The organism is Clostridium luticellarii, from assembly GCF_002995845.1.
Classification (GTDB): Bacteria; Bacillota; Clostridia; order Clostridiales; family Clostridiaceae; genus Clostridium_B; species Clostridium_B luticellarii.
Genome location: NZ_PVXP01000002.1, coordinates 57,125 through 114,795 on the forward strand (window position 1 = coordinate 57,125; position 57,671 = coordinate 114,795).

General features: G+C 36.0%; 53 protein-coding genes and 1 riboswitch (2 of these 54 running past the window's edge). Of the genes, 49 read left to right on the top strand and 4 right to left on the bottom strand.

Annotated features, from left to right (window positions below; genetic code table 11):
* From CLLU_RS01175 to CLLU_RS01205, 7 genes are all read left to right on the top strand, one after another.
* Positions 1 to 294, top strand: the 3' portion of a protein-coding gene (locus CLLU_RS01175) for a Fe-S-containing hydro-lyase (RefSeq protein WP_106007744.1). The gene continues 264 nt to the left of window position 1, outside the view; 294 of the gene's 558 nt are visible here — the last part of the coding sequence; the start codon falls outside the window, past its left edge; its stop codon occupies positions 292 to 294.
* Positions 295 to 374: 80 nt separating this feature from the next.
* Positions 375 to 1,094: a tetratricopeptide repeat protein gene (locus tag CLLU_RS01180; RefSeq protein WP_106007745.1), complete on the top strand. Its 720-nt coding sequence runs from the start codon at positions 375 to 377 to the stop codon at positions 1,092 to 1,094.
* A gap of 35 nt (positions 1,095 to 1,129) precedes the next feature.
* A complete protein-coding gene (ptsP, locus tag CLLU_RS01185; RefSeq protein WP_106007746.1) occupies positions 1,130 to 2,746 on the top strand; it encodes a phosphoenolpyruvate--protein phosphotransferase in 1,617 nt (538 codons plus the stop codon).
* Positions 2,747 to 2,831: 85 nt separating this feature from the next.
* Positions 2,832 to 3,602, top strand: a complete 771-nt coding sequence (locus tag CLLU_RS01190) for a DUF4652 domain-containing protein (protein WP_106007747.1) — start codon at positions 2,832 to 2,834, stop codon at positions 3,600 to 3,602.
* Entirely contained in the window at positions 3,595 to 4,815 is a 1,221-nt protein-coding gene (locus CLLU_RS01195; RefSeq protein ID WP_106007748.1) for a tetratricopeptide repeat protein, read from the top strand. Before CLLU_RS01190 ends, CLLU_RS01195 begins: the two co-directional genes overlap by 8 nt.
* 142 nt (positions 4,816 to 4,957) lie before the next feature.
* The gene (gene trxA / locus CLLU_RS01200) at positions 4,958 to 5,275 is read left to right on the top strand and encodes a thioredoxin (RefSeq protein ID WP_106007749.1); all 318 of its coding nucleotides are present in this window, start codon (positions 4,958 to 4,960) and stop codon (positions 5,273 to 5,275) included.
* A gap of 105 nt (positions 5,276 to 5,380) precedes the next feature.
* On the top strand, positions 5,381 to 6,238 hold the full coding sequence (locus CLLU_RS01205; RefSeq protein ID WP_106007750.1) for an NAD(P)/FAD-dependent oxidoreductase: 858 nt from the start codon (positions 5,381 to 5,383) through the stop codon (positions 6,236 to 6,238).
* A gap of 45 nt (positions 6,239 to 6,283) precedes the next feature.
* On the opposite strand, the gene CLLU_RS01210 is transcribed toward CLLU_RS01205, so the two are convergent.
* Complete coding sequence (locus tag CLLU_RS01210) at positions 6,284 to 6,808, bottom strand: cell wall hydrolase (protein ID WP_106007751.1); 525 nt, start codon at positions 6,806 to 6,808, stop codon at positions 6,284 to 6,286.
* Between the two features lie 3 nt (positions 6,809 to 6,811).
* Positions 6,812 to 6,941: riboswitch (cyclic di-AMP (ydaO/yuaA leader) on the bottom strand.
* 113 nt (positions 6,942 to 7,054) lie between these two features.
* Here CLLU_RS01210 and cdaA point away from each other — a divergent pair.
* The 40 genes from cdaA (at position 7,055) to CLLU_RS01410 (ending at position 52,366) form a co-directional block, all read left to right on the top strand.
* Positions 7,055 to 7,915: a diadenylate cyclase CdaA gene (gene cdaA / locus CLLU_RS01215; protein WP_420536058.1), complete on the top strand. Its 861-nt coding sequence runs from the start codon at positions 7,055 to 7,057 to the stop codon at positions 7,913 to 7,915.
* Positions 7,882 to 8,895, top strand: a complete 1,014-nt coding sequence (locus tag CLLU_RS01220; RefSeq protein WP_106007753.1) for a CdaR family protein — start codon at positions 7,882 to 7,884, stop codon at positions 8,893 to 8,895. The genes cdaA and CLLU_RS01220 overlap by 34 nt, the downstream gene beginning before the upstream one ends.
* Before the next feature lie 43 nt (positions 8,896 to 8,938).
* Positions 8,939 to 10,531 carry an NAD(P)/FAD-dependent oxidoreductase gene (locus tag CLLU_RS01225; RefSeq protein WP_106007754.1) on the top strand — a complete coding sequence of 531 codons (1,593 nt, stop codon included), beginning with the start codon at positions 8,939 to 8,941 and terminating at the stop codon, positions 10,529 to 10,531.
* Between the two features lie 142 nt (positions 10,532 to 10,673).
* Positions 10,674 to 11,918, top strand: coding sequence for a PucR family transcriptional regulator (locus tag CLLU_RS01230; protein ID WP_106007755.1), 1,245 nt, complete (start codon positions 10,674 to 10,676; stop codon positions 11,916 to 11,918).
* A gap of 170 nt (positions 11,919 to 12,088) precedes the next feature.
* Positions 12,089 to 13,237 (top strand): iron-containing alcohol dehydrogenase, encoded by a 1,149-nt coding sequence (locus CLLU_RS01235; protein WP_106007756.1) that lies wholly within the window; start codon positions 12,089 to 12,091, stop codon positions 13,235 to 13,237.
* A gap of 37 nt (positions 13,238 to 13,274) precedes the next feature.
* Positions 13,275 to 14,645: an aminotransferase class III-fold pyridoxal phosphate-dependent enzyme gene (locus tag CLLU_RS01240; RefSeq protein WP_106007757.1), complete on the top strand. Its 1,371-nt coding sequence runs from the start codon at positions 13,275 to 13,277 to the stop codon at positions 14,643 to 14,645.
* Positions 14,646 to 14,760: 115 nt separating this feature from the next.
* The gene (locus tag CLLU_RS01245; RefSeq protein WP_207655925.1) at positions 14,761 to 15,999 is read left to right on the top strand and encodes a Zn-dependent hydrolase; all 1,239 of its coding nucleotides are present in this window, start codon (positions 14,761 to 14,763) and stop codon (positions 15,997 to 15,999) included.
* A gap of 86 nt (positions 16,000 to 16,085) precedes the next feature.
* Positions 16,086 to 17,588 carry an NCS1 family nucleobase:cation symporter-1 gene (locus CLLU_RS01250; protein WP_106007758.1) on the top strand — a complete coding sequence of 501 codons (1,503 nt, stop codon included), beginning with the start codon at positions 16,086 to 16,088 and terminating at the stop codon, positions 17,586 to 17,588.
* Between the two features lie 22 nt (positions 17,589 to 17,610).
* Positions 17,611 to 18,984: a dihydropyrimidinase gene (hydA, locus tag CLLU_RS01255; protein ID WP_106007824.1), complete on the top strand. Its 1,374-nt coding sequence runs from the start codon at positions 17,611 to 17,613 to the stop codon at positions 18,982 to 18,984.
* A gap of 20 nt (positions 18,985 to 19,004) precedes the next feature.
* Entirely contained in the window at positions 19,005 to 19,322 is a 318-nt protein-coding gene (locus tag CLLU_RS01260; protein ID WP_106007825.1) for a hypothetical protein, read from the top strand.
* Between the two features lie 3 nt (positions 19,323 to 19,325).
* Positions 19,326 to 20,570, top strand: coding sequence for an NAD-dependent dihydropyrimidine dehydrogenase subunit PreA (preA, locus tag CLLU_RS01265; RefSeq protein ID WP_106007759.1), 1,245 nt, complete (start codon positions 19,326 to 19,328; stop codon positions 20,568 to 20,570).
* 251 nt (positions 20,571 to 20,821) lie between these two features.
* Positions 20,822 to 21,484 (top strand): ATP-binding protein, encoded by a 663-nt coding sequence (locus CLLU_RS01270; protein WP_106007760.1) that lies wholly within the window; start codon positions 20,822 to 20,824, stop codon positions 21,482 to 21,484.
* A 99-nt stretch (positions 21,485 to 21,583) separates the two neighbouring features.
* Positions 21,584 to 21,793 (top strand): 4Fe-4S dicluster domain-containing protein, encoded by a 210-nt coding sequence (locus tag CLLU_RS01275; RefSeq protein WP_106007761.1) that lies wholly within the window; start codon positions 21,584 to 21,586, stop codon positions 21,791 to 21,793.
* Positions 21,794 to 21,811: 18 nt separating this feature from the next.
* The gene (locus tag CLLU_RS01280; protein WP_106007762.1) at positions 21,812 to 22,882 is read left to right on the top strand and encodes a 3-methyl-2-oxobutanoate dehydrogenase subunit VorB; all 1,071 of its coding nucleotides are present in this window, start codon (positions 21,812 to 21,814) and stop codon (positions 22,880 to 22,882) included.
* Positions 22,882 to 23,631 (top strand): thiamine pyrophosphate-dependent enzyme, encoded by a 750-nt coding sequence (locus tag CLLU_RS01285; protein WP_106007763.1) that lies wholly within the window; start codon positions 22,882 to 22,884, stop codon positions 23,629 to 23,631. Before CLLU_RS01280 ends, CLLU_RS01285 begins: the two co-directional genes overlap by 1 nt.
* Position 23,632: 1 nt before the next feature.
* Positions 23,633 to 24,163 (top strand): 2-oxoacid:acceptor oxidoreductase family protein, encoded by a 531-nt coding sequence (locus CLLU_RS01290; RefSeq protein ID WP_106007764.1) that lies wholly within the window; start codon positions 23,633 to 23,635, stop codon positions 24,161 to 24,163.
* A 203-nt stretch (positions 24,164 to 24,366) separates the two neighbouring features.
* Positions 24,367 to 25,719 carry a phosphoglucosamine mutase gene (gene glmM, locus CLLU_RS01295; RefSeq protein ID WP_106007765.1) on the top strand — a complete coding sequence of 451 codons (1,353 nt, stop codon included), beginning with the start codon at positions 24,367 to 24,369 and terminating at the stop codon, positions 25,717 to 25,719.
* Positions 25,720 to 25,894: 175 nt separating this feature from the next.
* A complete protein-coding gene (locus CLLU_RS01300) occupies positions 25,895 to 26,095 on the top strand; it encodes a DUF4177 domain-containing protein (RefSeq protein WP_106007766.1) in 201 nt (66 codons plus the stop codon).
* A gap of 656 nt (positions 26,096 to 26,751) precedes the next feature.
* The gene (glmS, locus tag CLLU_RS01305) at positions 26,752 to 28,578 is read left to right on the top strand and encodes a glutamine--fructose-6-phosphate transaminase (isomerizing) (protein WP_106007767.1); all 1,827 of its coding nucleotides are present in this window, start codon (positions 26,752 to 26,754) and stop codon (positions 28,576 to 28,578) included.
* 271 nt (positions 28,579 to 28,849) lie between these two features.
* Positions 28,850 to 29,089, top strand: coding sequence for a YdbC family protein (locus tag CLLU_RS01310; RefSeq protein ID WP_106007768.1), 240 nt, complete (start codon positions 28,850 to 28,852; stop codon positions 29,087 to 29,089).
* A 30-nt stretch (positions 29,090 to 29,119) separates the two neighbouring features.
* Positions 29,120 to 30,229 (top strand): ADP-ribosylglycohydrolase family protein, encoded by a 1,110-nt coding sequence (locus CLLU_RS01315; protein ID WP_106007769.1) that lies wholly within the window; start codon positions 29,120 to 29,122, stop codon positions 30,227 to 30,229.
* 410 nt (positions 30,230 to 30,639) lie between these two features.
* Positions 30,640 to 31,482: a L,D-transpeptidase family protein gene (locus CLLU_RS01320; protein WP_106007770.1), complete on the top strand. Its 843-nt coding sequence runs from the start codon at positions 30,640 to 30,642 to the stop codon at positions 31,480 to 31,482.
* A gap of 391 nt (positions 31,483 to 31,873) precedes the next feature.
* Entirely contained in the window at positions 31,874 to 33,088 is a 1,215-nt protein-coding gene (locus CLLU_RS01325) for a PucR family transcriptional regulator (RefSeq protein ID WP_106007771.1), read from the top strand.
* A 173-nt stretch (positions 33,089 to 33,261) separates the two neighbouring features.
* Complete coding sequence (locus CLLU_RS01330) at positions 33,262 to 34,665, top strand: APC family permease (protein ID WP_106007772.1); 1,404 nt, start codon at positions 33,262 to 33,264, stop codon at positions 34,663 to 34,665.
* Positions 34,666 to 34,725: 60 nt separating this feature from the next.
* Positions 34,726 to 36,105: a 4-aminobutyrate--2-oxoglutarate transaminase gene (gene gabT / locus CLLU_RS01335; protein WP_170065716.1), complete on the top strand. Its 1,380-nt coding sequence runs from the start codon at positions 34,726 to 34,728 to the stop codon at positions 36,103 to 36,105.
* A 146-nt stretch (positions 36,106 to 36,251) separates the two neighbouring features.
* Positions 36,252 to 36,947: an HAD family hydrolase gene (locus tag CLLU_RS01340; protein WP_106007773.1), complete on the top strand. Its 696-nt coding sequence runs from the start codon at positions 36,252 to 36,254 to the stop codon at positions 36,945 to 36,947.
* Positions 36,948 to 37,424: 477 nt separating this feature from the next.
* Positions 37,425 to 38,132 (top strand): CoA transferase subunit A, encoded by a 708-nt coding sequence (locus tag CLLU_RS01345; protein WP_106007774.1) that lies wholly within the window; start codon positions 37,425 to 37,427, stop codon positions 38,130 to 38,132.
* 21 nt (positions 38,133 to 38,153) lie between these two features.
* On the top strand, positions 38,154 to 38,819 hold the full coding sequence (locus CLLU_RS01350; RefSeq protein WP_106007775.1) for a 3-oxoacid CoA-transferase subunit B: 666 nt from the start codon (positions 38,154 to 38,156) through the stop codon (positions 38,817 to 38,819).
* Between the two features lie 756 nt (positions 38,820 to 39,575).
* On the top strand, positions 39,576 to 40,130 hold the full coding sequence (cobO, locus tag CLLU_RS01355; protein WP_106007776.1) for a cob(I)yrinic acid a,c-diamide adenosyltransferase: 555 nt from the start codon (positions 39,576 to 39,578) through the stop codon (positions 40,128 to 40,130).
* A gap of 33 nt (positions 40,131 to 40,163) precedes the next feature.
* The gene (locus CLLU_RS01360; RefSeq protein WP_420536121.1) at positions 40,164 to 41,861 is read left to right on the top strand and encodes a methylmalonyl-CoA mutase family protein; all 1,698 of its coding nucleotides are present in this window, start codon (positions 40,164 to 40,166) and stop codon (positions 41,859 to 41,861) included.
* Positions 41,862 to 41,887: 26 nt separating this feature from the next.
* Positions 41,888 to 42,292, top strand: a complete 405-nt coding sequence (locus tag CLLU_RS01365; RefSeq protein ID WP_106007778.1) for a cobalamin B12-binding domain-containing protein — start codon at positions 41,888 to 41,890, stop codon at positions 42,290 to 42,292.
* A gap of 5 nt (positions 42,293 to 42,297) precedes the next feature.
* Positions 42,298 to 43,254, top strand: a complete 957-nt coding sequence (gene meaB / locus CLLU_RS01370) for a methylmalonyl Co-A mutase-associated GTPase MeaB (protein ID WP_106007827.1) — start codon at positions 42,298 to 42,300, stop codon at positions 43,252 to 43,254.
* Positions 43,255 to 43,287: 33 nt separating this feature from the next.
* Positions 43,288 to 44,478, top strand: a complete 1,191-nt coding sequence (locus CLLU_RS01375) for a M24 family metallopeptidase (protein WP_106007779.1) — start codon at positions 43,288 to 43,290, stop codon at positions 44,476 to 44,478.
* A 42-nt stretch (positions 44,479 to 44,520) separates the two neighbouring features.
* Positions 44,521 to 45,498, top strand: coding sequence for a CoA transferase subunit A (locus tag CLLU_RS01380; RefSeq protein ID WP_106007780.1), 978 nt, complete (start codon positions 44,521 to 44,523; stop codon positions 45,496 to 45,498).
* Entirely contained in the window at positions 45,499 to 46,311 is an 813-nt protein-coding gene (locus CLLU_RS01385) for a CoA-transferase subunit beta (RefSeq protein ID WP_106007781.1), read from the top strand.
* Positions 46,312 to 46,448: 137 nt separating this feature from the next.
* Positions 46,449 to 47,441, top strand: coding sequence for an NADH:flavin oxidoreductase (locus tag CLLU_RS01390; protein ID WP_106007782.1), 993 nt, complete (start codon positions 46,449 to 46,451; stop codon positions 47,439 to 47,441).
* Positions 47,442 to 47,518: 77 nt separating this feature from the next.
* A complete protein-coding gene (locus tag CLLU_RS01395; protein ID WP_106007783.1) occupies positions 47,519 to 48,637 on the top strand; it encodes a DUF362 domain-containing protein in 1,119 nt (372 codons plus the stop codon).
* A 249-nt stretch (positions 48,638 to 48,886) separates the two neighbouring features.
* A complete protein-coding gene (locus CLLU_RS01400; protein WP_106007784.1) occupies positions 48,887 to 49,987 on the top strand; it encodes a 2-hydroxyacid dehydrogenase in 1,101 nt (366 codons plus the stop codon).
* Positions 49,981 to 50,817: a class II fructose-bisphosphate aldolase gene (locus CLLU_RS01405; RefSeq protein WP_106007785.1), complete on the top strand. Its 837-nt coding sequence runs from the start codon at positions 49,981 to 49,983 to the stop codon at positions 50,815 to 50,817. The genes CLLU_RS01400 and CLLU_RS01405 overlap by 7 nt, the downstream gene beginning before the upstream one ends.
* A 43-nt stretch (positions 50,818 to 50,860) precedes the next feature.
* On the top strand, positions 50,861 to 52,366 hold the full coding sequence (locus CLLU_RS01410; protein WP_106007786.1) for an FGGY-family carbohydrate kinase: 1,506 nt from the start codon (positions 50,861 to 50,863) through the stop codon (positions 52,364 to 52,366).
* 116 nt (positions 52,367 to 52,482) lie between these two features.
* On the opposite strand, the gene CLLU_RS01415 is transcribed toward CLLU_RS01410, so the two are convergent.
* On the bottom strand, positions 52,483 to 53,925 hold the full coding sequence (locus tag CLLU_RS01415; RefSeq protein ID WP_106007787.1) for an aminotransferase-like domain-containing protein: 1,443 nt from the start codon (positions 53,923 to 53,925) through the stop codon (positions 52,483 to 52,485).
* A 6-nt stretch (positions 53,926 to 53,931) separates the two neighbouring features.
* Complete coding sequence (locus CLLU_RS01420; protein WP_106007788.1) at positions 53,932 to 54,540, bottom strand: LysE/ArgO family amino acid transporter; 609 nt, start codon at positions 54,538 to 54,540, stop codon at positions 53,932 to 53,934.
* Positions 54,541 to 54,815: 275 nt separating this feature from the next.
* Between CLLU_RS01420 and CLLU_RS01425 the strand changes: the two genes are divergently transcribed.
* Positions 54,816 to 55,664, top strand: coding sequence for a MurR/RpiR family transcriptional regulator (locus CLLU_RS01425; RefSeq protein WP_242977448.1), 849 nt, complete (start codon positions 54,816 to 54,818; stop codon positions 55,662 to 55,664).
* Between the two features lie 92 nt (positions 55,665 to 55,756).
* On the opposite strand, the gene CLLU_RS01430 is transcribed toward CLLU_RS01425, so the two are convergent.
* Complete coding sequence (locus tag CLLU_RS01430) at positions 55,757 to 56,167, bottom strand: hypothetical protein (RefSeq protein WP_106007789.1); 411 nt, start codon at positions 56,165 to 56,167, stop codon at positions 55,757 to 55,759.
* A gap of 220 nt (positions 56,168 to 56,387) precedes the next feature.
* Between CLLU_RS01430 and hcp the strand changes: the two genes are divergently transcribed.
* Positions 56,388 to 57,671, top strand: partial view of a hydroxylamine reductase gene (gene hcp / locus CLLU_RS01435; RefSeq protein ID WP_106007790.1) — the 5' portion only. Its footprint extends 357 nt past the window's final position; 1,284 of the gene's 1,641 nt are visible here — the first part of the coding sequence; it begins with the start codon at positions 56,388 to 56,390; its stop codon lies beyond the right edge, outside the window.

The following is a 57,671-nucleotide window of genomic DNA, read 5'->3' on the forward strand; positions in this document are numbered from 1 at the left end:
CCCAGATTACTGGATAGAGGATTGAAGGGAATGATCGGAAAGGGCTTAAGGTCTTCAGAAGTTGTAGAATCTATAAAGAAAAATAAAGCTGTTTACTTTGGAGCTATAGGAGGAGCTGCAGCACTTATAAAAAAGTCTATAAAAAAAGCGAGAGTGGTAGCCTATGGGGATCTGGACTCAGAAGCTATAAGAGAATTGGAAGTGGAGGATCTTCCGGTAATAGTAGTAATAGACTCTAAAGGCAATGATTTATATAAATTGGGACAAAAAAATTATCTTAATTCCATTACTTGAAAAATAGTATATATAAATAATAAGTGTTTTGGATGCAGACTCACCTGAAATGCTTATTGTGCTTTATAGGAGGAAAGTGGATGGCTTTTAAAAATAGAAAGGGAATAGGCTCAAAATTATTTGGAAAATTTTCTTTAAGAGCTAAAACAGTGATATTTTGTATTTTGTGTTTGTTTGCTGTAATTTTAGTTTTAAAGAATTCATACTGGGATGAAAAAAATAAAGTTACAGTACAAAATTCAAATAAAAATGTAACCCAGAATACTGTAATAAAAAATAGCAGTACCGGTGAAAATGGAGATAAGAGTGATGAAGAAAGACTTGAAAAAGAGTATAAGGCAGCACAAAAATTTTTTAGTGATAAGGAATATGATAAGACTATAGATAAGGCCAATGATATCATAAATCAAAATGATAAATTCTATAAGGCTTACAATATAAAAGGAATAGCACTGTGTTACAGCAATAATTACGATGAGGGAATGAAAAATATAGATAAAGCCCTTGAATTGAATCCTAATTTTGGATATGCTCGATTTAATAAGGCACTTGCCTATGAGCTTTATGGAAAATATGATGATGCACTTGATTGGTATGATAAGGATCTAGAGATAGAGAAATATGTCTGGAGCTATTATGGAAAAGCCAGCATATATGGAAGGCGGGGAGATATTTCAAATACAGTCAAGTTTCTTAAAATGGCCATAGATATTTCTCCGGATATTAAGGATATAGCCAGAGATGAAAAAGACTTTGAACCAGTAAAAAATTCAAGTGAATTTCAGAATTTGATCAAATAGTATAGCAAAATAAAAGATCTTGGGAGAGAAAACTTATGAAAAAAGGTATAGCAGCTTCTAAAGGTTATGCAATAGGCAATGCACTCATAAAAGAGGAAAATAGTATAAATGTAGAAAAAAGATATGTAAAAAATATTTATAAAGAAGAAAAAAGATTTGAGAAAGCTCTGGAGTTATCCAAAAAACAGCTTAAGGAAATAAAAATAAAATCTGAAAGGGAAATTGGAAGTGATAAAGCGGAGGTATTTGAAAGTCATATCATGCTTTTGGAAGATGAGGAATTTGCAGGTGCTGTGAAGGTAAAAATAAAAATAGAGCATATAAATGCAGAAGCAGCTCTTTATGATGTAGTGAGTTCCTATATCAAGATTTTCAATTCCATGAAGGATGAATATATGAAGGAGAGGAGTACTGATGTAAAGGATGTTGGAAATAGGATATTGAATAATCTTGCAGGACAAGTATTTCCCTTGAATGAGATTGAAAATGACAAAGTGGTAATAGTGGCTCATGATCTGACGCCTTCAGATACTGCACTTCTGGATAAGAGCAAGGTGGTAGCATTTGTTACGGATATTGGTGGTGGAACTTCACACAGTTCTATTATGGCTAGAACGCTTGAAATACCAGCGGTGGTGGGTACCATGGATATAACGGATTCGGTTAGAAATGGAGATCTGCTGATTGTAGATGGAGTTGAAGGTACAGTAATAGTAAATCCTGACGAAAATATAATAAAAGAGTATAGAGCCAAAATGAAAGCTTATAATATGGACATAGATAAACTCAAATCTCTTGCAGATGTGGAAACTGTTACAAAGTCGGGTAAAAAAGTAGACATTCTTGCCAATATAGGTATGCCTCAGGATGTAGAACAGGTTTTAGAAAATGGAGGAGAAGGAATAGGACTTTTTAGAACGGAATTTTTATATATAAACAGAACAGGTATGCCGTCAGAAGAGGAACAATTTGAGGCCTATAAATATGTAGTGGAAAAAATGGAGGATAAACCTGTGGTTATAAGAACTCTTGATATAGGGGGGGATAAAAAACTTCCTTATTTGTCACTGCCTGAAGAAATGAATCCTTTTTTAGGATACAGGGCTATAAGACTTTGCCTTGACAGAGAGGATATATTTAAACCTCAATTGAGGGCCATGCTCAGGGCTTCAGCTTTCGGAAACTTAAGAATAATGTTTCCAATGATAAGCTCCGTGGAAGAATTCCTGCGGGCTAAGGATGTATTAAAGCAATGCATGAAGGAACTCGAAAAAGAGGGAAGGACATTTAACAGAAATTTGAAAATCGGTATAATGGTGGAAACACCAGCTGCAGCTATAGAAGCAGAAGAGTTGTCCAGATATGTGGACTTTTTTAGTATTGGAACCAATGATCTAATACAGTATACTCTGGCAGCAGACAGAATGAATGAAAAAATTTCTTATTTATACAATCCAATGCACCCTGCCGTATTAAAACTTATAAAAAAAACCATAGATGCTGCCCACAAAAATGGAAAGTTATGTGCAATGTGTGGCGAAATGGCAGGAGATGAAAGTTCCATACCTGTTTTAATGGAGTATGGACTGGATGAATTTTCTATGAGTGCATCTTCTATATTGAGGGCAAGACAGATTATAATGGAGAATTAAAATCGGAAACCACTGATATATAAATTATGGTATAATTTAATTGAGGACCCAAATAATAAATTATTTTATGTAGGGGGAATTTTGTATGAAAATTAGAAGACTCAGTTATTTAATATTTATAATATTAGTTCTCTTGGCTGTAGGCATTACAGCATGTTCTAATAATAAAAATAATTCTTCTGACTCCGGAAAAAGTGTGTCTGGAAATGCTTCTACAGACTCCAAAAAGGTGAGTTCTGATGATACAGACACTAAAAATAAAGAAATTGAAAAATCAGAGGACAGCAAAGAGTCCAATACTACAGCCTGGAATTCAGGTGGTATAAAATTTTCAAAAAAAGAATTGGATAATACATCTCAGATGAAGTTTAATACCCCATGGAAGAATTCTGCAGGCGGCAGTTACAGCGCCTGTATAGAAGGAAAAGGCAATAGTGCACAGGAAGAGGGTCAGGGAAGTATAATAGTAAAAAGTGGAGAAAAAATTTACAGCTTTGAGATTGAAAGCAGTACTGAAATATCCCCTAGATATTTAGAATGGGCTGATAATAAAAATATTTTTGTTATCATAGGATCTTCTCATGGTACAGTGTCAAAAGGAGGAGATTTGTATATGTTAAATGTAGACAGTAATGAGGTGGCACTTTTAATAAAGACACCAAGTAAAAAACAGCAGATAATGTCTGCACAGAAAAGTGGAAACAACATAAATTTAAAGGTAAATGTGTATGATGATGATGCTTACAATAAATCTCATGTGGAAAATTGGGTGATTGATTCGTTTAATACGTCTTTAGAGGGTAAAATGGAAGTGAAAAATTCTGACGGGAAAGTGGTATATGAAATAAATGGATAAATCTCAGAAAATATATAATAAAGCTCTGGATAAATATAACAAGGGGTATATAGGAAAGTCAATGGAGTTATGCGATGAAAGTATATCTATAAGCATAAAAAATGGAGCAGCTATTAATTTAAAAGGACTTTTACTATATCTTAAGGGTGATTTGAAAGGTGCACGAAAAATTTGGGAAATGAATTATGAAGTAAACGGGGATAAAGTGGCTCAAAGGTATATTCAAGGCTCAGAGGAGGATGAAATAAGATTTAATCTTTATAAAAGAGCTTTGGTATTGATTAAGGAATTGAAGATAAATGAAGCACTCAAATTGCTGGAGAGATGTGCTGAAAGTGACTATAATTACATTGAAATAAATAATTATAGTGCCTTGTGTTATATAAAGAAGGGCAGCTACAACAGGGCATTGGAAAAGATAAACAATGTTTTAAAAGTGGATGTTGATAACCTGCAGGCAAAAAAAAATGTGAAATTACTTAGAGATATGAATGTGATAAAGAAGGAGTTCAATGTAAAAAAGACAGTATGTATTTCTGCAGCTGTATTATGTGCGGTATCCCTGTTGTTCATAGGTATTTACACCGGCAGATTGAATTTTAAAAACCATTTTGCCAATAAAGACAATGTGGCCAAAGTGGAAAAAGTAAAAAAAACGAAGGAGAATTTTAAGGACAATCCTAATACAAATAATATAGAGATTTTTTCTGAGGGAGATATGGAGAATTATATACAGAACAAAGATTATGATTCCATGTATCTTCAGCTTGGTAAATGGAAAGATAAAAAATTGAATTCAGATGAGGGGGAGGTTCTGTCAAGAGCTTCCCAGATTCTAAGTGGGGAAGGGTGTTTATATTTTTATAATTTAGGTAGTAAATATTTGGGTAATGGAGATTATGCCAGTGCTATTTCTTATTTTAGAAAAGCTTATGAATACGGAGCTAAAAGTGATATTTATCCGCATATAACCTATTTTCTTGCAAATTCCATTGATTTATCGGGGGATTTGAAGAGTGCATCAAAATATTATTCCGAATATGATAAAAACTTTCCTCAGGGAAGTTATGAAGAAACGGTCCTGTACAGACTTGCAGTCATATACAAGGATATGGATATAAGTATATCCAAAAATTATGCCCGGAAATTAATAGATACATATCCTTTGTCCATTTATAATAATTCTGTGATAAATGATATAATAAGCAGTTAAATTTCAAAGAATTTGGTTCTAATAGAGACTAAAAAACAATTGCTAAACAAATAATAAAATTGTGATCTATAGAAAGTGAAAAATATCAGGTAAAATATAATTAAGGGAAATACCCTTATAATTTATTAAGGAGGAAAAAATTATGGTAGAGGAAATAAAAGATGCAAATTTTTCTAATTCAATTAAAGATTCAGATACTCCCGTAGTTGTTGATTTCTGGGCTTCCTGGTGTGGACCTTGTAAGATGCTGTCTCCTGTAATAGAAGAGGTTTCAGATGAATTACAGGGAAAAGCTAAATTTTTCAAATTGAACGTAGATGAAAATCCAGTTACTGCAGCTCAATTTAAAATTGCCAGTATTCCAACTGTCATGGTATTTAAAGATGGTAGTATGGTAGATAAATTTGTTGGATTCAGGCCTAAAGATACCATAAAGGATGTCTTGGGAAAACATATTTAAGTGATAGTAGTTTCTAAAAATTCAGAAGTGCTTAAAATGACAAATTGACTTTGTTGATTTGTCATTTTAAGCATAATGATGTGAATAATCATGAGGAGGATGCAAATGGATTCTAGGTATGACATTGCCATAGTGGGCAGTGGACCGGCAGGTCTTTCTGCAGCAGTAAATGCCAGGGTAAGGAATAAAAATATTATTCTCTTTGGGAATGCAGAATTTAGTGAAAAGCTGATAAAAGCTCCTAAAATTAAAAATTATCTTGGACTTCCAGATATAACGGGATTGCAGCTAAAGGATAAGTTTGAAAATCATATAAAATCTATGAATATAAATATAACTTTAGAGAGAATAAATGAAATATACGCCATGGGTGAATATTTTGGACTTATGGTAAATCAAAAGATGTATGAGGCAAAAGCCATTGTGCTGGCTACAGGAATTGAATATACCAAACCCTTGAGAGGAGAGGAAGAGCTTCTGGGAAAGGGAGTGGGATATTGTGCAACTTGTGATGCACCTCTTTATAAGGGGAAGGTTGTAACTATTATAGGATATAACAAGGAAGCTGAAAGAGAAGCCAACTATGTAAATGAATTGGTTAAAAAGGTATATTATATTCCAATGTACAGGGATAAGCCCAATCTGGATGACAACATAGAAATTGTTGAGGACAAAGTCCTTGAAATATACGGGAAAGAAAGAGTGGAAAAGGTGATTTTGGAGAACAAACAGATAGATACAGATGGGGTATTTGTGTTAAAAGACAGTATTTCACCGGCACAGCTTGTTCCAGGGATCGCCATGGAAAGTAATCATGTAAAGGTAGATGCAAATATGAATACGAATATACCGGGATGTTTTGCAGCAGGAGACTGTGTGGGGAGACCATACCAGTATATGAAAGCTGTAGGTCAGGGGCAGACAGCTGCATTGAATGCTGTCTCATATCTGGATAAACAATAGGTTAATTAAAAAATCTCTTCATCTTTAAAAGATGAAGAGATTTTTCTAGTTGGCTACAAAAAATACATGATTTCCTATATATTTTACATTTTTTTTGCTTATATTTTTCATCCACTGGGATGTGGCTATCTTCGGGTTATAGAAGAAAATGGATTCACCGGTAGGATCCACTCCCTTTAAAGCTTGAATCACTGCATTATAGCTATCCTCATTGGGAACTACGTCTATGGTGCCGTTCTTAACGCAGGAAAAGGCTCCTTTTTGTGTTATTACTCCTTTTACTGTCTTTGGAAATTCTGGATACAGCAATCTATTGAGTATTACAGACGCAACTGCCACTTTGCCTTCAAAGGGTTCACAATTGCTTTCGGCATAAACCACTTTTGCCATTAAATTCACATCATCCTGTGTTATATATATCTTCTGGTCGGAGTAGTTAAACACCTGTACCACCTCTTCCTGTTGATTGAATAATGTGGAATTGGCATTGTTCAGAGCCTGTGAACTTACATTTTGGAAAGGTATAAACAGCATCAAGATGAAAATAATAAAATAAAAAATTTTTTTCAACTCAAATCATCTCCTTATTACCGGCGGGGTTAGCTGACGGGTTCGGTAAAGGCATAACCTACGTATAAATACGATTCACCCCAATGTTACTGGTTTCCCCGTGTTTTTATTAAAACTTAGGTCAATGGTATTGTACCCATTTATTAAAATAAAATACTTTTTATTAAAAATTTTTTAAAATACTTTGAAGTGCTGATATAAACAATATCAAATAGTGTATAATTATTAAGAGAATCACTTGATAGGATGGTGGAACGGTTGGAGTTACTGCAGATAATTATAAATTCAGTGAAAAACATAAGTATATGGTCCATTATGGATATATTAGTGGTATCATATATACTTTACAAGGCATATATGCTTATAAAAGAAACCAGGGCTGAACAGCTTTTAAAGGGAATTGTACTTATAACAGTTCTTATACCAATAAGTAGTTTTCTTCATTTGGTTATGCTTAACTGGATACTTACAAAAACTCTTACTATAGGTGTCCTTTCTTTTGTTATTATATTTCAGCCTGAAATTCGTCGTGCACTTGAACATCTTGGAACTGCTTTTAATGATAAACACGTGCTGCAGGATGAAGAGGTAATGGAAAAGGTGGTAACAGAAATTGTAAATTGTGTGGATAACTTATCCAAAAGCAAAACAGGAGCTCTTATTGTAATTGAACAGATTACAGGTCTTGGAGATATAATAAATACAGGTACCAAAATAGATGCGGTAGTATCGTCAGCCCTTTTGGAGAATATATTTGTAGTAAATACACCTCTGCATGATGGAGCAACTATAATAAGAAATGACAGAATAATATCAGCAGGTTGTTTTCTACCCCTTACAAATAATAATGAATTAAATAAAAAGTTAGGTACAAGACATAGAGCTGCCATTGGCATATCGGAAAATTCTGATGCTTTAATCATAGTGGTTTCTGAAGAAACGGGGACTATTTCATTTGCCGCCAATGGAAAGCTTATAAGGAACTATAGCAAAGATAGACTTAAGAAGATACTTATCAGTATAATGAAAAAGAGATTTCAGAAAAAATCTACATTGGGAGAGAAGGTGACTGAGTGGAAGGAAAAAATAAAGAGGGCCAAATTTTAATAAAAATATGTTGTGTAATTTTTGCATTTATCTTGTGGTTATATATATTCAATGTGGAAAATCCCATGACGGAGAGGAAAATTGTGGTTCCCGTAACTATAGTCAATGAAGATGTACTCGCTCAATCAAAACTTACTCAGGTGGGAAATGATCAATTTAGTGTAAGCCTTATAATAAGGGGCAATGCTTCTGATGTATATTCAGTGAAATCCAGTGATTTTAAGTTGAATTCCGATTTCAGTTCCTATGTTATGAAAAAAGGAGAAAATAATATACCGGTAATTGTAAAGAAAAGTCCTGATAATATAAGTATAGTAAATATTGAAAACCTATGGATAAAAGTACAGCTTGATGAATTGAAGAAGAAAAGCGTACCTGTCAGGGTAACACTGACAGGAAAGCCAAAAGAGGGGTACTATGCTTTTAATCCTGTACTGAATATGGAAAAGGCGGAAGTAAGTGGTGCCCAGGAACCCGTAAGCACAGTTAAATACGTGGTTGCCACATATAATGTAAAAGATGCTCAAAAAGACATAAATACCTCAGTGACACTTCAAGCTGAAGATGGCTCCGGGAATGTTATAAAAGAAGTGAGTGTAAATCCTTCTGTCGTTAAAATTACAGTCCCTGTTGGAAAGATGAAAACTGTCCCGGTTAATGTAAAAATTCAGGGCAATACTGGCGCGTCAGCATATATTTCGGTGACTGCGCTGCCGGAGAAAGTGGGTATATCCGGAGATGAAAGTATAATAAAAAATATAAATGAAATAGACACAGAACCTGTTGATTTGAGCAAAATAGGGGACTCAGATAGTTCTCAGGTTAAGTTGGTAGTGCCCCAGGGAGTAAAATTGGTGAACAACAGCGGAATAGTGCAGCTTAGGGTAAATTCCAATGAAGCTAGATCCGAAGGAGTGCAGCTGGCCAGTGCATTTTTGCTTTTGCCACAGGGAGTACTGCTGCCGGCTCAAACTCCATAGGATATGAATGCGGAAATAGTGGAAAAAACATGGGAGGATCAAAATGTCTATTAGAGTAAATAATTTAATTTTAAATATAAATGAAGACATGAGTGAATTAAAAAGCAAAGCAGCCAGAAAGCTGGGCATAAATGTGGATGACATTGAAAAATTCAGTATACTGAGAAAATCCATAGATGCCAGAAGAAAAAATAACATAAAATTTAATTGTTCTGTGGAAGTGAGCTGCCAGGAAGAAGAAAAGCTGGTATTGAGGACAGGGAATAGGGATGTAAAGCTAGAAAAAAGAATTGAGGATACCATAGTTCCAGGTAACAAAAAAATGAGTTCCAGGCCTATAATTGTCGGCATGGGGCCTGCAGGTATGTTTGCAGGCCTTTTTCTAGCAGAAGAAGGCTATAGGCCCATCGTAGTGGAAAGAGGAGAGAAAATTGAAGATAGAACAAAAACTGTAAATAAATTTTGGACTACTGGGGAACTGAATTTGGAGTCAAATGTTCAATTTGGTGAAGGGGGTGCAGGTACTTTTTCCGATGGAAAATTAACTACCAGGATAAAAGACAGAAGGTGTGATTTTATTTTGGATGCATTTTCAAGGTATGGTGCCCCCAATGAAATTCTGTATGACGGTAAACCACATATAGGAACGGACAATTTAAAACTTGTGGTAAAAAACATAAGGAACAGAATACTGGAATTAGGAGGAGAGATACTATTTAACAGCAGACTTGAGGATTTGGTAATAGAAGATAAAAAGTTGAAAGAGATAATTGTAAATGGAGCCAGAATGCATTGTGAAAATTTGATACTGGCTATAGGCCACAGCTCCAGAGACACTTATGAAATGCTCTTTAAAAAGGGTGTTCATATGGAACCCAAGGCTTTTGCCATAGGTGTAAGAGTGGAACATCTGCAGCATATGATAGATGTAAATCAATATGGGAAATTTGCAGGTAATCCAAAACTGGGACCTGCGGATTACAGACTCACGTATAAGAGCAGAAACGGGAGAGGGATTTACAGCTTTTGTATGTGTCCTGGAGGGGAAGTTGTAGCTGCAGCCTCGGAGAGAGGAGAGCTTGTAACTAATGGAATGAGTTATTATAAAAGAAATCTCGAAAATGCTAATTCCGCTGTAGTGGTAACTGTGGGAGAAGATGATTTTGAGGGTAACTCTCCTCTAAAAGGTATGGAATTTCAAAGGTATTATGAAAAGCTGGCATATAAGCTTGGAGGAGGAAACTATGCTGCACCTGTTCAATTGATAAGAGATTTTTTAAAAGAAAGAGTTTCTACCGGGCTCGGCAGCGTAAAACCTACCTACAGGCCAGGATATGAATTCAGGGATTTAAGGTTGTGTCTTCCAGCAGAAGTGGTCAGTGGACTGCAGGAAGGGTTCGTCCATTTTGAAAGAAAAATAAAGGGATACGCGAAAGGCGAGGGTGTGATAACAGGTATTGAAACTAGAACTTCTGCACCGGTTAGAATAATTAGAAGCAGTGATTTGGAAAGCATATCTGTAAGTGGTATGTATCCCTGTGGAGAGGGTGCAGGATATGCAGGTGGAATAATATCTGCGGCAGCAGACGGTATAAAAACCGCAGAAGGTATAATTAGAAAATATAGTCCTCTTTGATCTTGTTTTTACCGGAAATTATAATATGAAATAAAATTATGGGTTATTTTATTATGGTATAATAAAATAACCCATAATTTTATTATATTATCAATAATTATAGGACATTATTGATAAATTCTAATTTAAGGAGATGGGAAATATGCTTGTAACTGGCAGAAATATATTGAGTTTACCAGGATGTGAAAAGATGAAAATAGTAGCAGGAGCTGGTGGGTTGGATAAAGTGATCAATTGGGTTCATGTTATTGAAATACCTAATGCTGTGGATTATGTAAAAGGTGGAGAACTCTTATTTATGACAGGAGTTGTAATAGGCAATGATGTTTCAATATTACTTAAATTCGTTAAAGAAATAAATCTCAAAAAATTGTCTGGCCTTGTTATAAATGTCGGACCTTATATTAAATCAACACCCAGAGAAGTTATAAAATTTGCAGATAAGGTTAATTTTCCTATATTTGAGCTTCCATTTGAAGTAAGGCTTGTAGATATAATCCAAAATATTTGTAAAAATATTTTTATGAAGAGAGTCCAAAAAGATTCTATAAATAATTTTATGAAAGAGATAATTTTTGAAAATGTAGATATTACAGATGAAGTTTTAAATAAAGCTATTTTATACGGTTACAGTATAAATAGAAGTTACTGTGCATTGGTAGTAGATATAGATAATTTCAATTTTTACTTAGAGAGAAATAATATACATGATGAAAATGCTATTTTAAATATAAAAAGTTATATAGAGGCTATTATTGAAGATGTGATGCATAGAAATAAAAAGAAATATTTTTGTGTAATGCAAAGTGACTCTTTCTTTTTGATGGTGGCTTTAGAAAAAGGGGAAAAAGTATTCAATAGTAAAGTTGAAGACAATATGAAACTCATTGGAACAGCTATAAAAAAAGGAATAAATGATAAATTGAATTTAATGACTGCGAGTGTGGGAATAGGTGGAATATATAGTAGCTTAAAAGAATCTAGAGTTGAATTTTCAAAAGGACAGAGAGTGCTGCAAATATTAAAGTGCATGGGAAAAAATAACTGTGTTGTGGTTTATAGAGATCTAGGGGTATTTAGGCTGTTCTTTGAAATGAATGATTATAAGGAAATGAGAGATATGTTCAATGAAAATTTGCTAAAGCTTAAAAAATACGATGAAAAGAATTCATCTGATTTAATTAAAACACTTTATGTGTATTTAAAAAGTGATAGGAATATAGGAAAAGCAGCGGAAAGGCTGTATATACACAGAAATACTATGAAATATAGAATTAACAGAATAGAGGAGATATTGAATTGTAGCCTGAAGGACGAAGAAACGATATTTAATATAAAACTTTGTATAAAAATTGGTATGTTTTTAAAACTGTTGAAATTAACCTGACAAATATACAGTATACAAAGAAATGCACATATATTTGTATATCATGTATATATGATTTTATTTTATAATGTGTTAAATTATTTATATATTATTTAATAAATAATCAAAAATTATATATTTTATTTGATAAAATAGAAATAGCAAAAATTAAATTAGGTCAGGTGATGTTTATGTGTGCTTATGTTTTCCAGAGCCCTGGAAAAATAATTTACGGTGAAAATTCTGTGAATATGGTAGGAGAACAAACTGAAAAATATGGCAGGAAAGTTATGATAATTACAGGAAGGTATTCTTCTAAAAAATCAGGAGCTTTAGATAAAATAACTGATGCACTTAGGGCAAAAAAGTTGGATTTTATTGTATTTGACAAAATAGAGTCAGATCCAGGCGTTGACACTGTAAGACAGGGGGTGAAAATTGCAAGAGAAAAAGGAATAGAGGTAATAGTTGCTTTGGGTGGAGGAAGTACATTGGATGCCTCTAAGGCAATAAGTATTGTAACTGAAAATGGTGGAGATATTGTGGATTATGAGAGTAAAATTCCAGATATGGAGGGAATACCTATAATAGCAGTACCGACTACTGCCGGTACTGGAAGCGAAGTAAGTAAATTTTCAGTAATAACTGATACTGAGAGAAAAATCAAGATGCTCATATCAAGTGATTTTCTCATACCCAAAGTTGCCGTACTCGATCCGGAACTCACTATGACTATGTCGCAGGGTGTTACAGCCGCAACAGGTATGGATGCTTTTACCCATGCTATAGAAGCATATATATCAAAAGCAGCTCAACCCATGTCGGATATATATGCAGTAAAGGCAATGAGAATAATAAGCAGTAATCTTTCAAAGGCAGTGCTGAAAGGAGATGATATTGAAGCGAGAAAAAATATGCTCATCGGGCAGATGTATGCAGGACTGGCATTTAGTAATTCCTCTACTGCACTTGTTCATTCTATGTCCAGGCCTATTGGAGCTTACTATGGAGTTGCTCATGGACTTGCAAATGCACTTCTTCTTACAGAAGTCATGAAATTTAATAGAGCCGCATGTCAGGAGAAATTTAGAAATATAGCAAGGGCAGTGGGGGAAAATGTAGATGGAAAATCTGTCAGGGAATCAAGTTATATGGCTGTAGAATCTGTAAAAAATATATTCCTGGATACCGGGCTTCCTACTAGACTAAGGGATGTGGGAGTCGATAAGGAAAACTTCAAAGTTATGGCGGAGGATGCTCTAAAAAGCAAAACCACTGAGCTTAATCCGCGGAAACCCGACGTCAAGCAACTTGTAGAAATATATGAAGGAATATATTAAAAATTTGCTTACATTTTTATATTTGGGGGGAACATAAATGGAAACATTACAACAAAATAAAGATACTCATATGAGTGCTGATGATGTAAAAAAGTATGATAAAGAATATAATATGCATTCATGGAGTGCGCAAAGAGATCTTGATCCATTAGTTATTACAAAAGCTGAAGGAATTTACTTTTGGGATAGTAATGGTAAAAAATATTTTGATATGTCTTCACAACTTGTGAATTTGAATATAGGGCATGGAAATAGGAAGGTAATAGAAGCAATAAAAAAGCAGGCTGATAAAATGCCTTTTATGGGACCTGCATATGCTGTGGATGTCAGAGCAAAGCTTGCAGGCAAAGTAATAGAAAAGGCTCCCCCAAATATGGGAAAGGTGTTTTTTACACTTGGAGGTGCTGATGCCAATGAAAATGCAATAAAGATAGCAAAGATGTTTACAGGAAGGTTTAAGATATTTTCTAGATACCGTTCATACCATGGAGCAAGTTTTGGAGCAGCAAATTTGAGCGGTGAGCCGAGGAGGTATATCTGTGAGCCTGGTATACCGGGATTTGTAAAATTCTTTGATCCGTATGTTTACAGGGAAAAAATAAAATTTAGAAACGAAGAGGAAGCATCAGGTTTTTACCTTAGCAAACTGAGGGAACAACTTATATATGAAGGAACAGACAATGTGGCTGCAATTTTTGTAGAAACTGTAACTGGAAGTAATGGAGTAATTATTCCTCCAGATGGATATTTAAAGGGAATAAGGAAATTATGCGATGAATTTGGAATACTCATGGTTTGTGATGAAGTCATGACAGGATGGGGTAGGACAGGAAAATGGTTTGCATGCAATAACTGGGATGTAGAGCCGGATATGATTACTTTTGCAAAGGGAGTAACCTGTGGGTATGTGCCGCTTGGAGGAGTGATTGTAAGTAAAAAGATAGCTGAATACTTTGATGATAATGCCCTAATGTGCGGACTTACTTATAATGCACATCCCCTTGCATGTGCTGCAGGATGTGCAACTATTGAGGTATATGACGAGGAAAATTTGATAGAAAACTCTAAGAATATGGGTATCCTTTTAGGCAAATACCTTGAAAAGATAAAGAAGGATCATATAAGCGTAGGAGATGTGAGGTATATAGGATTATTTTCAGCTGTTGAATTTGTAAAAGACAGAGAGACGCGAGAGCCTCTTGTACCATATAGTAAAGATCCAGAAGGGATAATGCCTAGTATTGTGGCAATGTTGAAGGAGAAGGGTTTTTCTACTTATTCTCATGAAAGTTGTATTATGATTGCTCCACCGCTTATTATAAAAAAAGATGAGCTTGAAGCGGCAATGAGTATTTTGGATGAAGTACTTTATTCTGTAGATAAATATGTAAAGGAACTAAAAAAATAAGTGCCTTGAAAGATATAAGACACCTAAAAATAATTACCATTAATATTCTAAATTAATTTTACGAGATTGTAAAGGAAATTTTAAACTTATTAAAAATCAAGGAGAGTGTAGAAGAATGGAGAGCATTAAAAATATTATCAGCTGTAGTAAAGAAAGGATGAAGAATAAAATTGTTACGTTTAGTAAATTTGGTGATACAGGAAATGGAGGAATAACAAGATTAGCTCTATCAAAACCAGATCTTCAGGCGAGAGAAGAATTTTGCAAGAGAATGAAGACACTTGGTGCAAAGATTGTAACTGATGATATGGCGAATATGTATGCTACATTTGAAGGGTCAGAAAATCTTCCGCATATTGCAATGGGTTCACATTGTGACTCGGTAGTAAAAGGTGGGAATTATGATGGTATTTTGGGTGTAATGAGCGCTATGGAAGTAGCTGAGACTATTGTCAGAGAAAAAATTCCACACCGTCATCCAATTACAGTTATGATTTGGACCAATGAAGAGGGAGCTCGTTTTGATCCTGCTATGATGTCATCAGGAGTTATCACTGGTAAATTTGACAAGGCAAAAATGTTGGCATCAAAAGATACGGAGGGAATGACATTTGGTGAAGCTTTAGAAGTAAGTGGATATAAAGGTGATAAAAAGAATAGAATAAATGCTAAAGATTACAAAGCACTTTTAGAACTTCACGTTGAACAGGGACCGGTACTTGATGATGCCAAGATAAATATTGGTGTTGTAGAAGGTGTTGTTGGGATGGTCAATTATGAATTTGAATTTACGGGGCAGGCCGGTCATGCAGGAACTGTTCCGCAGAAAAATAGGAAGGATGCCCTTTTAGCAGCTTCCGAAGCCATTCAATATTTACACAAAGAGCTTGATAAACTTGATAGTAAACTTGTTTATACTACCGGCAGAATCAATTGCTCACCGAATGTACACACAATTATACCAGGTGATGTTAAGTTCACTTTAGATGCAAGGCATCAAGATCCAGAAGTCATAAAACAGGTAGTGTATATCATAAAAAATATTCCTTCTGAGCTTGCAAAATGTAAAGTTGAATATAGAGAATTGTGGTCTCGTGAAACTGTCAGCTTTAATAAAGAATTAGTCGACTTAGTTGAGAAAAATGCAAGCCTTTATGGCTATTCTAATATGAGAATGTATAGTGGACCTGGCCATGATGCACAATATGCATCTGACATGCTGCCTGTAACCATGATATTTGTTCCAAGCATTGGAGGACACAGTCATTGTGAAATAGAAAAAACTTCTCTTGATGATTGCCTAAAAGGAGCTAATGTATTACTTCAGACCGTATTGGATATTGATAAAAAGTAGGTTGACATAACAAGAAATTGAGCAATCCGTAGTTCCAGTATGAACTGCGGATTCAAATAAAAGTAAAGAAAGAGGGGATTAATATTATGGAGAATCTAGCAAAGGAAGATATAAATGAACTGGATCGATCTGATGAAGAATTGAAAGAAAGTATACTCTACAATAAAGATAACGCACCAGTACCTGTTAAAGAAAGAACATGGAATACGTATAATTTTACTGCACTTTGGGTTGGAATGGCCCATTGCATACCAACTTATATGCTTGCTGCAAGTTTAATATCACTTGGCATGAATTGGAAACAAGCTTTATTTACCATTACGATTGGTAACCTTATAGTGTTGGTGCCGATACTGTTAAATGCTCATCCCGGTACTAAATATGGAATAAATTTTCCGGTATTTTCAAGGTTGTCTTTTGGTGTATTTGGAGCAAATATACCTGCAATGCTTAGAGCCATTGTTGCCTGCGGATGGTTCGGGATAAATACCTATATAGGTGGAAGTGCACTGAATGTATTATTTGAGGCTATAGTTCCTGGATGGAATAAACTTGGGGGGAATTTTAATATAGCAGGTCTTAGTGTACCACAGGGAATAACTTTTATGATATTTTGGGTACTTGAGATGTTTATCATATTTAAGGGAATGGAACAGCTCAAGAAATTTGAAAATTGGGCGGCTCCTCTTGTGATAATTCTAGCCGTATTTTTATTAATATGGGCGATTAAATCTGCAAATGGATTTGGACCACTTTTAAATGAAAACGGCAAGCTTCATACTATGAGTGTATTTATGGGTGTATTTCCTGCCGCACTTACCAGTATGGTAGGATATTGGGCAACGTTGTCTCTGAATATACCTGATTTTACAAGATATGCTAAGGGACAAAAAGAACAGGTAATAGGACAGTCAATTGGACTTCCTGTGACCATGACGGTATTTTCTGCAATAGGAATTATAATAACTTCTGCCACCATAGTAATATATGGCAAGGCTATGTGGAATCCTGTGGATATAATATCAAAATTTGAAAGTCCCATTGCGCTGCTAATTGGATTCTTTGGGATAGTAGTTGCATCCTTGTCTGTTAATATTGCTGCAAATATAGTTTCTCCAGCCAATGATTTTTCAAATTTATTTCCTAAACACATAAGTTTTAAAACGGGAGGGCTTATTACAGGAATTATCGGCATAGTTATAATGCCGTGGAGACTTCTTGCAGATCCAAGTGGATATGTATATGCATGGCTTGATACTTATTCTGGAATTCTTGGACCTGTAGCTGCAATAATTATTTGTGATTATTGGATAATAAAAAAGACAAAGATAGATCTTAAAGATCTTTATCTTGCAAAAGGTAAGTATACTTATAATAAAGGGTTCAATCCAAATGCAATTATTTCACTTGCTATAGGAATATTTGCTGCACTTGTAGGAAAAATGATTCCGAGTTTGAGTTCAGTTTCCAATTATGCATGGTTTGTGGGATTTGGAGTAGCATTTGTAATTTACTACTTAATGAGTTATAGATCTATAAAAAAAGATGAAGCAGAGAATAAAGTTACCGATGAAGAAGGAATACTTTAATAAATTTTATGAGGTGATAATTATGGACTTAGTTATAAAAAATGGAGTTATAATAACAGCCGAAGAAACTTATAAGGCTGATATAGGTGTAAAAAACGGTAAAATTATTGAGATAGCAGATAGAATTGAAGATCACGGTGCTGAAGTGGTGAATGCCGAAGGTAAATATGTACTGCCGGGAGCTATAGATGCGCATACACACCTTCAGATGCCCTTTGGAGGTACTGTATCGGCAGATAGCTATGAAGCAGGTACAAGAGCTGCCGCGTGTGGAGGTACGACCACGGTTTTTGATTTTGCGCTTCAGCAAAAGGGACATGGTATAATACAAACTGCAAAAGAGAGAGATAAGCTATGTGCACCACAGGCCTGTGTTGATTATGCCTTTCACGTGGTTATATCAGATTTAAGACCGGAGATTTTAGATGAAGTTGAATCCGCAGTGGATTATGGAATACCGAGTTTTAAAGTATACATGGTTTATAAAAAAGAAGGACTCATGGCAGATGATGGGGTTTTATGCCAATTGCTTCAAAAGTCTAAAGAAACTGGTGCTCTTATTTCAGTTCATGCAGAAAATCCGGATTTAATAGATCTTAGAACCGAGACATACTTAAAGGAAGGAAAAACTTCTGCCTGGTATCATTATATGTCAAGACCTGAATTTGTAGAAGCCGAAGCTGACAAAAGAGCAATACACTGGGCTAAATCTTTGAATACTCCGATTTATATAGTGCATCTTGCCAATAAAGAAGGCGTAGAAGAAGTAAAAAGGGCAAGAGATATGGGATTTGAAATATATGCGGAAACTTGTCCTCAATATTTGCATTTCACCAATGAAGTTTATAAGAGAGAAGATGGAAGAAATTTTGTATGTTCTCCTCCCATGAAAGGTGAAGAAAGTCAGGAAGCTTTGTGGATGGGTATAAAAACAGGAGATATCTCAACTATAGCTACAGATCATTGTCCGTTTCAAACTTCTGAAAAAGATTGGGGAAAAGACGATTTTACAAAAATACCCAATGGATGCATGGGCATAGAGAATATGTATCCCTATATGCTGAGTGAAGCCAATAAAGGTAGAATTTCATTTAATAAAGTTGTAGAAGTCTGCTCCTTAAATCCTGCAAAAATTTTTGGATGCGATGAACTAAAAGGCAGCATTGTCGTGGGTAAAGATGCCGATATTGTAATTTATGATCCCGAGAAGAATTTTACTATATCAAAAAATAACATGCATTCTGATGTGGATTATACAATATGGGAAGGTGTTAAACTTAAAGGATACCCCATCATGACATTTTCACGTGGAAAATTGGTATTTGAAGATGGAGAATTCCTCGGACAACCAGGATGGGGAAAATTTATAAAAAGAAAGAGGAAAAAGTTATTGTAGATTTTAGGAGGTCCTCTGATATGGCAAATAATATGAGATTCACCAAATTGATAGAAGAATCGTCCAGATGTCTTTTATGTTATGATCCGCCTTGCAGTAAAATGTGTCCTGCTGGTAAAGATCCTGCCTCTATTATAATGTCTTTAAGATTTAAAAATTACAAAGGGGCATTATTGAAGACAGTTAAAGGCCTTAAGGAGAAAGGATCCTGTGGAGAAGCTTGCAATAATGCAATGTATTGTCAGAGAAATTGTGTGAGAAGTAAAATTGATAGTCCTGTAAAATTGAGAATAGTCCAGGAAATACTGTGCAGTGGGAACTTATGGAAGAAGGTATAAAATATGAAAGATATCTCTATAGAATTTTGTAACTTGAAATGTGAAAACCCTTTTTTCCTCTCTTCTTCAGTAGTAGGAAGTAATTATGAGATGTGTTCAAAAGCACTTGATATGGGATGGGGTGGAATTGTATTTAAAACTGTTGGATTTTATGTATCAAATGAAGTTTCTCCAAGATTTGATGTGATAAGCAAGGAAAATACACCTTTTGTCGGCTTTAAAAATCTAGAGCAGATTTCGGAACATTCTTTAGAAGAAAACCTTGATTGTATGATGAGATTAAAGAAAAAATACAAAGATAAAATAATTGTGGCTTCTATAATGGGGCAGACAGAAAAAGAATGGACTGAACTGGCAAAATTAGTTACGGATGTTGGGTGTGATATGATAGAATGTAATTTTTCATGTCCTCAAATGGCAGCTCACAATATGGGATCGGATGTAGGCCAAAATCCTGAACTCGTAAAGAAATACTGCAGGGCTGTAAAAAGTGGTAGTGATCTTCCGCTGCTTGCCAAAATGACACCTAATATCACGGATATTGTTTTACCTGCAGAAGCTTCCATACGTGGGGGTGCAGATGGGATAGCGGCTATTAATACCATAAAAAGTATAACAGGGGTTGATTTGGAAAAGTTCTCTCCTTATCCTGTAATAGATGGAAAGTCATCAGTTTCCGGCTATTCTGGAAAAGCAATAAAACCTATAGCGCTTAGATTTATATATGATATAGCAAGCAGTATTGAGATGAAAAATATACCTATAAGTGGAATGGGAGGTATAGAAACGTGGAAAGATGCAGCAGAATTTATATTGATGGGTGCCTCTAATATTCAGATCACTACGGCAGTTATGCAGTATGGATATAGAATAATAGATGATCTTAGAGATGGTTTGTTTAATTATATGCAGGAAAAAGGCTTTAAAGAATTGAAAGACATGGTTGGAATTGCAGTTGACAATGTTGTCCCTGCTGATCAGCTTGATAGGTCCTATATAATTTATCCTGAATTTGAAAACTATAATTGTGTCGGCTGCGGTAGATGCTATATATCATGCCATGATGGTGGACATCAGGCGATAAAATGGGACTATAAAAATAGAAAGCCGATCCTTCTAAAAGAAAAATGTGTTGGGTGTCATTTGTGTTTAAATATATGTCCTGTAAATGATATAGTATATGGAGAAAAGGTATATAAAAATATAAATTCCGATTTTCACAGGAACTATATAGAAAAATTTGTATAATAATAGCATCCTTTTTATAATAGGTTTATTCTAAAACCAACTTAAAAAGGATGCTATTAAAATGAATAAATACATTTATGGTAAAAATATATAACTAGTTACTAAAAACTGTGTTATTTAAATTCATGAATATAAATAAATCAATTAAAAATCAAATATGTTTGTGATATAATATAATAGAAGATAAAAAATCCTATGAATTTACGCACTGTTTGAAATCGTTTACTAAAATTGCAGAATGAGGTGATAACATGAGCAGAATTAAAATATTCACAGGTCATTTTGGAAGTGGTAAAACTGAGATAGCAATTAATTATGCAATAAATACTGCAAATAAAAATCAAAAAGCAGCAATAGTTGATTTGGATATAGTGAACCCATATTTTTGTACAAGGAGCTTGAAAGGTGAATTGCAAAAAAAAGGTGTACAGGTTATATCATCGGATCCAAATTTACTAAATGCAGAATTGATGGTGATTTCTGCCCAGGTACTCTCAGTATTTAATGACAGAAGTTACCAGGCATTTTTTGATGTAGGGGGAGATCCAGAAGGTGCCATAGTCCTGGGACAGTATAATGAACTTTTTAAAAAGGAACCCTATGATATGTATTACGTGGTCAATAATAGGAGACCTCTTACGTCAAATAATGAAGATACCGAAGAATATATAAAATTCATAGAGAATTCATCCAGATTAAAGGTAACTCATCTTATTTCGAATAGCAATTTATCTTATGAAACCACTGTGTCGGATATACTGGAAGGGGATAGGCTAGTTGAAAAATTGTCTCAAAAATTGAGGATTCCACATCCATATACTGTATGCAGGAAAGATCTAGCAGATGAAATTCAAGGCAAGGTAAATGCACAAATATTTCCCATAGATATTTATATGAAAACACCCTGGGGGTAGGATATTTTGATTTCAAGTGTATTTAATAAATTTGGTCTAGAAACAGTAATAATTACTATACAATTATATTAATAGCTAAATTTTAGGAGGGGATTTCTCATGCCAAAGGTAACTTTTAGGGAAGAGAGATGCAAAGGATGTGGACACTGCATAGAAGTTTGTCCCAAGAAGATTGTATCCTTTTCCAATAAGTTGAATGCGAAGGGGTATCATCCGGCTACTGTTCCGGAAGATAAGATTGAAGAATGTGTAGCATGTGCATCTTGTGCCAGAATATGTCCAGACTGTGTAATAACTGTTGAAAAATAATAAGGAGGTAGGCTTTTTATGGGAAAAAAGGTATTAATGAAAGGTAATGAGGCTATCGGTGCAGCAGCTGTCAGGGCAAAGTGTAAAGCTTTTTTTGGATATCCTATTACCCCGCAAACAGAAGTTGCAGCTTATATGTCCAAGGTTATGCCGAAGGAAAACAGAGTTTTTATTCAAGCAGAAAGCGAAATAGCTGCTATAAACATGGTTTATGGTGCAGCTGGTACTGGTGTCAGATGCATGACATCATCAAGTTCACCTGGAATTAGTTTGAAGTCGGAAGGTATCTCATATATTGCAGCAGCGGAATTGCCCTGCCTCATTATGAATATAGTAAGAGGAGGCCCGGGGCTTGGAAGTATACAGCCAAGTCAGTCAGACTATTTTCAGGCCACAAAAGGCGGTGGACATGGGGATTACAATATGCCTGTATTTGCTCCGGCTTCTATACAGGAAATGATAGATCTGATACAGGATGCTTTTGATGTGGCTGATATATACAGAACTCCCTGTATGGTAATGGGAGATGGAATGCTTGGGCAGATGATGGAACCTGTTGAATTTAAAGACAGGCCTCAGAGGAAGCTTCCGGAGAAAACCTGGGCGGCCAACGGACTTAGGGGAAGGAAAAAGCATAACATTATAAATTCACTATATCTGGCACCTGAGGAATTAGAGGCTCACAATAAGAAACTACAAGAGAAATTTAAAAAGATAAAACAAAATGAAGTCAGATATGAACTGTACAATTGTGATAAAAAATGTGATTTGATTTTAGTGGCATATGGAACTACATCTAGAATATGTAAAAATGTAATCAAAATGGCTAAAAAAGAGGGAACAAACATAGGATTGATAAGACCTATAACTTTATGGCCCTTTCCAGTAGAAGCTTTTGAAAAAACTATAGATAAAACAGAATATGGATATCTGTCTGTGGAAATGAGCTGTGGACAGATGGTCTATGATGTGAAACTTGCAGCTAACGGCAGAAAACCAGTGGAATTTTATGGAAGGTGCGGAGGTATGGTTCCAGAACCTTCAGACATTTTGGAAAAGGTAAAAACCATGATAGGAGGCGAGAAATAATGACTTTAGTATATGAACCACCAAAATCACTGCTGGATGTACCCACCCATTATTGCCCCGGGTGTACTCATGGTGTAATTCACAAATTGGTTGGAGAGGTAATAGATGAATTTGGGATACTGGACAAAACCATTGCTGTTGTACCTGTGGGATGTTCAGTCCTGGCATATAATTATTTTGCCTGTGATGTGCTTGAAGCAGCTCACGGCAGGGCACCGGCAGTGGCCACAGGTGCCAAGAGAACTAACCCGGAGGATGTGGTCTTTACCTATCAGGGAGACGGTGATCTGGCAGCTATAGGTACTGCAGAGATAATTCATGCAGCTGCTAGGGGAGAAAATTTGACCACTGTATTTGTGAACAACTGCATTTATGGCATGACAGGAGGACAAATGGCTCCAACCACTCTGCCGGGACAAGTTACGGAGACTACTCCTTATGGCAGGGATACGAAGATAGCTGGATATCCAGTAAAGGTTTCAGAGATGATAGCCACTCTCACAGGAGCATGTTATGTGGAGAGGGTTTCTGTAGATACCATACCACATCTTTTAAAGGCCAAAAAGGCCATAAAGAAGGCATTTCAGAATCAGATGGAGGGAAAAGGATTTTCTCTGGTTGAGGTTCTCTCCATATGTCCCACCAACTGGGGTCTCTCACCTAAAGAAGCAATGCAATGGCTGAGGGACAACATGATACCGTACTACCCCTTGGGAGTAAAAAAAGACAATACCGGGGAGGTGAAGTAAAGTGGCATCACAACAGATTATTTTTGCAGGATTTGGTGGACAGGGCATTTTGTCCATGGGCAAGTTTTTGGCCTATGCAGGAATGGATGCCAACTTGAATGTTTCCTGGCTTCCTTCCTATGGACCTGAAATGAGAGGCGGTACTGCCAACTGTTCTGTTATATTGACCAATGAAGATATAGGTTCTCCCATAGTTTTAAGAGCCGACAGCATAGTTGTAATGAACAGACCTTCTCTTGAAAAATTTGAAAATTCAGTAGAGCCAGGCGGCATAATAGTGATGGATTCGGATCTGATAGACATTGTGCCAAATAGAAATGATGTAAAAATCATAGCAATTCCAGCCCAGACCATAGCAGAAGAAATAGGAAGCAAGAAAATAGCAAATATGATTTTACTGGGAACTCTGGTAAAAGAGACAGGTATAGTATCTATAGAGCAATTACTGAACTCTTTGAAAGAGCATGGTAAAGAGAAGTTTTTTGAATCCAATAGATCAGCTGTAGAAAGAGGTATTGAATTTGTAAAATAACTCTTTGATTTAAGGCATTTTATAGATGACACTGATGTCATTTATAGAATGCTTTTTTAAAATTATCCATATTTGAGAAGAATAAAAGTACATTGTAGAAATATTTTTAATGTAATATAATATAAAATGAATGTTTTAATTTAGAGTGAAAGAATTAAATCTATGGAAGCATAAAATTAACTTTTAATAAGTGAGGTATTAATATGCATAGAATATTTGGTACTGATGGTGTAAGAGGAATTGCAAATAGAGAATTGACTTCAGAGCTGGCATATAAGTTGGGAAAAGCGGGAGCATATGTACTGACAGAAGAAGTGCATAAACCCAAGATACTTGTAGGTATGGACACCAGGATATCCGGAGATATGCTGGAAGGTGCATTGGTTTCAGGTATACTTTCCATAGGTGCAGAAGCTATTTGTATTGGGGTGATACCCACACCGGCGGTAGCTTATTTGACAAGAAAATACGGAGCAGATGCAGGAGTGGTCATATCAGCGTCTCATAATCCGGTAGAGTATAATGGCATAAAGTTTTTCAATGGTTCAGGGTATAAATTGTCTGATGAATTAGAAGATAAAATACAGTACATAATTGAAAGTGATTTTAAAGGAATATCTGTGCCTTCCGGTGCACAAATAGGAAGGAAGATAGTTGAAAGAGAGGATGCACTGAAAAGCTATGTGGATTTTGCAAAATCAACTATTGACATTGACCTGAAGGGTTTAAAAGTTGTATTGGATTGTGCCAATGGTGCATCTTATATTACTTCCGTAAGAGCTTTTGAAGAATTGGGGGCCCGGGTAAAAGTCATAAACAATAAGCCGGATGGAATAAATATAAATGATAATTGCGGTTCCACCCACCCGGAGCAGCTTATGAAGACGGTGGTAGAAGATGGATTCGATCTGGGACTTGCTTTTGACGGGGATGCGGACAGGTGTCTTGCTGTAGACGAAAAAGGAAATCTTATAAATGGCGATTTTATCATGGCCATAATAGGAAAAAGCCTGAAAGATCAGGGAAGATTGTATAAAAATACAGTGGTGGTCACTGTTATGAGCAATATGGGACTTGATAAAGCACTTGAAAAAGAAAAAATGATTACAGTGAAAACGAAGGTTGGAGACAGATATGTGCTTGAAAAGATGATAAAAGAAGGGTACAAGTTAGGTGGAGAACAATCCGGACATATAATCATGCTTGATTATAATACTACGGGAGATGGACTTGTCACTGCACTTCAAATATCATCTATAGTTAAAAAGAGCGGTAAAAAATTATCTGAGCTTGCTTCCATGATGAAAAATCTGCCTCAGGTATTGGCAAATGCAAAGGTACCTAATGAGAAAAAAAACATATACGAAGAGGATAAAGAAATAGAAGAGAAAATAAGAGAGATAAGTCAAAAATTGGACGGCTGCGGAAGAGTGCTTATAAGACCTTCCGGAACGGAGCCTCTGGTAAGGGTTATGCTGGAGGGTGAAGATCAGAATGAAATAGATAAGATTGCACAGGACTTGGCCCAGCTGATCCAAAAGAAGGCTAATTTATAGGATAGTTGTATAAAAATGCACCATTGTGAAATTCAATGGTGCATTTTTATTTTAATCAATAGGGATTTAGGTTTTATTATGACTTGAAATTGGAAAGCATAATATTGGATACTAAATGATTTTTGCCTGTTTTAATGTGGTTTGAGCTATAAAATTTAAAAGGAGTGCATTTGCAATGAAATGGGAATACAAGGTGATTATAGCAGAGAAATTTTTGAGTTCAGCTGATAGCTTGACTGTGGAAGAAAAATTTAATGAATATGGTAAAGATGGCTGGGAATTTGCAGGAGTTTTACAAAAACCATATACCACACTGGGAAAGGATCCCAAGGTAGATGGAGACTGTATAGTACTTAAGAGACATGTGGAAGATTAGATTGCGGAAAGCCAGGCCATAGAAAATTAAAATCAGGGCAAAATCATTTAGTTAAAATCCAACTGGCACAGGAGGCTGCCGTTTCACAATATGTTAATATAAAATTAATAATTGGTTTCAGTATGTATTCACCTGTGTAAATTCTAAAAGAATGCCTGTATTTTAAGATAATCCAGGATAAATTCCATGTTTAGGATAACAGGATTTTATAATTACACCAGTTGACAAAAAATTAAATTAAATAATATAATGTATTGACGATAAATTTATATTGTCAATTATGTGGAGAGAGGGTGATAATTTTAAAATAATACAGACAATCAAAGCGCCAGAACTTAAGTTCGACTGACTAAATCAGAGATTTGGAGTCTCACTTAAGTTGACGAGGATGGGGAGTATCGAATCTTCGGCGGGTGCCCCACGGTATCGCACTACCGTTAACAACTGATAAAACCAGGAAGTAATTTCTGATACAAGATCAGTTTGGTGTAAAAACCTTTAATGAGAATCATGTGTGTGATTCTACAGCACAATTGCCTGAAAAAACAGCTGTAATTCAGGTTTTATTTGATTATGTTTTTTTGACCTGAGGACTGTATTGCTATTCAGGAAGATTCGTGCTTGCTAGTATATTTAAAATTGAAAGGAAGATCAATATGTGCGGAATAGTTGGATTTGTAGGTAAAAAACAGGCTTCACCTATTTTAATTGAGGGACTCAGCAAACTTGAATATAGAGGATATGATTCGGCAGGTGTTGCCATAATAGATAAAGATCACATAAATGTAGTAAAATGCAAGGGAAGACTTAGAAATCTGGAAAATAAGTTGTCGGAACATCCCCTGAAAGGCATAGTGGGAATTGGACATACAAGGTGGGCCACTCATGGTAAACCTTCTGATATAAATGCCCATCCTCATAACAGCCAGGATGGAACTATAAGTGTAGTTCACAATGGCATAATAGAAAATTATGTACAGCTAAGAGAATGGCTCACATCCAAGGGATATAAATTCGTATCTGAAACTGACACGGAGGTTATACCACAGCTTATAGAGTATTTCTATAATGGAGATATAGTCGAAGCAGTCATGAAAGCAATATCAAGGATAAAGGGCAGCTATGCCATCGGGGTTATCTGTTCAAAAGAACCTGGAAAACTGGTGGCAGTAAGAAAAGACAGCCCGCTCATAGTGGGACTTGGCAAAAATGAATACTATATAGCATCGGATATTCCAGCGGTACTCAACCATACCAGAGACATATATCTTTTAAATGACAATGAATTTGTTGTTATAACCGAAGATGGTGTAAAACTTTTAACTGAAGACAAAAAGGAGATAAAGAGAGATGTGTACCATGTTACCTGGAGTGCCAATGCTGCGGAAAAAGGCGGATTTGAACATTTCATGATGAAAGAGATACATGAGCAGCCAAAAGCAATAAAGGATACCATGACATCCAGAATTATGATGGATAAGCCTGTGACTTTGGATGATATAAAAATAACCAAAGAACAGATTGAAAATATAGATAAAATATATATAGTAGCCTGCGGAACTGCATACCATGCAGGGATAGTTGGAAAATACGTAATAGAAAAACTGGTGAGAATGCCTGTAGAGGTTGATATTGCTTCCGAATTCAGATATAGGAACCCTATAGTGAATGAAAAAACCTTGATGATAATCATAAGTCAGTCGGGAGAAACGGCAGACACTCTTGCAGCTTTGAGAGAAGCAAAAAAACAGGGGGCCAGAGTGATAGCCATAACAAATGTGGTGGGAAGTTCCGTATCCAGGGAGGCAGATGATGTTCTCTATACTTGGGCAGGTCCTGAAATAGCAGTGGCTTCTACAAAAGCATATGTTACCCAGCTCATTGCAATTTATATAATCGCACTTTTCTTTGCACAGCACAAAAAAACCCTTAGTGCGGAGAAGATAGAAGCTTTAAAGAAGGAAATGCTCTCCTTGCCTGTGAAAGCGGAAAAAGTACTGGGAAACAAGGAGATCGTCCAGGAATTTGCAGAAAAGACCTATAAAAAGGAAGATGTATTTTTCCTCGGCAGGGGTCTCGATTACGCCGTTGCACTGGAAGGATCACTGAAGTTAAAGGAGATATCCTATATCCATTCGGAAGCCTATGCCGGCGGTGAGTTAAAGCATGGGCCTATAGCGCTGATTGAAGATGGAACTGTGGTCATTGCAGGAGCCACTCAGGAAAAACTGGTTGAAAAGATGGTAAGTAATATAAAAGAAGTGACTACAAGAGGTGCCAAGGTTTTGGCTTTTGCTTTTGAAGGAGACAAGGATATTGAGAAGGCAGCTGATTCTGTCATATTACTTCCAAAGACACTGGATATATTTGCTCCGGTACTTGCGGTAATTCCACTTCAGCTTCTGGCCTATTATATTTCCATAAAGAAAGGCTGCGATGTGGATAAGCCTAGGAATTTAGCCAAGTCTGTTACGGTGGAGTAGACAGACTATAGGAGCGGACAGTTGTTATTGTTTTGAAATAAACATCAATATTTTGTAATAAAGCTTAAATTATAGTATGCAAGACAAATTAAATGCAACAGTAAAGTAAGACCGTATATTCCCCATAGTTGGGAGAGTGTGCGGTTTTTTACTATTTTTTTGTAAATTTATTATAAGCATATAAAAAGTTATGGGAAATATGCTATTATAAGATCATAATATGAATAATTGGAAAATGGGAAATATACTTGTTAAAAGGAGGAAGATTCAAATGCCCAATATTAAATTTGATATTGTTAAAAATATAGGAACACTGTCTGAAGGTTCAAGAGGCTGGAAGAAAGAAGTCAACATTGTGAGCTGGAACGACAGAAAGGCGAAGATAGATATTAGGGACTGGGATGAAAAAAATGAGAAAATGGGGAAAGGGATAACTTTAAATAAAGAGGAAATATCAGAGTTAAGGGACTTGTTAAATAAGATTGATATTGATGAACTGGATGTAGAATAGATCTTTTATTCTGTCAAGGAGGGAATGGTGGTGAAAGATATTGAAAAATACAGGGGATGTCTCATTGGAGGAGCCGCAGGAGACGCTTTGGGATATGCAGTGGAGTTTTTAGATGATAAGAGTATTTTTCAAAAATATGGAGAAAGTGGAATAACTGAATACTTTTTGGAAGATGGTGTGGCTGGGATTTCTGATGATACACAGATGACTCTCTTTACAGCTAACGGACTGATCTTAGGAACGACAAGGGGAATGACTAGAGGCATTATAGGGAAATATTCAGATTATATTGCTTTATGTTATAAAGATTGGTACAAGACTCAATTTAATGGCATCACAATAGATGAACACAATTATTCATGGCTGATTAATATTCCGGAGCTTCATGCATCACGGGCGCCGGGAAATACTTGTCTTTCAGCTATAGAGCAGGGAGCAGATGGCACAATAGAAAAACCCATCAATCAGAGTAAAGGCTGCGGAGGTGTCATGCGTGTTGCTCCCATTGGCCTTTATTTTGAGAGGAAAGGACATTTACAAAAAGAGGTGGATCTCATCGGGGCAGAAGCTGCAGCTATTACGCACGGACATGAGCTTGGATATATTCCCGCGGCTGTACTGGTACATATTATCCAGCTGGTGGCACATGACATAGATATTACATTGCTTGCTGCGGTACAAGAATCTATGGCAGCCATGAAAGAGTGTTTTCCTAATGCGAAATATTTGGATATTTTATTGAATCTGATGAAAAAAGCCATTGATCTATCATCCAGGGAGATGAATGATGTGGATGCAATACGGGAACTTGGTGAAGGCTGGGTAGCAGATGAAACATTGGCGATAGCAATTTATTGTTCATTGAAATACAGCAGCAGCTTTGAAAAAGCCATTATCGCCTCCGTAAATCATGGCGGGGACAGTGACTCAACAGGAGCGGTTACAGGCAGCATAATGGGAGCTTATCTTGGCTTACATGCTATACCGGAGAAGTATATTGAACATCTGGAACTTAAAGACACCATTCTTGAGATGGCGGATGATTTGTATAATGATTGCAAAATAACTGAATATGGCTCATACCATGATGATGTGTGGGAGCATAAATATATTTATCATGATTATGGTGGTAAAATGTAATTTTTTAATTATTTCCGCATTTCTTGCACCAATTCTACTTGTTTATCTGCCAAACTTTCTTTATAAGTTCATCCAGATCTCTTAATTGAGCATTGCCATTCATGGATATATACATCTTCGTTGGACAAGGCAAAGATAGATGTTGATAAGCTGGGTACAGAGTAAAAATGTTTAGTTTCTACATAAGATAAGTATATAAATAATATTATTCCGTGTTATAATATGCTTATAGAGTGTTAAATTTTAAACTTCACTATTTTATAGGTTTTTTGGTACCATTTGAGTGATATAATAATATGATGAATATAGGTTGTATTTATGTAACATATTGCAATATCTTATCTTAATTATTATTAAAGGGGGGATTTTATTTTTTAAATTAAAAGCAATAAAAGGGATGGGAGATCTATATGAAACGAATTTTATTAATAGGAATTATAGGTATGATAATAATTTTTAGTTTTTCTGCATGTGGTAATTTATCTGGCATATATAATAAAAAAGATGCCCAAAAAGTAAATGTTGTTAGTAATGTAACTCCGCATCCAAAAGAAAAAAAACCAGTATCACCGCCGCCCAGAAGTGTTCTTAGAGCGGGAGATAAGGGTGATGATGTAAAAGATATTCAAAAGAAGCTTAAAAAATTTGGGTACAGCGTAAATGAGGATGGAGATTTCGGAGAAGAGACAGTATATGCTGTAATGGATTTTCAACATAGACATGGCCTTACTACTGATGGTGTAGTAGGTGGAACTACATTGGAGGATTTAAAAAAGAAGCCTGTAGCAGAGGTAATGTACAAGCCTACAGCTCAAGTGGTGTCTGGATTTAATTCAACCTATTCTGAGGGTATAGTAAATAAATTGGACACTCAAAGCTATACTGATTACTATATTATGGTCAGTATACCGGAGCAGATGGTATATATTTTCAATGGAAGCATCCATAAATGGAAATTGATAAATTCATTTCAGTGTTCCTCGGGAACAGGCGGTACACCAACAGTCAAAGGTCAGTTCTTTGTAGGAATAAAGGGTTCGCAGTTTGAATCTGAAAATGGAGCAATACTAAAATATTTTACACAGTTTCAAGGGAATTATTTATTTCACAGTGTTTTATTTGATAAAAACGGAAATCTGGTAGATGGTACCCTTGGAAGATCCGCTTCTCATGGGTGTATAAGACTGGCTCTTGAAAATGCAAAATATATTTATGATAATGTCCCTATAGGTTCAGGAATTCTGATACAATAAAAATATTTGTTGGCTCACGAAAGAAATGAGAAACTTTGTTTCAAGTTTCTTTCATTTTTTGTGCTTGAATGGAATATGTAAAAATTATTGAAATATTGTATTTTTATAAGCAAAATCTATTGATTTTTTTATAAAATTGTAATATTATCATTTTAAAATAATATATTTAGTAAAATATACAGCTTAGATTTAGCAATTATTCAAGAAACATAGGATGAAAATTATGGAAGTGCCCTTGCTTTTTTATTTAAAAAGCAGGGCACTTTCATATATAAAAATAATTGAAAGATATAGTTAATATTTTAGTTATTTTGATATTTTTAAACCATTTATTTTAAACGTGATAGTCAGAAAAATTGATGAATTAAATTATACAAGGGGGCAATAAATCATGATAGTGAACTGTGGGAATGTTGATACTCTGCCTTATGCAGACAAATTAAAACTTGTAGCAGGAAGGAATGGATTGGATAGGATTATAAAATGGGTTCATTACCTGGAAAACCCAGAATATATTGTATGGTTAAAAGGAGGAGAACTGATTCTGACAACCTGTGTATTTATGAAGGATGTAACTTCTGAACTTTTAAAACTTGTAAAAGAATTAAATTCCAGGAAAGTATCCGGTCTTGTACTGAACATAGGACCATATATTAATGAAACTCCTAAAGAGGTAATAGATGCCGCAAACTTTTTTGATTTCCCCGTATTTGAACTTCCTTTTCAAGTGAGATTTATTGATATAAGCCAAAGCATATGCAGGGAAATTTTTATGAGCAGACTTCAGCAGGAGTCCATGAACAGCTTTATGAAAAATATAATTTATGGAGATTTGCCCTGCAGTGAAGAAACCATAAACAGGGCAATTTTTTATGGATATGATCCTGATAAAGTATATTGTACTTTTGTAATATTCATTGATAATTTTACCAAACTCGTTGCGAAGAATGGGACCTGGGATGAAGAAGCTGCATTTGGTGTCATGCAGCAAATAAGTCAGGTGATAATAGATGTTATGAATGATTATGATGAAAGTGTTATTCGTGTAATCGAAGGCAATTCTATTATAATTATATTTCCTGTGGACAAGGGAAAAGAAGCTAAAATTAATTCAATGGCTCAGAATATAGTTGAAAATATGAAACGTAAATTGAAGTATATCAAAATAAGTATTGGAATAGGGGGGGTGTGGAGAAAACTGGAGAATTTTAAGCGCAGTGTAGATAGAGCACAAAAAGCCCTAAAAGTTTTAGGAATAATGAAAAATAGAAATAATATATGCAATTATGATGATATTGGTATATATAGGCTATTATTTGAAATGGGAGAAAAGCAGGATATGAAAATATTCTATTATGATATTCTTGGAAAATTAATTGATTATGATTCTAAAAATTCTACGGAACTGCTTCAAACTCTCAAGGTATATATAGAAGAAAATTGCAACCTCGTAAGAACGGCTCAATTGCTTTTTGTTCATAAAAATACAGTGAAATACAGAATTAGAAGAATAGAGCAAATATGTAATTGTGACTTGAGAAATATGCATGATCTGCTGAATTTTGATATGGCTTTTAAGATAAAAGATTTCACAAAATGTATTTAAAGGACAAACTGCACCCCCTATAATTGTCCATTTTATATATATAAATTTCAATAACAACATGATAAATTGTATATGATATATTTAATAAATCAATAAATTAATCGGCATAAACTTAACAATATTACATTAAAGCAAGCGGAAAATTATAAGCTCTAGTAAGGGGGAATGAAAACATGGAAAGTTCTAAATTAAAAAAAGATAACTTAAGTATGATTGAAACAATAGCTCTTTCGGTAGCTATTGTAGCTCCAACTGCTTCAATGTCACTTAATGTTCCACTTATGGCACAGACCGCAGGATTTTCTTCACCATTTGTATTTTTTGTTTCCATGATAATCGTGGGATTTGTATCTTATTCTATAATTAAGTTCAATCAATATTTTTCCAGCGCAGGTTCTCTTTATACTTTTACAAAAGAATCTCTGGGAGAAAAAATGGGGTTTACATCTGGATGGACACTTTTACTTGCATATATGATGCTGGTAGCAGGATGTACAGCCGGGCTCGGTACTTTTTGCTCCAGTCTGCTCAATGTATTTGGAATTCATGTGGCCTGGCTGCCGCTTTCATTGATCTTTTCAATTGTGATGATATTTGTGGGAATTACAGATGCCAAAATAAGTACCAGGATAATGCTGATAATGGAAGGAATATCAATTACACTCATATTGATATTGTCTTTAGTTATTATATACAAAGTTGGAACCACTACAGGTTTGAGTCTGGTGCCTTTTAAAAACAATGGAAATAAGATGTCATCTATTGCCAGTACTTCTGTTCTTGCATTTCTGGCTTTCATAGGCTTTGAAAGTGCATCTAGTCTTGGGGAGGAAACTAAAAATCCCAAAAAATATATTCCAATTGCTATAGTGAGTGCAGTGTTTTTGACTGGCCTGTTCTATTTGATATCAAGTTATTCCCAGGTTATAGGGTTCGGGGTCAATTCAGAAGGCCTTAAGGCATTATCTGAATCTTCACTGCCTCTTACTGATCTGGCAGGTAAGTTTATTTCCAGGAGTTATGGTACTTTTCTAATTTTATCTGCCGTATTGTCCTTCTTTTCATGTGCCCTTGGAGCCGCCTGTGCCGGAGCGAGAATGCTTTTTTCAATGAGCAGGGATGGGATAATGCATAAGAGCATGAAGAAAATTCATCGTAAATATAGTACGCCTTATGCTGCATTGATATTTATAGTAGCTGTTTCCATGGTTATACAGATTTCTATGTTTTACAAGGAAGGAACTGAAGTGTTTCAATACTGTGCTACTATTGGGTCTTTGGCCATACTTGTTTCATATTTATTTACAAGTGTTGGTGCAGTAGTTTATTTTACAAAATATAAGATATGTTCAAAGATAAGTCTGTTTATGCCGGGCCTGTCAGTACTGGTACTGGTGTGTGTACTGGCTGCAAATATCTATCCTGTTCCCGAATTTCCGAGTAATTTGTTCCCCTATATAGTCTTTGGATGGATTGTACTTGGACTTGTACTGGAGCACAAATTCAAACAGGATACTGCTGATAAAAAAGTTATAGTAAATGGACGGAGTGAAGATATAACCGAAAATATAGTTTAGAATCTCTGATATATGTAGAAATATATTTCAGATAAAAATAATAATTTGGAGGAATTGAATATGATTGAAGAGAGTATTGCAAAAATTAGGACTGAAATACCTGGCCCAAAATCAAAGGAGCTTATTAAAAAAAGGGAAAAATATGTGGCTAAAGGAATCGGGTGTGCGGCACCTATATTTGTAGAAGAGGCAGAGGGAGCCCTTATAAAAGATGTAGATGGTAATGTGTTTGTGGATTTTGCAGGGGCTGTAGGAGTCCAAAATGTGGGGCATAGAAATGATAAAGTAGTAAAAGCTGTAAAAGCCCAACTGGACAAATATATTCATCCTTGTTTTCATGTAAATATGTATGAGCCTTATATTTCACTGGCCCAAAAATTGGTGGAAGTAACTCCGGGGAATTATCCTAAAAAAGTCATGTTCGCAAACAGCGGTGCTGAAGCTGTGGAAAATGCCATCAAGATAGCCAGAGCTTATACAAAAAAATCGGGTGTTATTTCTCTTCAGGGATCTTTCCATGGGAGAACCAACATGACTATGTCCATAACAAGTAAGTATAAACCATATAAAGACAATTTCGGACCATTTTCTGCAGAAACCTATAAGACCTGCTCCGCTTATTGTTACAGATGTCCAGTTGGGCAAAAATATCCGGACTGCGGTATAGCTTGTGCAGGGCAGTTGAATACTATGCTGAAGACTGTGATTTCCAAGGATTCAATAGCTTGTTTGATAGCAGAGCCAGTACAGGGAGAAGGTGGTTTTGTAGTGCCTCCAAAAGAATATTTCCAAAAACTGCAGAAAATATGCAATGAAAATAACATAGTATTCATTGTAGATGAGGTTCAAGCTGGCTTTGCAAGAACGGGTAAATTGTTTGCCCATGAGAATTTTGGTGTGGATGCCGATATCATAACCATGTCCAAATCCATAGCCAACGGCATTCCTCTAAGTGCGGTTTTGGGAAAAGCTGAGATCATGGATGCTGCCTGTGTTGGAGGCATAGGAGGAACTTATTCAGGAAGCCCTCTGGGATGTGTTGCCGCACTCAAGGTAATAGAAGAAATAAAGGAGAAGAAGCTCTGTGACAGGGCTAATAAAATTGGACAATATATACTGAACAGGCTTAACCAGATGAAGGAGAAATATAATGTAATAGGGGATGTAAGAGGCCTTGGAGCCATGATTGGATTGGAGTTTGTGAAAGATGGAATTACCAGGGAGCCTTATAAGGAGCTGGTTGATAAGGTAATAGATTATAGCTTTAAGCATGGGGTTATATTTTTAAATGCAGGCTTATACGGTAATGTGATAAGATTTTTGCCGCCTCTTGTAATGACTGAAACTCAAATCAAATACGGCATGGATGTACTTGAAGATGCGATAGGTGAAATTACTGACACTAAGACAAAAGAGAAAAAGTACAAAAGTCTTGTTTAATAACTGAATAATAAAAAATGGGGATTGTGTATTTATTATAAGGGATGATATACGATCCCTTATTTTTTTATAATGATGTTTTTTCATTGACGGGTAGATTACATTGTACTACAATGTAAAAAATATTGTGTTTGGAGGGTGAATATATGAAGCGTTTTAAATGTATAATGTTTGACTGCATGGAGACCATTGTAGACATGACTCAGCTTCCGGAAAAAAGCGATTATGCACTTTGGGCATTTCAAGGTTCAAGATGTGAGGGGCATTTCAAAAATTTCGAGGAATTTTATGCGTATTACAAGAGGGCAGATGAACATATCCTATCCAATATTCACCAGTATAGAGAATATGACTTTGAAGATATATATGTAGATATTATGAAAGAAAAGCATTTTGGTGAAAAAGAAAGTAGGGAGCTGGTGGAGGATCTTCTTGAAAATTTCTGGACAAGTTATAGAGATAAGTGCTACGTGAAAAAGGAAATTAAAGAGACCATTTCTTATTTAAACAGGGAATATGTCCTGGGAGTAGTTTCAAATTTCAAGGTAAAAGGGGGCATAGAAGAACTGCTCAGATACACTGGTGTAAGAAAATATTTTAGTTTTGTAATCAATTCCGCAGAAGAAGGATGGAGAAAACCTCATCCCCGCATATATGCATCAGCTTTGACGAAAGCTAAATTTTCAAGTGAAGATACATTATTTATAGGAGATGATTTTGTCAATGATTATGAAGGACCCCGGAGCTCAGGGATCGCAAGCATACTTTTTAACAAGGGAAAGAGTGTTAAATACAGTTGCAGAAAAATAAATAATTTTACAGAACTGCGGGAAATATTGTAGTAATAAATATATTGAAAATATATTTAAGCAAGCAAGGCAAAATATATAAAGGAAGAAGCAATGTTTGTAGTTTTAACCTACAGTAAATCGATATGATCGATGAAATTTAGGTAATTGATTACAGGTTAAACATAGTGTATAATAAATTTTACAGGAAATAATATTCATTGATAAGATTGGTAATTTTACTGTTGATCATTTGAAATCGAAACCAGAGTTCATATTAGTGGACATTTGAAAGTGAATTTTTTTGAAAAATCATAATATTTATGAGTCTAAAATTTGTATATTTTGATCTTATGGAATTCAAGACAGGATTTAATATGGAGACTACGAATCAAGAGGTAACGAAAGGTAGAATTATCCAGATTAGAAATGAAGGGGGATTTGTTTATTGATAGAAATTAGCTAATTACGATAAAATTGATATAGTGTCATATATAAGGATTATTTAGGTGTTTGGGGGGAAATGCAAATATGCCAGAATTTTTGGAAATGGAAGAAGCTATAAAAAAATATGTAAAAGATGGATCGGATATTATGATTGGAGGATTTCTGGGAAGCAATGTACCATTGATGGCTATCGATAAGTTGGTGAAACTTAGCATAAAAGATTTAACCCTTATATGTTCAACAAATTCTTTTCCAGGAGGAGGATTTGACGTAGGATTGCTGTTTGATCACGGACTTGTAAAAAAATTTATAGGTTCCCATATAGGAACTAATCCAACTGCCGTAAAACAATATATTGAAAATAAAGTAGAAGTAGAGTATTGTCCTATAGGAAGTTTAGTAGAAAGAATAAGATGTGCTGCTGCTGGACTTGGTGGAGTATTAACACCTACCGGAGTGGGAACTTTAGTGGAAAAGGGTAAAAAAAAGATAAAAGTAGATAAAAGGGAATATCTTTTAGAAACTCCTTTAAAAGCGGATATTGCTCTGATAAAAGCCCAAAAAGCGGATAAAATGGGTAACCTTGTTTATAAAGGCACTCCTAATGCTAGTACTTTAATGGCCGCAGCTGCAGATATTACTATTGTTGAGGTTGAAGAGATAGTTGAAAACGGTGAAATTAAACCTGAACTAGTTCAAACTCCAGGAATTTTTAATAATGTGATATGTAAAGGATATAGCTGTCAACAATATAAGGATAAGATGTTAAAAGTATGGAGCAGATTACGGTAATTTGGGAGGGAAGAAGTTTAAATGAATAAGAGAAATAAAATAGCAAAGAGGGCTGCTAAAGAATTAAAAGATGGAATGGTAGTAAATTTAGGGTTTGGTATTCCAATCTTAGCGGCAAATTATGTTGATAAAGGAGTAAACGTTATTTTACAGTCTGAAAATGGTATTTTAAATTATGGAACAAACATAAAAACCAGTGAGGGAAATCCATTTTTTTGTGCAGCGAGTGGGGAACCGGTGGCTGCGTTACCCGGATGTTCTATTTTTACATTGGACATGTCTTTTTTAATTTTGAGAGGTGGACATGTAGATATGACTATATTGGGAGCTTTAGAGGTGGACTCAGAGGGGAGTATAGCTAACTGGGCAACCCCCTATGGAAATAATAAATATGGACCCGGAATGGGAGGAGCCATAGATATATTAGTAGGTACTAAAAAAGTGGTAGTTACTATGACACATAAATCCAAAAATGGTGAACCTAAAATTAGGGAAAAATGTTCCATGCCTTTATCAGCAGTTAAAGCTGTAGATTTGATTATTACTGATGAAGCTGTAGTAAGGGTGACAGATGAAGGATTGCTTCTGGAAGAAATAGCACAGGGGCTTACGGTAGATGAAGTTGTTAAAGATACTGAAGCGAAGCTTATTATATCGGATAATTTAAAGGTAAGTGAGATTTTATAATTAGAGAATATTAGTGTTGAGAATTTTATGTTCTATTGATAAATATTAGATAGTAAATTGCTATGTATAAAATAATTTTATGAAAAGTCAAATAGTCAGAAGTTAAGATTTCAAAAAAATCTTAACTTCTGACTATTTACTAAAAATCATGTTAAATTCAATTTATGCACCATGTTACAGAAACTTGAAAAAATTAAGTGTTTCTGATAAAATAAAATAGAGTAAATATTTAAATTTTCATACGTATACTTTAGATTGTTAAAAAAAGAACAAATATACTGAGATACTATGATTTTAGAATGAGATAAATTATAATAAATTTCAACTCACAATATCTTCATCTGAAAGTTTGTATTTCAGGTGTTGTTTTTGTATGAATTTTTACATTGTTTTTATGGATAGCTTTTTCTCTGCCAGCTTTGATTTTTCATTGTTAGCGGTGGAAATTCTATAATATATTTACCAAGTGCTTTCTAAGTTCAGACCAGGTTTATTTAAAGGAATACTTCCTCGTGTCTGAATCTTAGAAAAACTTATCCGGGAGCTATATTTAATGTTAAAGTTTGAATATTGGGATTTAATTTTGGTAGAGTTTTGGCTTTATATAAAAAGTACCATTAATTGATAGTTCTTCTTTGCGTTTTGAACTTTGTAATAAATGTAGCAGCCTTTGGATAAGTTGAATGCCGGATTAATAAAAAACAAGGGATTCAGGGTTATGTTTAAATTAGCAAAATTTGGGAAGAAGGTGATAAGATGTCGACAGTGCAATCGGTACAATCAACTATTGCTAAACGAGGTCTAGTGATGGTAGTTACGGGTAATGGCAAGGGCAAGACGACTTCAGCATTTGGTCAAGCTTTACGTGCTATTGGGCATGGATATAAAGTATGTGTTATCCAGTTTATGAAGGGTAGAAAATACGGGGAAATCATAGCAGCAGAAAAATATATTCCGGATATTACAATTATTCAAAGCGGTCTTGACAGTTTTGTAATGAAAGATAATCCAGCTCCGATAGATATTGACCTTGCCAAACAGGGATTTAAAAAGGCTCAGGAAATTGTAAAAAGCAAAAAATATGACCTGGTTATCCTAGATGAGATTAATGTTGCTGTCAATTTTAATTTGATTTCAGAACAAGAGGTAATAGATTTAATCAAACAAAAACCCCTTGAAGTAAATCTGTTATTAACCGGTCGTTATGCTTCTGATAAAATTGAAGAAGCTGCAGATATGGTAAGTGATATAACTGAAGTTAAACATCACTATAATGCTGGAATTAAAGGTCAAGCAGGAATTGAATATTAATTTGATTTTCATAATTTATTTTCTAAACTAAGAATGGAGGTAGAAGAGTTGTTTGATAAACAAGTTCTCGATAAATCTAGTGAATTGCATAGAAAGTGGGAAGATGCAGTTAAAAGGACAATTGCTAAACACCCGGATCAGAAGGAAAATTGGACGACTGTTTCAGATCAGCAGATAAAGAGGATATATGGTCCGGAAGACATTAAGGATATGAATTTTGAAAAGGATATATCTTATCCTGGACAGTATCCGTTTTTAAGAGGAAACCAGCCTACAGGATATCGTGGAAAGTATTGGACCTTCAGAATGTTTTCAGGTATGGGTACAGCTATAGAAACCAATGAAAGATGGCATTATCTTCTGTCTACAGGGCAGACGGGGCTGAGTACTGCTTTCGACTTCCCAACTCTGATGGGTTATGATAGTGATTCTCCTAAAGCCAGAGGTGAAGTTGGAAAATGTGGAGTTGCCATAGATACCATTGCTGATTTTCAGGATCTTATAAAAGGTATTCCACTGGACAAAATAAGTACTTCCATGACTATCAATCCACCGGCTACGGTACTTTGGGCAATGTACTGTGCATCAGCACAGATGCAGAATGTCCCTCTTACAAAGATAAGCGGTACTATACAAAATGATATGCTTAAAGAATTCATTGCTCAGAAGACATTTATGTGTCCGCCTGAACCATCGGTAAAACTTATCAGTGATACAGTAGAATTTGGAACTAAATATGTACCTAGATGGAACACTATAAGTATCAGTGGATACCATATCAGAGAGGCAGGTTCCACTGCTGTTCAGGAGTTGGCATTTACTTTGAGGGATGGTGTGGAATATGTAGAAGATGCCATAAATCGTAAGGGATTGAATGTAGACGATTTTGCACCTAGATTGTCATTTTTCTTTAATTCTCATATCGATTTCTTTGAAGAAATTGCCAAGATGAGAGCTGCCCGTAGGATGTGGGCAAAGATCATGAAAGAACGTTTCAAGGCAAAGAATCCTCGTTCACTATGGATGAGATTCCATACTCAGACTGCAGGATGCTCGCTTACAGCACAACAGCCTTATAACAATGTGGTAAGAACAGCTGTAGAAGCTTTGGCTGCTGTTATGGGAGGAACTCAGTCCCTTCACACCAATTCACTGGATGAAGTATTGTGTCTGCCTTCTGAACAAGCAGTACAGATTGCTCTTAGAACCCAGCAGATTCTTGCAGAGGAGACTGGAGTAGCAAATACCACGGATCCACTGGCAGGGTCTTATTTTGTTGAAGCTCTTACAAATAAGATGGAAAAAGAAGCTTGGGATTATATAAATAAAATTGATGAAATGGGCGGAATGGTTGCTGCCATAGAAAAAGGATTCCCTCAAATGGAAATATCAGATGCAGCATACAAGTTCCAGCAGCAGATAGATGCAAAGAAGAAGGTTGTAGTTGGAGTCAATAAGTATGTAGAAGAAAACGAAAAAGTGGATATTCCGATGGTGGAAATTGATGAGTCCGTGGAAAAAGAACAGCTTAAACGTTTGGCTGATGTTAAGAGGCAGAGAGATGGACGCCAGGTTTCCAAATGTCTTAAGGATCTGGAAAGCGCATGTAAAAAGGGAGAAAATGTTATGCCTTATTGTATAGAAGCAGTTAAAGCCTACGCAACTGTTGAGGAAATCTGCAATGTCTACAGAGATGTTTACGGTGAATACCGTGATCCTGGCATATATTAATCAAATAACTCAAGGAGGAATATGTGATGTCAAATAGAAAAATTCGTGTATTGTTGGCTAAACCAGGACTTGATGGTCATGATCGTGGTATTAAGGTACTGGCTAGGTGTTTTCGTGATGCTGGTTTTGAAGTAATTTATACAGGATGTCATCAGACTCCTGAACAGATTGTATCCGTTGCTCTTCAGGAGGACGTAGATGTGGTCGGTTTGAGTTGTCTGTCCGGAGCACATAAAACTCTGTTTCCTGAAGTAACTAAAATATTAAAGGAAAAGGGTGCTGATGATATTGCCGTTATAGGTGGAGGCATTATACCTGAACAGGATATGGATGCGCTTCATAAAGCTGGAATTCAGGCTATTTTTACCCCGGGAACTCCATTGGAGGAAACTGTGGACTGGATCAATAAAAATGTAACTCCGAGGGCGTGAATATGATGAATGAATTGAGCAAAAAGGTGTTAGAAGGAAATGTACGAGCAGCTTCACATATTATAAGAAACCTGGAGGATCAGATTCCAGGTACTGATGAAATCATGAGAGAGCTTTTTACGGCTTCCGGTAAATCCCACATTGTGGGGTTTACTGGTGCACCTGGAGCTGGTAAAAGTACTTTGATTGATGAACTTATTACAGTATACCGCAAGAAAAATAAAAGCATTGGTGTACTGGCGGTTGATCCAACCAGCCCTTTTACAGGAGGTGCAATTTTAGGTGACAGAATTCGTATGATGAATCATTCACAAGATGAAGATGTATTTGTCAGAAGTCTGGCAACAAGAGGATACATGGGAGGCCTTTCCAAAGCTGTAGGTGAGGGCATTCATGTTATGGAGGCTCTTGGGAAACAAAAGGTCATCGTAGAAACCTGTGGAGTGGGACAGCAGGAAGTGGATATAATAAATCACGCCCATACGGTGGTGGTGGTGCTTGTACCTGGAATGGGTGATGAGGTTCAGGCCATTAAGGCAGGTCTCATGGAAATAGCGGATATTTTTGTCATCAACAAGGCGGATCGTGATGGAGCAGGTAAGCTTTATCAGGAGCTGATAAATATGATAGCCATGTCATCCAAAGAGGGCAGCTGGAAAATTCCGGTTGTCAAGGTAACTGGTTTTAAGGAGCCCAAGAAATTTTCTCAAGATGTAGAAGAGGTATACAACAAGATAGAAGAGCATCATAAGTATTTGGTAGAGAGTAATCTTCTATCAAGCCGTATAAGAAGAAAGGCTGCAGCAGAGCTCAATGAGGCACTGTGGGCCAAAATACTTCAACCGGTGCTAGATGATTTGAATTCCAGCGGAGAAATTGAAAAGCTGGTTGATAAATTGGTCAGCAGGGACACAGACCCTTATACTGCTGCTGAGAAAGTAGCACGTAAATATATGAAATGATTAATTATATTAGGTAATAAGGGGGAAAAACATATGAAATGTACTCCAAAATCTGAGGTATATACTAGAATTTCAAATTTTCAAAGAGAGCTGCAGGATAAAAATATAGATGGTGCAATTGTTTTGTTAAACAGTGACATGTTTTATTTTACAGGTACAGTCCAAAAATCATTTTTGTATATGCCTTGTGATGGTGAACCTATACTTATGGTAAAAAGAAGTATGAGAAGAGCTTTAGATGAATCTCCTCTTAAGAATATAGTACCAATTAAAAGTCCCAGACAAATTCCTCAAGTTTTATCAGACTTTGGATATGATTCTATTAAAAAGATAGGACTTGAGCTGGATGTATTACCGTTCAATATTTATACAATTTATAAAAATATGTTTCCAGATGCCAAATTTTATGATGTTTCTCCTCTTATAAGGGGTATAAGAGCTATAAAATCACTTTATGAAATACAACTTTTACAAAATGCAGTAAGCATAATAGGTGAGTCATTTTTACAGGTGCCTTCTTTTCTTCGAGAAGGTATGTCGGAGATGGAACTGGCTGCGTTATTTGAAGCTGAAATGCGCAAACGTGGATATTCTGGATTCTGTAGGACTAGGGCTTTTAATCAGGAATTCTTTTATGGAAATGTATGTACCGGAGAAAGCGGATTTTATCCAAGCTTTTTTGATGGACCTGTAGGAGGATCAGGTCCTTCAGTATCCCATTCCCAAGGAGCAGGATGGAAAAGGGTAAATAAAAATGAAGTTGTTTACATAGATTATACCTGTGTCATTGAAGGGTATGCGGGAGATCAAACCAGAGTATTTTGTATGGGGCAGCTTACTCCAAAAATGGTGAAGGCATTTGATGATGCGGTGCTTATTGAATCTGAAGTGGCTAAATCCATTAAGCCGGGTACACTGGCAGAGGAGCCCTATTTTTTAGCTCTCAAGATGGCAGAGGAAATGGGATATAAGGATAATTTTATGGGATACAAAGAAGATAGGGTCAAGTTTTTAGGTCATGGTATTGGCTTGGAATTAGATGAGTGGCCAGTACTTGCTAAGGGATTTAAATCTCCTATTATGCCTGGAATGACTTTTGCCATGGAGCCTAAATTTGTATTTCCTGAAGGTTGTATTGGTACTGAAAATAGTTTTGTTATGACGGAAACAGGATTGAAAAATATGGCTACAATTCCTGAAGTAATTACTTATTTAGATAAATAGATTAAAAATAGAATTTATTGCAAGTTAGAAGGGGGAAATAAATTGAGTAAGCCTAAAAAGATTACATTAAAGGAAGCGGCTTCTTTAATAAATGATGGTGATGAGATAACTTTTAGCGGTTTTACCATCTGGAGACGTCCTGTGGCAATTTGCTATGAGTTAATTAGACAGCACAAGAAAAATTTACATCTATTTGAAGTACAGGGCGGATTTCACAGTGATCTATTGGTAGGCGCAGGATGTGTGAGCATCTGGGAAGGTGCCTGGATGGGTCAGGAAATGTTGGGCAAGATAGGAGAAAATCTGGCACGTAAGCAGATGAGTGGTGAAATTCTGGTTGATGATTACAGTCATGGTCAGACTGCTGGAAGACTTATGGCAGGAGCATTGGGACTGCCCTTTTTCCCCTGTGCACTCTCCATGGGTACGGATATTTTCAACCCTGAATATGATCAGCTTGCTAGAGCGGGTTTAAGGGATGGAAAACATCGTAATATTCCCGCTAAAAAGTATGTAATAGCAGATGATCCCTTTTTTGGAAGGGGAAAATGTGCACTGTTTCCTGCTGTAAATCCTGACGTAGCTTTGGTCTATGCACCTATAGTAGGAGATGAAGGTACTGTGCGTGTACTTGCACAGCCATATAATGATGAGGAAGTTATAAAAGCTTCCAAAAAGGTAATTGTAATATGTGAAGAAATTGTACCTGATGAATATTTAAGAAGAGATCCTGCTGCCAATATAGCTTCCGGTTATCAGATTGATTATGTGGTGGAGTGTCCTTGGGCGGCACATCCAACCGGTTCACAGTATTACTATGATACTGATGCAAAGTTCTTAAAAGATTATAACCGCAATGTGCGTGATCAGAAGGCTTTTGACGAATTTGCAGAAAAGTGGATATTCAGTGTGAACAGCCATGAAGAATATCTGGAGAAATTAGGTGTAAGGAAGCTGGAAGAACTGCGTGCTAGTTCCATTATGGGTTATTCAACCAGGGCTAAAAGGGGGAAGAGATAAATGGCTAATTCAGAAGAGTATTGCAAACCCGGGGAGTTCAAACCTATAGATTTGCTGGCTGCTGCAGCTGCCCGGGAGGTTAACGATGGAGACGTTGTATTTGCAGGTACTGGTCTTCCAATGCTTGCTATAACTTTGGCCCAGCATCAGCATGCACCTAATGCGGTATGTGTATACGAAGGAGGAAGTATTGACGGAAGACCACTTGATATACCCACTTCTGTAGGTGATGCCCGATGTGTTTATCAAGCTTCCAGGGCTACTGGATTATTTGATGCCTTTTATGGACAGTTACATTCAGGTTATGTGGATTTAGGCTTTTTAGGCGGAGCCGAAATTGACAAATACGGGAATGTAAATTGTACGGTAATAGGCGATTACAATCATCCTAAAAAAAGATTTACAGGAAGCGGGGGCAATGCGGACATTTGTTCTTTTGCCAAAAAAACCGTGTTTATCATGGTTCAGGAAAAACGTAGATTTAAAGAACATGTTGATTATGTAACTTCACCAGGCTGGAAAATAAGAAATTGGCCGTCTGGAGAATGGGTTTCCAAAAAGGAGGTTTACGGTTCATATTTTCAGGGAGGAGTTTCTGCTGTAATTACAGATATGGCAGTATTTCGCTTTGATGAAAATGGTGAAATGTATCTGGATACCGTACATCCTGGCTTTACAGTTCAGGATGTCATTGAACATGTAGGTTTCAAGCTCAATGTGTCCAGAGTGTCCGGAGAAACATTGCCGCCTACTAAAAAACAGATTGAGCTGCTGTACAATGATATAGATCCGGAAGGTATATTCCTGCCGTAAATAATAGATTACTGGAGTGTTGCATTGGTAATTTTTTAAATTGCTGTGAACACTTCTTTTTTATAGCTTTAAAATTATGTTGTTCTTAATGGGTTATGATATAATATTATTTAAAGATCATGATTGGGGGTATGGATATGTCCTATTTACTTGAACCTCTTAAAACGAGTAAATTAACGCTAAAGAACAGGTTGATTATGCCGCCTATGGCTACTTCAAAATCTGAAAAAGACGGCAGAGTAAGTGAAGATATATTGAAATATTATGATGAAAAGTCGAAGGGAGGATACATATCACTTGTAATTATTGAGCACAGTTTTATTGATAAGGCTGGAAAAGCCAGTGAGAATCAGCTTTCCATATCAAATGACAGTGTAGTGGAAGGTTTGCAGAAATTGTCTGAAATTATTCATAGAAATGCTTCTAAAACTATAATGCAGATTAATCATGCAGGCAGTGCTGCCATGAGAAATGTTACAGGTTGTGAAGTGGTGGGTCCTTCTGCTGTATCAAATCCAATAAAGGGAGATATGCCAAGAGAACTTACCGGACTGGAAATTGATGACATAGTACAAAAATTCAAAGCAGCAGCACTTCGCGTAAAGGAAGCTGGATTTGACGGAGTTGAAATTCATTCAGCTCACGGGTATTTGCTCAATCAATTTTTTTCACCTCTCACCAATAAGAGAAATGACGAATATGGAGGAAATGTGAAGAGCAGAATAAAGATACACCTGGATATAATCAAGGCAGTCCGCGGGGCCGTAGGTGATAATTTTCCCATTTTTTTACGCCTGGGAGCTTCTGATTATATGACAGGGGGAAGCACTGTAGAAGACAGTAAAATTGCGGCAAAAGAATTTGAAAAAGCAGGAGTGGATGTTCTTGACATTTCAGGAGGACTTTGCAGATATACTCTTCCAGGGAACACTTCCCAGGGATATTTTTCACCGCTTACCGAAGAAATTAAAAAAGTTGTGTCTGTTCCAGTCATCTTAACCGGAGGAATTACTGAATCGAAAGCTGCAGAAACACTGCTTTTACAGCATAAGGCAGATCTTATTGGTGTGGGAAGAGCCATATATAGAGATTCCAGCTGGGCCCAAAGAGCCATTGAAAGCCTCAGATAGTTTAATATATATTCAAGTATCAGAGCTAAGAGTTGAATTATCAAATTCGGATAAAAATATCATAATGAGGTGATTTTATGAAAAGCAGCGTATATTTTGTGAATTTAAGAGCCAGGAAGGCAAAGCAAAATAAAATAACCAAGATAAGAAAATTATTTGAAAAGGCCGGGTTTAACAATGTAATTGGCAAGGGGGACTTAACTGCTGTGAAGCTCCATTTTGGAGAACTCGGAAGTGACGGATATATAAATCCTGTATTTGTAAGACAGGTTGTTGACAAGATAAAGGAAGCTGATGCCAATCCATTTTTAACTGATTCCAATACCTTGTATTCTGGAAGCAGATCGAATGCAGTTGACCATGTAAATACAGCCATACTGCATGGATTTAATTATGCGGTGGTAAATGCACCTGTAATAGTAGCAGATGGCCTAAAGGGTGAAAATGTAAAAGAAGTAGAGATAGACAAAAAGCATTTTAAAAATACCAGGATATCCGGAGTCATAGCTGGAGCTGACAGTATGATTGTGATGTCCCATTTTAAAGGCCATGAAGTGGCGGGGTTTGGCGGAGCTATCAAAAATTTAGCTATGGGATGTGCAAATCCCGATGGCAAGAAAGATCAACATTCTATAAGACCCAGTGTGGATATAGAAAAATGTATAGGCTGTGGACAATGTGCAAAAGTATGTCCCCAAAAAGCCATAACTATTGAAGATAAAAAATCATCCATAGATAAGATGAGATGTGTAGGATGCGGTGAATGTATGACTGTCTGTCCTGTCAAAGCCATTGAATCAGGCGGTGAGATGGAGGCAAAAATATTTACAGAAAAGCTTACTGAATATGCTTATGGAGCAGTGAAAGGGAAGGAAGGAAAAGTAGGATATATTAATTTTATAATTAATGTGACTCCTGACTGTGACTGCGTTCCCTGGAGTGATGCTCCCATAGTACCGGATATAGGAATACTGGCATCTACGGATCCGGTAGCTTTGGACAGTGCCTGCTATGATTTGGTGAATGAAGCAGCGCCGTTAAATAATACTTTTCTAAAGGATAATGAGGCTAAGGGCGGTCACCAGTGTGAGGATAAATTTAAAGCCATGAGAAAAAATACCTATGGTGAAGTTCAGCTGACTTATGGAGAGGAAATAGGACTTGGCTCTAGAGAGTATAAGCTGATAAACATATGAATCGGGTTTCGATATGGGCTTACAGTATAATTTTATTATATTGTGAGCCCGTTTTTTAATGGCGGCTTACTGAAAAAAATAGCATTGACAAATAGAATGTTTTATGACATACTTTATATAGTAATAAATTTACTGCTGTATATATTTATAGGTAGTAAATAAACTATCATACAGATATATATACTGATATTCCTGAAGTATGGCAGGAGTTGAAGTTTAAATCAAGTATTTTAATGAGGAGGATATTATATGTTAAAGAAAGTAAAGGCACTGTTGATTGGAGATGCTATGATTCCGGGAAAAAGTTTTGAGGGAGCCTATGAAAAGTATCTGAAAAGATTTATAGATCAGGTTAAGGTTGGAGATTGGGAATCTGATTGGGGTAAGCTCCAGAATAGAAGATTGGAAGTAGAAAAAAAAGGTCCTGAAATAGAAGAAATTGATCCTTTGATAAAAGCTGAGGGAAAAGATGCTTCTGTACTTATGGGACTTTTTCTGCCTGTGTCTTCAAAAGTTTTTGAGGCCATGCCGAATTTGCATATAGTAGGTGTATCCAGGGCAGGACTTGAAAATGTAAATGTAGAGGAAGCTACGAAAAAAGGTATTCTTGTTTTCAATGTTAAGGGAAGAAATGCAGAGGCAGTTTCCGATTATGCAGTGGGAATGCTTTTGAGTGAATGTAGAAATATTGCAAGAGCTTTTCATTCAATAAAAGGTGGAAAATGGAGAAAAGAGTTTTCCAATTCCAGCTGGGTTCCAGAATTGAAAGGAAAAAATGTTGGTATTGTTGGATTTGGATATATAGGAAGACTTGTAGCTAAAAAGCTCTCAGGTTTTGAAACAAATACCATGGTCTATGATCCATTTGTAGATGCGGAAGTTATAAAAAAAGCAGGTGCTGTTCCTGTGGACAAAGAAACCTTGTTTAGAGAAAGTGATTTTATAACTCTGCATGCTCGTTTGAGTGAAGAAACTAAAAATCTTGTAGGTGAAAAAGAATTGTCCCTTATGAAACCCACAGCTTACCTTATAAATACTGCCAGGGCAGGGCTTGTGGAGGAGAAGGCGCTTTTAAATGCATTGAAGGAGAAAAAAATAGCTGGGGCAGGATTGGATGTATTCTGGACAGAGCCCATACCTGAAGGCAGTAATTTCTTAAAATTGGATAATGTGACTTTATCAACTCATATAGCAGGAACCACTAAAGAGGCACTCAGCAGATCACCGGAGCTTCTCATGGAAGATATTGAAAAACTATTAAAAAATGAAGAAACCAGATTTGTGGTAAATCCTGAAGTGCTTCAAGATGAAAGATTCAAAAAATGGCTTGATGGGGTGAGAAAATGTTAGTCAGCTTATCATCTATGTTGGAAGATGCCCATTTGAATAAGTATGCGGTAGGTTCTTTTAATGTCTATAATTTTGAAACTATAAAAGGTGTGCTTGAATCAGCAGATGAGCTGAAAAAACCTGTCATAGTGGCATTTGGAGAAAAGTATTTGGATAATATGGACCCAGAGACGGTCTATGCAGTAGTAAATTCACTGTCTAAAAATATTGATACTCCAGTGGCGCTTCACCTGGATCATTGTAAATCTTTTGACCACATAATTCAGGCCGTTAGAGCAGGATTTACATCTGTAATGTTTGATGGATCCAGTCTTGATTTTAAAGAAAATTTAAAAAGGACAGGAGAGATAACCTCAATTGCACATGCAGTAGGGGTAACGGTGGAAGCAGAACTTGGAGCACTGACTCTTGGAGAGTATTCAAATGAAGATGATGGAAGACAGATCTATACGGACCCGGATCAGGCTGAAGAATTTGTAAGCGAGACAAAAGTGGATGCTCTTGCCGTGTCAATAGGTACTGTCCACGGTATGTATAAAGGAGAACCTAAAATAGATATAGATGTATTGAAGGCAATATCTTCAAAGATAGAGACACCTCTGGTACTCCATGGAGGGTCTGGGACTCCTGAAGCCACTATTAGAGAATGTATATCAAATGGTATCTGTAAAATAAATGTAAATACAGAAATATCGATGTACACTGTGAATAAGGTAAAAGAGGCGCTTAAGTCAGATACAAACTACCATCTTTCGAAAATATCATTGATGGAAGTAAAATATATTAAAGAAGTTGTTGAAAAATATATGGATATGTTTTACGGCGCATAACAATCACTTAGTATAAGTTTTATTTAAAGCTTGGAGGTATATTATGGAGTGTACAATTATAATTGATGTGGGTACGTCCAGTTTAAAATCTATAATTTATAGTTTAAATGGCACTCTCATACATGAGCAGTCCCAGGAATACCATACGGTAATAACAGGTGGAGATAATGTGGAACAAGCTCCTGAAACCTGGCATGGTGCATTGCTCTCTACTCTTAGGGATACTGCCGAATATGTAAAAGAAAAAGATTTAAGTATAAATGCAATTACCGTAACATCTCAAAGGGCATCTGTGATTCCGGTGGATATAGAAGGGCAGCCATTGTACAATGCCATTATGTGGCAGGATAAGAGAAGCACAAGTCAGTGCTCTAAACTTTCCGATGCAATCGGTATCAATAGCCTCTACCATAAAACCGGACTGAGATTGGATCCCTATTTTTCAGCACCGAAAATGCTGTGGCTTAAAGAAGAACAACCTAATATATATAAAAGTTCATACAGGCTATTGGGAGTACAGGATTTTGTAATACATCTGCTAACCGGGAAATTTATTACCGACTGGACACAGGCATCAAGAACCATGCTTATGAATATAAATAGTTTTAGCTGGGATGAAGAGCTGCTCCATCAGATGGGAATAGATGAAAAGCTGCTGCCTGAACTCTGTGCTCCCGGCTCTATAGTGGGGAATCTCACAGAAAAGATGTCACAAATTACTGGATTGAAATCGGGTACTCCTATAATTATAGGAGGTGGAGATCAGCAGTGTGCGGCACTGGCCTTGAATGTACTGAGATCTGGTTCTGCAGAAGCCAATACAGGTACAGGCTCTTTTGTAGTTGCATTTTCTGAAAAACCTGCTTTTGATGAGGAAATGAGGACCTTGTGCAGTGCTGCAGCTGTGCCAGGTAAATGGATAGCTGAAGCAGGTATTTTTAACACAGGAGCCATATACAGGTGGGTTAAAGAAGAATTTTACAAAGAAAGCAGTGAAAATTCATTTGAAGAATTAAACAAAGAAGCGCTGAAGTCTACAGTTGGTGCAAACGGCGTATTGCTGCTTCCGCATTTTCAGGGAAGTGCAGCACCTTACTGGAATCCCATGGCCAAGGGAGTAATTTTCAATCTGACCCTGGGTACCAGGAGAGGCGACATAGTAAAAGCCGTGCTTGAAGGAATAGCTCTTGAGATAGCTGATAACATTCGCCTTATTGAAAACATTTCCGGGAAGATTGACAGGGTGAGTGTGGCTGGAGGAATGACTAAATTTGATTTGTTTGACAAAATTCAGGCCAGTGCATTCAATAAAAATGTGATAAAATATGAAAACAGTGAGGCAAGTTCTCTTGGAGCATTGATAAGCTCTGCTGTTACACTTGGCATTTATGGGGATTATAGTGAAGCATTTAAAAATATATGTAATGGGCAGGAGAAAATATTTGAGCCCGACAGGGATTGTGCCATGTATTATGAAAAACTTCTAGAAAAGAAAAACGGTCTTTACAGTGCTTTGGAAAAAGGTGGTGTTTATAAACTGTTCAGTTGAATTTCAGTTAATGATGATTTTTTGATAAGGTTCAGGTGGAGAGGGGATTCATTTTATAAACTAACTCCATCTGAATCTCAGAATTGCTTGATTTCATGTATAGCTGAGTATCTGTTTTAGAGATCCTTGATTATTTTTGAAAGCTTTTTCAGACCAAATTGCAGATCATACATAGAAGCATAAGAATAAGAAATTCTTATATTGTAATTTGTGTTAAAATCATATATGTATCCAGGATTGATTAATATTCCATTTTTACAGCAGCTGTAAAATAATTTTTCCATATTTATTTTGCTTTTTAATTTCAGCCATATGTAAAATCCTCCTGCAGGAATATTCCAGCTGGCTATATCCGAAAAATGTTTTTCAAGAGTTTTCAGTGCAGCCCGTCTTCGTGATTTAAGATTTTTTCTGAGGCTTTCCAGGTATATTTCATATAATCCACTTTCTATCCATTCAGCCGCCATATATTGAGAAAGGGAGCTTGCACCGTAGTCTGTCTGCATTTTTACATCTCCCAGTCGTTCTATGACGGATTCAGGTCCTATGATCCACCCAATTCGTAGTCCTGCCGCCAGAGATTTTGAGAGAGTTCCCATATACAGAACAATTCCATTTCTGTCTTTTGATTTCAGAGCATCAGGTGGAGTTTCATCCAGCCATAATTCTCTATAGGCATCATCTTCAATAACAGGAAGTCTTTCCTGCATACATAAATTCAGCAAATTATCCCTTTTATGCTGTGACATGACTGTTCCTGTGGGATTATGAAATGTAGGTATGGTGTATAAAAGTGAAGTCCTATTATCTAGATTTCTCAAGATTTCATTCAATCTGATTCCATCTTTGTCCATGGATATTCCCCTTAAGTTGATTCCTGAAGATTCAAATACATGAAGTGATTTTATGTAGGACGGTTTTTCCACAAGTACGGTGGAACCGGGCTTTAATATGCTCATTGAAATCAATTGCAGTGCCTGTAGGGAACCTGAGACAATCAATATGGAAGAAGGTGATGTGTTTATATGAAATTTTTTTACATACTGACTCAAGATCTTCCTCAAATACAGCGAACCTTTAGGCCGTTCATAACCCAGTGAGTTTATTTTATTTGAAATATTTGCAAATATTTTTTTCATCATTTCTTTTGGAAACAATTCAGGAGAAAGTTCTCCTGTACCAAGTCTTATTATGTTGTCTCTGTACTCAAGCTTGTTTATAATTTGAATTGTATGCAGATTGGGCTGCTGAATTCCGCTCTTTATGTAGTGTTCCCAATTTTGAGAAGGCAGTGAAGCCATTAATGACCAGGTATTATTTATAATTACAGTACCCTTTTTCCCCCTGCCTTCAATTAATCCATCTGCTTTTAACTCATCTAAGGCTTCTATTACGGTACTTCTGTTTACACCAAATATTTTGGATAAATCTCTCTGTACCGGAAGTTTTGAACCCACAGTCCATTCACCATTTCCTATCTTTTCTTTTATATAATCTGCAATTTGCCTGTACAGTGGTGTGGAAGATTTATTGTCAGGCTTCCAATTTATATTTAACATATTCATTCATATCCTTTGGATAAAATTGAAACCGAGTTTTGATCCATAATAGATTATAATTATACCACATATTGTATTGAGTATACTTATGTACTTTTCGTTAAGAATGTGCTTGAAAGCAGCTGCAACAGTGGTGAGAAATATAAACCAGAAAGCAGATGCCGTGCAGGAGCCAAATATAAAAAATGAAGAGGCTTCACTGGAGAGTGATGCTTTAAATGCCCCAAGGAGAAGGGAACCGTCGATAATAGCCTGAGGATTCATCCAGGTTACGGTAAAGCAAGATACAATTACTTTGATTAAAGTTTTGTCGGAGGGGTGATTGTCTATATTTGTTTTGCTGCTCATTATGAGATTCAGTCCCATATATATTACTACAATACAGCCAGCCAATAAAACTATATTTTTTAAGATCTCTGAGCTCTCAATCAGGGTTCCAATTCCCCAAAAACAGGTAAGGGCCAGTGAAATATCAAAAATTATTGTTATAAAAGCTACTTTATATGCATCAATTCTTTTATTTGACATGGCGGAATTGATAACATAGAGGTTCTGCATGCCTATTGGCGCCACATATGAAATCCCCAGCAAAAAACCTTGTATGAAATATCCCATTGTATTTTCATCTCCCTGTTATATTGATACCATCAATTATAAATATAGATATGTGGCATGTCTGCAACCATAAATTAAAAATTATACCAACCAGAACTTTTGAATAGGATCTGTTCTATAATTTTACATAATTGTTGACATTTACAGAACAATGTATTACCATTATAATGGTAAATTAATTACTTCGTATGATATGATATAGTTATATATTTACCAAAGCTGATTTATAAATGCTGATAATTATGTTTTCAATTAAATTTAAGGAGAAAATTACTGTGAATGACAATGTATTTACTATAATAAGAACTAAATATAATCTGCTGTCTCCTATACAGAAGAATATTGCAGATTTCATTTTAAATAACAGAAATGAAGTTATTCTTCTTTCCATAAGTGATCTTGCAGGAAAATGCAATACCAGTGAAACGACTATAATGAGGTTTTTGAGGAAGATAGGATTCAGTTCCTATCAGGTTTTTAGAGTCAGGACTGCACAGGATATATCTGCGGATTCAACTCAGGCCATATATGAGGAAATAAAACCGGATGATAGTACGTCAGATGTTAAAGACAAGGTGATCTTTTCTACTATAAATTCCATAAAAGATATCAGTAATATGGTAGACGATGAATCAATTGATAAAGTTATTGATTTGATTTTTGGAGCCAGAAGAATATTGTTTTTTGGAGTGGGTGCATCCGGAATAATTGCAAAAGATGCATTTCATAAGTTTTCACGAATCGGGCTGAACGTTTTCAACTGTGATGATTCGCATATAATGAATATAGTGTGTGCTCATACGGTTCCTTCTGATTTGTTGTTCATAGTTTCACATTCAGGTGAGAGTATTGAAGATTTGGATTGTATAGATATAGCAAAAGAAAATGGGGCTAAAGTTGTAGCTTTAACAAGTTATATTCATTCTACAATAACTGAAGTTGCAGATGCGGTATTGTTAAGCTCTACAAATGAGACAAAATATCGCTCGGATGCAATGGTTTCCCGGATTGTACAACTTGTTATCATAGATATACTCTATGTGAAATTGATTTTAAAGATGGGGCCTTCCAGCATAAAAAGAGTTAATAGATCACGCCTGGCTGTGGCCAGGAGAAAGAGGTAATTTGTAAATTAAGTGAGACTTTTTATGATAATATAGTATGTAAAATGCAGGAAGTTTTTAAAATACAGGGACTAGATTGTCCCTGTATACTGTCAATAGCATATAAAACTTTGTATTTGATTTAAATCCATTCCAAAATAAGCCCATCTACCTCTGTACCATCTATATCCGGAAAAGGATCTTCTCCCTACATTGGTTATCCATGCCCAGAAGGGATTTCCTCTTTTTGGCCATATATAGACGTATTTGAATATACAAGGTCTTAAGGAGCCTGGATCAACTGCTTTTAATTGAGGTCCGGATTTTAAATTGGATTTTCCTTTTGAAGGTGTGTTAACTGGTGGAGGACCTGGAGGCAGTTTGTTCTGCTGTCTTGTCATTGGCATGGGATATGGGGGAGCACAAAATTGACAGTAAGGGCAGTAAAATTCTTCAGAAGGTTCTATGTCATCTATTATGTCATCGTACTCATCTTCAAATCTAAAGCAATTATAATCGTACATGCATACAACTCCTATTTTTTACTCTTACTTTAATAGTATGATTACAGCTGATGTATAGTTACAAGATCAGGTACTTCTAAAAAACTATATTGTACTTTTTTGATAAATAAAAAAGAAGAATAAAATACTTAAATTTATGTAACCTGTGTTACGGAATTTCTCAAGAGCTCCTGTTAATATGGACTTATAGAAAAAATAAGAAATCAGGAGGAGCATAGTTATGGAAAATAAAATGTTTTGTTATCAATGTCAGGAGACAGCAGGGTGTACAGGCTGTACACAGGCAGGAGTGTGCGGAAAAAAGCCTGAAGTAGCGGCTATGCAGGATTTGCTTGTATATGTGACGAAAGGAATATCTGCAGTTACTACAGCACTGCGTGCTGAAGGAAAAGAAGTGGACAGTGAAATAAATCACCTGATAACACTTAATTTGTTTACTACAATAACAAATGCAAACTTTGATGAAGATATGATTGTTTCAAGAATTCTTGAAACCCTTGAAAAGAAAGAAGAACTTTTAAAACAGCTGGACAATAAAAATGATCTTCCGGAGGCAGCAATCTGGTACAGCTCTGATAGGCATGAGTTTCCAACAAAGGCTGCGGCAGTTGGAGTGCTTTCCACAAAGAATGAAGATATAAGAAGTCTGCGTGAACTGATCACTTATGGATTGAAGGGCCTGTCAGCATATAGCAAGCATGCGAATGCGCTTTTAAAAGATAATGAGGAAGTTGATGCATTTTTGCAGAGAGCATTGGCAAAAACGCTGGATGATACTCTGAGTGTGGATGATCTGGTAGCGTTGACGCTTGAAACCGGAAAATATGGTGTAAGTGGTATGGAGCTTTTGGATAGGGCAAACACATCTTCCTATGGCAATCCTGAAATTACGAAAGTAAATATAGGAGTAAGAAATCGTCCTAGTATATTGATTTCTGGACATGACCTCAGAGATCTGGAAATGCTTCTAAAACAGACTGAGGGAACTGGAGTAGATGTATATACACATTCTGAAATGCTTCCGGCCCATTATTACCCTGCATTCAAAAAATATTCCAACTTTGTAGGAAATTACGGAAGTGCATGGTGGAAACAAAAAGAAGAATTTGAAAGCTTCAATGGACCTATTCTTATGACAAGCAATTGCATAGTACCGCCTAAGGCCAGTTACAAAGACAGAATATATACTACTGGTGCGGCAGGATTCCCAGGATGCAGGCATATTGCAGGTGAAATAGGAGAGGAGAAAGATTTCTCGGAAATTATTGAACATGCAAAAAGATGTGCACCTCCTGTTGAAATAGAAAAGGGAGAAATAGTAGGCGGATTTGCACATAACCAGGTTCTTGCATTGGCGGATAAAATTGTAGATGCAGTAAAATCAGGTGCTATTAAAAAATTTGTTGTTATGGCAGGATGTGATGGAAGAGCTAAGTCCAGAAATTACTATACTGATTTTGCAGAAGCACTTCCGGAAGATGCAGTTATCCTTACGGCAGGGTGT

Bases quoted from the DNA above. Each gene is read 5' to 3' on its own strand.
- CLLU_RS01180 (WP_106007745.1), top strand. From the start codon at position 375: ATGGCTTTTAAAAATAGAAAGGGAATAGGCTCAAAATTATTTGGAAAA.
- ptsP (WP_106007746.1), top strand. From the start codon at position 1,130: ATGAAAAAAGGTATAGCAGCTTCTAAAGGTTATGCAATAGGCAATGCA.
- CLLU_RS01190 (WP_106007747.1), top strand. From the start codon at position 2,832: ATGAAAATTAGAAGACTCAGTTATTTAATATTTATAATATTAGTTCTC.
- CLLU_RS01195 (WP_106007748.1), top strand. From the start codon at position 3,595: ATGGATAAATCTCAGAAAATATATAATAAAGCTCTGGATAAATATAAC.
- trxA (WP_106007749.1), top strand. From the start codon at position 4,958: ATGGTAGAGGAAATAAAAGATGCAAATTTTTCTAATTCAATTAAAGAT.
- CLLU_RS01205 (WP_106007750.1), top strand. From the start codon at position 5,381: ATGGATTCTAGGTATGACATTGCCATAGTGGGCAGTGGACCGGCAGGT.
- cdaA (WP_420536058.1), top strand. From the start codon at position 7,055: ATGGTGGAACGGTTGGAGTTACTGCAGATAATTATAAATTCAGTGAAA.
- CLLU_RS01225 (WP_106007754.1), top strand. From the start codon at position 8,939: ATGTCTATTAGAGTAAATAATTTAATTTTAAATATAAATGAAGACATG.
- CLLU_RS01230 (WP_106007755.1), top strand. From the start codon at position 10,674: ATGCTTGTAACTGGCAGAAATATATTGAGTTTACCAGGATGTGAAAAG.
- CLLU_RS01235 (WP_106007756.1), top strand. From the start codon at position 12,089: ATGTGTGCTTATGTTTTCCAGAGCCCTGGAAAAATAATTTACGGTGAA.
- CLLU_RS01240 (WP_106007757.1), top strand. From the start codon at position 13,275: ATGGAAACATTACAACAAAATAAAGATACTCATATGAGTGCTGATGAT.
- CLLU_RS01245 (WP_207655925.1), top strand. From the start codon at position 14,761: ATGGAGAGCATTAAAAATATTATCAGCTGTAGTAAAGAAAGGATGAAG.
- CLLU_RS01250 (WP_106007758.1), top strand. From the start codon at position 16,086: ATGGAGAATCTAGCAAAGGAAGATATAAATGAACTGGATCGATCTGAT.
- hydA (WP_106007824.1), top strand. From the start codon at position 17,611: ATGGACTTAGTTATAAAAAATGGAGTTATAATAACAGCCGAAGAAACT.
- CLLU_RS01260 (WP_106007825.1), top strand. From the start codon at position 19,005: ATGGCAAATAATATGAGATTCACCAAATTGATAGAAGAATCGTCCAGA.
- preA (WP_106007759.1), top strand. From the start codon at position 19,326: ATGAAAGATATCTCTATAGAATTTTGTAACTTGAAATGTGAAAACCCT.
- CLLU_RS01270 (WP_106007760.1), top strand. From the start codon at position 20,822: ATGAGCAGAATTAAAATATTCACAGGTCATTTTGGAAGTGGTAAAACT.
- CLLU_RS01275 (WP_106007761.1), top strand. From the start codon at position 21,584: ATGCCAAAGGTAACTTTTAGGGAAGAGAGATGCAAAGGATGTGGACAC.
- CLLU_RS01280 (WP_106007762.1), top strand. From the start codon at position 21,812: ATGGGAAAAAAGGTATTAATGAAAGGTAATGAGGCTATCGGTGCAGCA.
- CLLU_RS01285 (WP_106007763.1), top strand. From the start codon at position 22,882: ATGACTTTAGTATATGAACCACCAAAATCACTGCTGGATGTACCCACC.
- glmM (WP_106007765.1), top strand. From the start codon at position 24,367: ATGCATAGAATATTTGGTACTGATGGTGTAAGAGGAATTGCAAATAGA.
- CLLU_RS01300 (WP_106007766.1), top strand. From the start codon at position 25,895: ATGAAATGGGAATACAAGGTGATTATAGCAGAGAAATTTTTGAGTTCA.
- glmS (WP_106007767.1), top strand. From the start codon at position 26,752: ATGTGCGGAATAGTTGGATTTGTAGGTAAAAAACAGGCTTCACCTATT.
- CLLU_RS01310 (WP_106007768.1), top strand. From the start codon at position 28,850: ATGCCCAATATTAAATTTGATATTGTTAAAAATATAGGAACACTGTCT.
- CLLU_RS01320 (WP_106007770.1), top strand. From the start codon at position 30,640: ATGAAACGAATTTTATTAATAGGAATTATAGGTATGATAATAATTTTT.
- CLLU_RS01325 (WP_106007771.1), top strand. From the start codon at position 31,874: ATGATAGTGAACTGTGGGAATGTTGATACTCTGCCTTATGCAGACAAA.
- CLLU_RS01330 (WP_106007772.1), top strand. From the start codon at position 33,262: ATGGAAAGTTCTAAATTAAAAAAAGATAACTTAAGTATGATTGAAACA.
- gabT (WP_170065716.1), top strand. From the start codon at position 34,726: ATGATTGAAGAGAGTATTGCAAAAATTAGGACTGAAATACCTGGCCCA.
- CLLU_RS01340 (WP_106007773.1), top strand. From the start codon at position 36,252: ATGAAGCGTTTTAAATGTATAATGTTTGACTGCATGGAGACCATTGTA.
- CLLU_RS01345 (WP_106007774.1), top strand. From the start codon at position 37,425: ATGCCAGAATTTTTGGAAATGGAAGAAGCTATAAAAAAATATGTAAAA.
- CLLU_RS01350 (WP_106007775.1), top strand. From the start codon at position 38,154: ATGAATAAGAGAAATAAAATAGCAAAGAGGGCTGCTAAAGAATTAAAA.
- cobO (WP_106007776.1), top strand. From the start codon at position 39,576: ATGTCGACAGTGCAATCGGTACAATCAACTATTGCTAAACGAGGTCTA.
- CLLU_RS01360 (WP_420536121.1), top strand. From the start codon at position 40,164: ATGGAGGTAGAAGAGTTGTTTGATAAACAAGTTCTCGATAAATCTAGT.
- CLLU_RS01365 (WP_106007778.1), top strand. From the start codon at position 41,888: ATGTCAAATAGAAAAATTCGTGTATTGTTGGCTAAACCAGGACTTGAT.
- meaB (WP_106007827.1), top strand. From the start codon at position 42,298: ATGAATGAATTGAGCAAAAAGGTGTTAGAAGGAAATGTACGAGCAGCT.
- CLLU_RS01375 (WP_106007779.1), top strand. From the start codon at position 43,288: ATGAAATGTACTCCAAAATCTGAGGTATATACTAGAATTTCAAATTTT.
- CLLU_RS01385 (WP_106007781.1), top strand. From the start codon at position 45,499: ATGGCTAATTCAGAAGAGTATTGCAAACCCGGGGAGTTCAAACCTATA.
- CLLU_RS01390 (WP_106007782.1), top strand. From the start codon at position 46,449: ATGTCCTATTTACTTGAACCTCTTAAAACGAGTAAATTAACGCTAAAG.
- CLLU_RS01395 (WP_106007783.1), top strand. From the start codon at position 47,519: ATGAAAAGCAGCGTATATTTTGTGAATTTAAGAGCCAGGAAGGCAAAG.
- CLLU_RS01400 (WP_106007784.1), top strand. From the start codon at position 48,887: ATGTTAAAGAAAGTAAAGGCACTGTTGATTGGAGATGCTATGATTCCG.
- CLLU_RS01405 (WP_106007785.1), top strand. From the start codon at position 49,981: ATGTTAGTCAGCTTATCATCTATGTTGGAAGATGCCCATTTGAATAAG.
- CLLU_RS01410 (WP_106007786.1), top strand. From the start codon at position 50,861: ATGGAGTGTACAATTATAATTGATGTGGGTACGTCCAGTTTAAAATCT.
- CLLU_RS01415 (WP_106007787.1), bottom strand. From the start codon at position 53,925: ATGTTAAATATAAATTGGAAGCCTGACAATAAATCTTCCACACCACTG.
- CLLU_RS01420 (WP_106007788.1), bottom strand. From the start codon at position 54,540: ATGGGATATTTCATACAAGGTTTTTTGCTGGGGATTTCATATGTGGCG.
- CLLU_RS01430 (WP_106007789.1), bottom strand. From the start codon at position 56,167: ATGTACGATTATAATTGCTTTAGATTTGAAGATGAGTACGATGACATA.